This is a genomic window from Desulfobacca acetoxidans DSM 11109, from assembly GCF_000195295.1.
GTDB classification, from domain to species: Bacteria; Desulfobacterota; Desulfobaccia; order Desulfobaccales; family Desulfobaccaceae; genus Desulfobacca; species Desulfobacca acetoxidans.
Genome location: NC_015388.1, coordinates 1,037,936 through 1,095,606, shown reverse-complemented (window position 1 = coordinate 1,095,606; position 57,671 = coordinate 1,037,936). Strand labels below are relative to the sequence as shown.

The window sequence follows — 57,671 nt, the reverse complement described above, 5'->3', positions numbered from 1 at the left end:
TGACAAAATGGTAGCGATCTATTAACCTGATAAAAGCGCGGCGATACTAATGGGAGTGCCGGAAAAAGGAGCGCTTAATGAAAATTCTGGGGATCTGGGGCAGTCCTCGGGTCGGCGGCAATTCCGAGGTATTGTTGGACGCCTTCCTACAGGGGGCCCAGGAGGGCGGGGGCGAAATTGAAAAAGTGGCGTTGCGGTCTTTGAAAATTTCTCCCTGCCTGGAAATATACAAGTGTTTTAAAGACGGCGATTGTCCCATCAAAGATGACATGCAGGAGCTTTACCCCAAGCTGTTGTCCGCAGATGTAGTAGCCCTGGCCTCCCCTATTTTTTTCTATGGCCTGACTGCCCAGGCCAAGGCCATGATTGACCGCACCCAGGCCTTTTGGGCCCGGCGCTATGTTCTGAAACAGGAATTCCCAGGGGAAAACCGGCAAGGGGTGTTGCTGGCCACTGCGGCCACTAAAGGCAAGCATGTCTTTGTAGGCGCCAGACTAGTCACCCATTATTTCTTCGATGCCATCAATATCCGCTATGCCGCCGAAGTTCTGGTAAAGCAGGTGGACGAAAAAGGGGCCATCCGGAAGCGGCCGGAGGTCCTGGCAGAAGCGAGAGAGCTCGGGCGGCGTTTCGGACAAGGGGAGCAATTCGGCAAAGTAAAGGTTTTCCCGGTAGTTTAGCAAGGAAAACCTTTTAGTAAACGCATCCAGGGTGTCGGCCGATGCAGCGCCAGAGGAGAACGGCATGGAATCGCCCTTTAAAGTAGGTATGATTAATGAACTGCGGCAGAAGACCGGTCCGGAGCACTCGGCCCGGAGGTTTTTTCCCGACCTACCCGACGCCTTTGCCACCCCTTTTCTGGTGGGGCTGATGGAAGGGGTCAGCGCCGACTTGATGGCCAAGCATCTTCAGTCGGGAGAACAGTCGGTCGGTATCGGCATGAACCTGAAACACACGGCCCCGACACCCTTGGGCATGGAAGTGCGGGTGGTTACCGAACTCATCGGCATCGAGGGCAAGAAACTAACCTTTAAGCTGGAGGCTTTTGACGAAAAGGAGAAGATCGGCGAGGCCACACACGAACGGTTCATCATCAATGCCGATAAGTTTATGAAAAAACTGGTATCCAAGGCGACCGATTAAACGGCATGGCCACAGATTTCCCGTATGATTTGGTCACCTTGGGCCATTTTGAGAATGGTTGGGGCTGGGAAGGGCAATTACGTGGTTATATCCGGAAAAAATATCGCGCCGATTTAGAGCTGCTAGCCGGGTTGGCGCCGGACCTGTTAGCCCATTGTCTCGGAGGAGAGCTGGTGTCGGAACTTCCCTACGATACTATCCTCTGGGGCTTACGGCTGCGCCCTTTTCGTCCCCTGGAGCTCTTTTTCTTTTATAATCTTGACCCTGAATTCGGCTCTGATCTCCGGATATTCTATCCCCGGAAAAGCCTGGTCCTGCCTACGGAAGACGCCTACGTCTTCGCTTGGGACTTCCTGGCGCTGCTGGCGCGCTATGGTAAAGGGGTTTATCCTTTGAACCTCCGGACACTTAGCAACCACTGGTATTCGCTGGCAGACATTGAGTCCCGCCACGGCGGGGATCTACAGCGGTTCACCCTTCAGGGCAGGAAAGATATCGTCCAACGGATTTCTCCTGAGGTAGCCGCCACGGCCCTGATGCGGCTGGATAGCGGCGTTTATGAGGGCGATGCCGCCGGTTGGACGGCAACCTGGCAGGTATTGCCTGATCTGGAACTGAGGGTGGGCTGCACTGCGGCAGGTCTCGAAGTTGCCTACGAAGCCCAAGGCGCGGCAAAATACGCCCCGGAATTTCTCATCAGCTTTGCCTGGCTCTACCTCAACGCCCTGTTGCGGGAGTCTGGTCAGGTAGATCCGACCTTGCCGAGATTATCGGCCTATTTTTAGGAGGAATAAGGAAATATGAAGTGTCTGCATTGTCAAACGGGTGAAATCCTTATCTGCACCAGTTGAAAAGGTCTTAAGATACGCTGCAAGGTTTGCGGCTATAAATACTCTGAAGAAGAAGTTCGCCAGATAGTAGAACAGGTGAAGAGTAAGAGACAATCCTGCGAGTTGGCGCCCGCTGCCAGTTGTGAATTAAAACCGTAGTAATATCCCTGGAGGGTTAGTATGGCCCGAGTCACCATTGAAGATTGCCTGGAAAAAGTTGACAACCGTTTTGCTCTCGTGCATCTGGCCGCCAAGCGGGTGCGGCAATTGAATAAAGGCGCCCCGGTGCTCTTAGAGGAGCGGGTCAAGAACAAGGAAATCGTGGTCGCCTTGCGAGAAATTGCCGAGGGGAAAGTTACTTCGGTTAAGCCTGGCAAACCTCGCGTGGAGAAAAAATCACTTCTCAGGCTCGAGACCACAACATCATAGGACCTGTAAGCAACTCCGATTCCGGCGCCCGGCCTTGCCAACCGAAGAGCTCCAGCCAAACTGCGGCCTTGGGCGGGAGGCCCGAGGCCGGCCACAGCCGTTCCTGCACTAGGCGTTGAACAGCCTGCCCGGCCTCCCTTACAACCTCCTGGTCCACCGATAGGCCTGTCAGCAGGTCCTCTAACGCCTGGCGGAATTCAAGTTGGAGCTTTGAGTGAGGACTATCGCTTTCGGCCGCCGCCGTATTCAGGTGCCAATCCGGCAACTCCAGCTTCAGGTGATAGACTCCACCCCCTGCAGCTGCGGCCTCTTCCCAGAGGCAGCGGGGTGAGCTGTCGCTGGCGGCGGTTTCTAAAACCAGAGCCGCCCAAGGCGATTTGAGACAGGGAGTCAGAATGGCCTGCCAGAACTTGAGCCGCACCCTCGCCAACTCCGGGTCTGGCAAACCGCCGCGCAGGGATGGATTGTAGGAAATCGCCGCACCCGCTAATTCTCCCTCCTCATCTAAATCAGGCCCCAGTACAGCCGCCAAGGCCTGTTGTTGCTTCCCCACCAGATACATGCCAGCCTCTTTTTCGGCCAACATCTGTTCCAATTGATGCGCCAGGGGCCAGAGGATGGCCGGATCAGTGGTCTTGGGCAACACCGGGGCCAATTGCCCGCGGATGGCCTCCTTGAGATAGTCTTCCTCTTTATCATGAGAGGCGAGGAAATCAAGATACGCCTGCCATTGCCTCAACTCGCCGGTATGATAGGCCCTTCCCAGCCCTCTTAGAGCTCCCTGCCGGGGAAGCTGCAGCATCGAGGAAAATCCTAATGCCTCAGGTCTTTCTTCCAGACGGCCGAACTGCAGATCCGGGAAGTAAAAAGACAGAGCGCGATAGTCCTGCCGCCAGTAAACCATTAATGGGAAGGCGGCAATCTGCCAATGGTGTGAGCCATGGGGTGCATCAGTCATAATGGGTCCTTTCCAGCACGTCAGGGCAGCCGGATAACAGCAGTGATATCAAAACCGGGCCCAAAATCCGCCGCAATGGCGTTTGCCCCGATTGCAATTATAATGATAACGAACTATGTTATAAGCAAGAAAATAATGAGCTGCAACTGTAAAGGAGTGCTTGACATGTGTCTGACCATCCGCCGCACCTGCGTCTGTGGCCGGGAAGAGGCCCAGTTTATGCATCGCGATAATATCCTGCCGAAAAGTATCCTGGTAAATCTATACTGTCCGAGCTGTCGCAGCCAGGCCTCCTGGGACGGCGACTGCATGACCGAAGATAATGGCTGGGTCCTCGAGTTCGACATCGAAGGAGCCAGATTTCTGATGTGGCACAAAGGCTTATTGGATGAGGTAACGCCGGATTTCATCTTCGACCAGGGGTATTGCAGTTGGAACGGCATGACCCCCCATGATCTGGAGGAGCGTGCCATCCTGCATGCCGAACTTGCCCCCTTATTGAACCAGGATCGGTTAGCCTACATTAATGCCTTGAAGACCACCATGTTGGAACGGGTCCATGACCTCAAGGCCGCCGGTTGGCGAAAAGCCCAAAATATCTGATTTCCTATCCAGGAAACCCCTATGATAAGCCTGTCGGATATTCAAGCTGCCCAGGAACGCCTTTCGGGCCTGATAATTAGGACGCCATTGGTTTTTTCACAGACATTGAGTCGGATGTACGGCGTCCGGGTATTTCTCAAATTAGAAAACCTGCAGACCACCGGATCCTTTAAACTGCGGGGTTCGCTTAACAAGATCAAACTCTTGCCTAACGCCTCCCGGACGACCGGGGTAGTGGCGGCCTCGGCCGGCAATCATGCCCAGGGGGTGGCCTACGCCGCTTCGCTGGCGGGCATCCCGGCCACCGTTGTCATGCCCCAGTGGGCTTCGCTGTCCAAACAACTGGCCACCGAAGGCTACGGCGGCCTGGTGCTGCGGCATGGCCAGGACCTAACGGAGGCTCTGGCTAAGGCCCAAGAATTGGCCGATACCGGTCTTACCTTCATCCACCCGTACGATGATCCCCAGATCATTGCCGGACAGGGAACCCTCGGGCTGGAGATCATGGCCGATCTGCCGGAGGTGGAGACGATATTGATACCGGTGGGGGGTGGCGGCCTGGCTGCCGGCGTGGCCTTGGCGCTCAAGTCTATCAAGCCATCGGTCCGGATTATCGGGGTCCAGGCCCGACTGACGCCGTCAGCTCAGGCGGCTCGGGAAACAGGCCGGCCGGTACCGGTGCCTAGTTCGGCAACACTGGCCGACGGTATTAACGTCACCTGCCTGGGCCAGCAGACCTTCCCAATCCTGCAGGAATACCTCGACGACTTGGTTTTAGTCAGCGAATCCGAGATTGCCGACGCGGTGCTGCTGCTTCTTGAAAAAAAGAAAATCCTATGCGAAGGCGCCGGCGCCGTCCCGGCCGCGGCCCTAACTCAGGTCCTCAAGGACCGGAATCTGGGCCGCCGCCTGGTGCTGCTCATCAGTGGCGGCAATATTGACATCCCCCTCCTGGAGCGGGTGGTGCAGCGCGGCCTGATCAACTCCCACCGCCTGTTGACAGTTCGGGTAATCCTCCCCGACAGTCCTGGATCCTTGGGCAGATTGACAACTCTGTTGGGTCAGGCAGGGGCAAATATCCTGCACCTGGATCATGACCGGTTGGGTCTGGACCTGCCTTTGAAAGACACCCGGGTCTACCTGGCCCTCGAAACCAAAGGCCCACAACACTGTCAGGAGATCAGAGAGACCTTGGCCGATGCCGGGTACCTGGTGGATAACCGGGTTTGATGCCCGCGTGCGGTAAAGTCAGCTTCGTGGCCTCCATCTCCGCCAAAAATTCCTGGCACTGTCTGTTCTGAACAGAATAAAATTTGGCACCTTCCACCGCAATCTAACCATTGATTAAACGAGCGAATCGTCTCTAATACTGTCTACCCTGACGACCAAGGGGGAGACAGCCCAAGCCAATCTTTGGCGTCAAGCCTTCCATTGACTTAACTAGGCAACTTTTTTATAATTAGTTCACCGACACCGAATTCTTTTAACGCAATTCTCACCGAGGGGACCATTCCTCCCAAGGTCGCACTGCTATGGTATCCTCCAATCTGTCGCGCTCCGGTGACAACTGCCCGACGCCCTACTATTACCGGGCCTTTGGCCTGACGATTGCCAGCGCCCTGCCCTGCCCGGAGCTCCTGCCGGCCGAAGGAGCCGCCGAAGTCACTATTCGCTACGGTACGGTTCCTGACGGCCTGGAGTCGGTCCAACGACAGGGAGTCTGTTTCCAGGTTAATTCCGAGGCCTTTCTCCTCAAACTCAATACTATCGCCAAATATCTCGTAACTGCGGGGAAGCAGATCATCATCGAACGCGCCGCCGGGGCCCAGGACAACGAGGTGCGTCTCTTTCTGTTGGGTTCCGCCTTGGCCGCGCTCCTGCAGCAGCGAGGTCTGTTGCCGCTGCATGGCTGCGCCGTTGAGGTCAACGGCGGCGCCGCCGTCTTTGTGGGGCTCTCCGGTTGCGGCAAATCCACCCTGGCCGAAGCCCTGCATCAGCGGGGCTACCGGATTATGGCCGACGATGTCTGCGTAATCTCTTTTGCCTCATCAGGGACTCCGTTGGTCATATCGGCCTATCCGCAACTCAAACTCTGGGCTGACGCCTTAAAAAAACTAGGGAGAGACCCCAGAGGTTTACCCTTGGTGAGAGCCGGCTTGGAGAAATACGGCCTCCCCCTGAAGGATGGTTTTTCCCGGAACCCTTCGCCGCTCCAACGGGTTTACGAACTGGCGGAGAGCAACTCCCAAGAGCTTGAACTCATTCCTCTCCAGGGCTTGGACAAACTTACCGTCCTCATGCGCCACACCTACCGCCCGCAGTTCCTGGCCGGGACCTTAGGAAAAAAACGCCATTTTGAACAGTGCGGCCAGGCGGCGCAACATTGCCGGGTAAGCCGCCTGGTCCGACCCCGGACTCCCTTTCGCCTGACAGAGCTGGCCGATCTGGTAGAGGAGGATTGGGCATGAAGAGCGGCATCATCTGGCTGGCCTCCTATCCCAAATCCGGCAACACCTGGCTGCGCATCTTTCTGACGAATCTGAGGCGCGGCGGTGAAGCCCCGGCAAACATTAACGACCTGGATGGCGGACCGATAGCCAGCGCCCGAACCTTATTCGATGAGATGACGGGCATCGAAGCCTCGGACCTTACTGCCGCGGAGATCGACCGGCTGCGCCCCGAGGTTTATGAGCGCCTGGCCGCCGAGGCCAAGGAAGTCCTTTTCTTAAAGGTGCACGATGCCTATACCTACGCCGCCGACGGCCGCCCCCTGCTCGCGGCCACCGGGAGTCGAGCCATTTACCTTATCCGCAATCCCCTTGATGTGGCCGTCGCGTTTGCCAATCATGCCAGCCGCGACCTCGATACCGTTATCGACCGCATGGGCGATGAGGGATTCGCCCTGGCCGCCGGTAACGGCCGACTGGCCGACCAATTGCGCCAACGTCTGCTTACCTGGAGCGCCCATGTTCTGAGCTGGCTGGCGGCGCCCATTCCGGTGAAGGTGCTGCGCTATGAGGATATGAAACAGCAGCCTCAGAAAACCTTTGCTGAGGCGGCGCAGTTTGCCGGACTGCCCGATGATCCGGCGCGGGTGCGAAAGGCCGTGGAGTTCAGTGATTTTCGGGAACTCCAGCGCCAGGAGCAGGAATGCGGCTTCCGGGAAAGACCGCCCGAAACTGAAAGGTTCTTTCGGGAAGACGGCTGGGGGGCCTGGCGCCGGGAATTGACGCCGGCCCAGGCGGCCCGGATCATCCGGGACCATCGGGAAGTTATGCAACAGTTCGGCTACCTGACTGCAAACGGGGAGCCGGTTTTTTAATGGGCCAATAGTTCCCGGCAAGGAGTAACAATCCGCATGAATCAATCCATCGGTTTGAACCAGACCATTCAAAGGTCTGATGACCTGGTCTCCTGTGATCTGGACGGCGAGACCGCCCTCATGAGTGTGGCCAACGGCAAATACTACGGCCTGGACCCTGTCGGCAGCCGTATCTGGGTTCTTTTGGAACAGGCCCGCCCGGTCTCCGACCTATGCGCCATCCTGCTGCAGGAATTTGAGGTCGAAGCTTCGCAGTGCCAACACGATGTGTTGGTCTTCTTAAACGAACTGGCCCAGGACAACCTGATCAAGGTATTTGATGAGCCGACTCGGTAAGTTCCTGGCCCTGTCTGCGTCGGAGCGTGGTAGCCTGCTCGAGGCGGCCTTCTGGCTGGGGATCGCCCGGCTGGCCATCCTGATCCTGCCCTTTCGGCGGATTGCCCCGGTTTTGGGCCGACACATGGCCACCTCGCCGGAGGAGTCGGGAATGGCACCCGTGGCGCTGCTGGATCGCATCTCCTGGGCGGTGGCCACCGCCAGCCGCCACCTGCCCTGGGACTGCCGTTGCCTGGCCCAGGCTATCGCCGGGAAGGCCATGCTCAAACGCCGCGGGGTGTCCAGCACGCTGTATCTGGGCCTGGCCAAAGAAGGCGAGGCCCAACTCCAGGCACACGCCTGGCTGCGGTGTGGAGAGCGGATTCTCACCGGGCGGCGTGGAATGGCAGGTTTCACCATCATCGCCACCTTCGCCGAGGACGGGAAATGATGACAGATAGCCTTCCAAAAAGCATCTCGGGGCGAATACCAGATTCGCCCCTACAATATATATTCTTCGCCTGTCGGAGATTCGTGTGATAGCTGAAATGTAGGGGCAAACCTCGTGTTCGCCTGCTCCTACGGGGCTAATACATGCATCTCGGGGCGAATACCAGATTCGCCCCTACAATATATATTCTTCGCCTGTCGGAGATTCGTGTGATAGCCGAAATGTAGGGGCAAACCTCGTGTTCGCCTGCTCCTACGGGGCTAATACCTGCATCTCGGGGCGAATACCAGATTCGCCCCTACAATATATATTCTTCGCCTGTCGGAGATTCGTGTGATAGCCGAAATGTAGGGGCAAACCTCGTGTTCGCCTGCTCCTACGGGGCTAATACCTGCATCTCGGGGCGAATACCAGATTCCCCCCTACAATAAAATTTTTCGTACGGAATCTGAATGACGTGAGACCAGCGGTTTATGTACAATTGCGGTAAGATGGAGCTGAGTAAGTTTCCGGATGATATCGCCAGAATGATTCGGGCCATTGAAGACAAGCCCGACTTTCCCGAACGGTTGGCCCGTCTGGCTCTCTTATTGAGACGGACCAAGAAGCAGTGCTATCTCTCGCCGGATTTGGCTCTCCAGGCCCGAAGGCTGGCGCCGGATGATCCGAGAATTCGTTACCTGACCCATCACGCCGTACGAAAATCAGCGCCAGGGTGGCATTTCAACATTGTGAACGACACCCTGCGAAACGAAACCTACGCCAGGGCCTTGAACCGCTTCGTGCAGCCGGGCATGTTGGTACTGGAAATCGGAGCGGGCACGGGACTGTTGGCCATGCTGGCGGCCAGGGCGGGAGCGGCACAGGTCATCACCTGCGAAAAAGAGCCATTGGTCGCCGAACGGGCGCACACCATTATCGTCCGCAACGGCCTGGCTGACCGCGTGACCGTGGTCTCCAAAGAGCTCAGCAGACTTACCGTAGGCACCGACCTGCCGCGGCGGGCCGATCTCCTGGTGGCCGAAATCGTGGATAATTATCTTCTGGGCGAGCTCGTGTTGCCCCTCTACAGCCATGCCCGCAAACATCTACTCACACCTGAGGCTCGCGTCCTGCCCGAAACCATTGCCGCCGGCGGGATGCTGGTGGGCGGTTTAGAAACGCGGTCTTTTCGTATGGGCACATTTATGGGCTTTGATCTCTCCCCATTTAATACCCTAGCCCCGCCGGTGATAACGACTGGCGAAGGCGGCGGCCTTTTTGAGGCCTTGAGCGAGCCGTTGGAAATCTTCCGCTTTGACTTGCGAGCCGTTCGCTATCCTGATCGAGAGCACCGCCGGTTGGAGGTTGCCGTAACCCAAAACGGCCTGGCCCAGGGGTTCATGCAATGGAATCGGCTGAATTTTGGCGATGATCTCACTTTTGAGAACCGTCCGCCGCTTAAGTCATGTTGGTGGCCGGTGATTCACCTCTTTCCGGAGGAACTGCCGGTCCGGCAGGGCGATCTCGTCTGTCTCAATGCGGAACACGATCAGGCAAGTATCATGATCTGGCCTGAGAAACAATAACCCGGAAGGTGGGAGGCGCTTCGCTATCCCGCCCGGCGCATTGGAATATTTTCGGTAACAGTTTCTGAGCTGCCGACCTGGAGGTCGGCGTTACCGAACTTCCTCCTGTACCGAACTTCCACCTGTAGGAAATCCTAAGCCGTTTGGGGAGATGGTGGGGCGGCTTTTTAAACCTTCACTTGGCTAGTTGAATTGTTGCTATTCTCTTACCATGCGACAGGAAATTACTATTTAGCATGAATGGCATATTAGGATATCTGAGATTAGACGGCGCCCCGGTGGCTAAGACGAAACTGGCGGTCATGCAGCAGGCCATGGCCTATTGGGGGGTGGATGGCTCCACCGAGTGGAGCGATGGCCCGGTTGGATTGGGCTGCCAGTTCTGTTTTTGCACCCCGGAAGAGACCGAAAAATCTTTCCCGTATCATGACCCGGAACGCGGTTGGGTGTTGACCGCCGGGGCCTTTCTGGATAATCGGGAAGACCTGATTGCGGAACTGGGCCTGTCAGCCCCGGAAGGCCGGGTTTTGTCCGACACCCGGCTCATCCATCGGGCTTACGAGCGCTGGGGGGAGGAGTGCATCCATCACCTGTTGGGCGATTGGCACTTTGCCCTCTGGGACCTGAAGAATCGCCGTTTATTCCTGGCCCGGGATCATCATGGCAATACTGGAATCTGTTATATCCAGGGGCCGGGATTTTTCGCCTTCGCTTCCAGCCGCAAGGCCCTGCTGGCGCTCCCGGAAGTGCCTCGGGTGCCGAACCTGCTGCGACTGGCCCAGACCCTCACCAGTTGGCCGGGCGATGGCATTCTCACCGCCCATGCCGGGATCTACCGCCTGCCTCCGGCCCATTATCTGATCATCGAAGCCGGCGAAGTAAAGATCAAGCGCTACTGGTTTGCCGAAAACGCCCCTCGGGTTTACTTCCCCCGAGAGGAAGACTATCTGGAGGCCTTCCTGGAGCACTATGATCGGGCGGTGCGAGCCCGTCTGCGGTCGACTACGGCGATAAGCGCCACCTTGAGCGGCGGCTTGGATTCGGGTTCGGTCTGCGCCCTGGCGGCCCGGGCGCTGGCCCAACAGGGGCAAAGATTGTCCGCCTTCACCTCTGTCCCCCTGGAGGACACCAGTCCTTATACCCTCAAACACCGCTTCGGCGATGAGTCGGCCTTCGCCCAGGCCACTGCCGACCAGGCCGGTAATATTGACCTTACCAGGATCAGGGCGGCAGAGGTTTCTCCGTTGGCAGGCATCGACCGTATGCTGCAGGTTCACGATGAACCGGGCCATGCCGCCGGCAATTATTTCTGGATTATAGCGCTCCTCGATAGGGTCAGGGAGCATGGCTTCCGGGTGCTCTTGACCGGCCAGGGAGGCAACGCCACCGTCTCCTGGACCGGGGGAGCGGTGAACCTCTGGCCGTATCTGGGGTCCGGACAGCTCAGCCGGTTCAGGCAGAAATTCCTGGATCTGCAACAGCGCCAGGGTCTCTCCCTTTTCGCCGGGGTCAAACGCTTCCTGGCGGGCCCTTTGGTCCTTCCAATCCTCAGTCGCCTGGAATACGGCCTCTGCCCCAATGGCCCGGTGTTCCTGCCCTACTCGGCCATCCATCCCCGCTGGGCGCAGTCCCTGCATCTGGATCGCCTCATGCGGGCCCAGGGTCATGATCCCTATTTTAATACAGACTACAACCCCTTAGCCACCAGGTACCGGATCATCCAGCCCGGCCGGTGGCCGGGGGGGGGCTTATGGGGCGAAAGCAGCGGCGCTTTTGGCCTGGAGACGCGCGATCCGACTTTGGACAAGCGTCTGCTCGAATTCTGCCTGGGCATACCTGATATTTACCATTCCGCCGAGGGCAGTAATCGGGCAGTGCTGCGGCGGGCCTTCCGCGATCTGCTGCCGGATCTGGTACGCCTCAACCGCCGCCGGGGGCTGCAGGCGGCTGATATCTGCCGCCGCCTGCGGGATCAGGCCACGGACATCGAAGAGGCGCTGCAAGACCTGGAAAGGCATAACCTGGCCCCGGCGATCCTCGACCTGCCGAAGATGCGGCGGGTGCTCCGCTCGATTCAGCAGGGGACCACCCGCAAGAATTCAAGTGAGGCCGGAACCATTCTCCTACGGGGGTTGGGGGTCGGGATCTTCCTCCAGCGGTTCTGAAGACCATTGCACTTGTATGAAAACAGTGGGCGGTGGGCAGTGATAAGTGAGCCGTGAGCCGAAAAAGCATTATTGGGAGCAGCCGCCAAGGTTCGGTTTTCATGCTTCGTCGTGATTATCAGAACATGCCAATTTGTATGAAAACAGTAATCTCAAAGACGGCGGGCGCGGCCCGCCCTATGAGTTAATTGCCGATAAATTATCGATAATGGGATAGGGCGGCCCATGGCCGCCGCTTTTGTTTAACATGGTCGATGAGAAAAAATTTTATATGAAAGATGAGTGTGCAGGCCAGGAGGCTTAGGCCACCATTCTTTCATATTTCGTTGTGTTCCTGAGAGGATGATGACTTTATATGGGGGGGCGAATACAAGATTCGCCCCTACAGGTATAATTTACCCAAAAGAATATCCGCGAGAATTTGGGGAAGAGGTACAGGGAATACAAGATCCGCCCTTGCTGGTAGGACTTACGCATGATGGCAGATTGCCACCAGCTCGAAAATCGGTACAAGCTGAGTGCTCGTGGGAGGATAGCAAGCAATCGTTTGGTAGATTGTTAAGATGGGCCATAACCGGCTAACATGTCTGTTGCTCCACCTGTCCCGGCTGAGGTTTCATGCAATAAGGAGAGTTCCATCAGGTGAGGAGCCTGCCAGGGACTGCTAGGCGGCGGGGTGCCATTGCCTGGAGAACGGCGGGATAGATTCATTTTAGGAGGTAGATTCAACCTGCTTTCTAAATGATGTCGGCGTTCCATTTTAAGTCCACTCTATTTGCTAAGATAATGATCCCGCCGCAATTTCCCCGTCATAAACCATCCCTGTATGAGCTGATGTCTCATTCAGTAAGGAGATATCCACTAGGTGAGGAGCCTTCCAGGGGCCGCTAGACGGCAGGGAGGAACTGGCTTGAGGGGGGCAGGATGGGTTGCTTTCGGGGGGGTAAGTTCAATCTATTTGCCAAGGGATGGGGGCATCCCATTTTGGGACCCCCCTTTTGAGCATGGGAAAAATTACGGTTACATCTTGGCCGGACTTGTAATTAAAAACTCCCCAGGTTGCTCTCTGGACCGAACAATTAGCACCCTTAAGTCAGGGAACCGGTGAATATCATAAATATAACATAATATTATGATCCCGCCCCAATTTCCCCGTCATAAACCATCCCTGTATGAGCTGATGTCTCATTCAGTAAGGAGATATCCACTAGGTGAGGAGCCTTCCAGGGGCTGCGGGGAGACGAAGCGCAACCGCCCTTAGGTCCGGGTGATTGATTATCCAAGGCGGGGTTATTCAACCTGTTGCCTGAGCGATTCATGCGGTCCATATGAAAACCTCCCTGTTCGTCTAGCTAAAAAAGAAATAGTCATACCGGTCTACTTAAATTTTCCCTAGGTTCATAAACTTATACATCGCGCTATCAAAAAAATCAATTAAATTTTCAGTAACCGGACCATTTAAATAACGGGACTATGAAATGACCCCGGTGAGGAAGCTGTTGTTAAAATAAGAAAAGTCCCGGCGGGCTCCTGGATGGCATACGCCGCAATATGCGTTATTATAACAGTTTCATTCAGAAGGGCTTTGTTGTCAATCTTAAAGGACAGTTGAATGCCCCAGGGATCAGGTATTCCTCCCTTCAGTCCGCCTGCGGCCTGATTTTTCCCGATAGCGGCCTAGTTTCCGGTACAGCCACAGGAAGGGCCGCATCATAAAGAAGGTGGGAAAGGCGATATCGGGCAGTCGAATAGTTCCCCAGTCCCGGCTGTACAATAAAACTCGCTGCATAACTTTAATCTTATATTTAACCTCAGAATACAACCTGGACCTATGAATTATATTGCCGTAGAGAATTTCGGTTATCGGTGGTTTCTGTTGTTCGAGCGTGCAGATCCGTCTTAAGGCGGCATCAACCAGATAGTTCACCATGCGGTCCTGCGCGGCATGGGCCTGGATTGCCTCCGGGAGAGGCGCCTGCAAGAGATGATGTGCCAGAACTACCCCCTGCACCAAAGGCCGGGTTACGCCTTTTTCGAGAGCGCCCGCCAGCAATGCGTCCCAATCAGGCAGCCAATTCCAGCGGATGATTTCGGCCAGGTCATTCAGCCAAAACAGACGGCTCCAATTATGCTGCCCTCCATGATCAGCCAGATAGAGGACGGTATCCTCTAAGGGCATCGCCAGCAGCGAAGAGTTCGCCACGGTTATGGATTGCAGCCGCTCCAGGAGTCGGGTAAAATCCGTGGCACAATAAGGTCGGTTATAGAACAGGCGACTGTGGAGTTCTAATTTTACCTTTTTGCTCTCATGGGTATAAACTAAATGTTCCTGTAAGCGACAGAACGCTCTTTTCTGAAAAGGGGTCAGGTAAGGACCCGGCGATAGTCTGGAATAATCTTGACGCAGAAGCAGATCGGCCCGGTCGACGTGGTTTCTATCGACCAGCAGGTCTATATCCCCGGCATGGCGCAGGGCCAGGTTGCCGTAAACCTGCAGGGCCAACAGGCTTCCCTTGAGAGGAATGCAGGGAATGTTGTTCTCCCGTAAGAGGGTGTGAAGGCGCAGCAATTCCGCGGCATTGATGAGGCTTCGCTGGGCGTTGGATTCGAAGCGGGAGCGGAGAGCATTCCTGACGGCTCCCGGCACACCGTTTCCGCCATAGCGCCGGAGGTTCTCGTAAACCAAAGGGGCTACCCGGTGACGGTCCACCCACCTCAGAAAATCGGGCCAGGCGATTTTCCCCCGGCTCAATCTTTCGATCTGCTGCACTTCCTGTTCATGCGGCGCTTTCCGCAGACAGGCAAGGACAAGCTGCAACTCAGGAGGCATTGCAGTCCGATCCAACTTGAAATTTTCTCTCACGAAATTGTCACCTGGGAAGAAACGGTTGAAAGGGTCTGCCAGGCGCTTCGTACTCTCAGACCGCGGTTTCTTTTCCATACCTTTCTTTTACCATGAAAATCGTACTCAATCATCCTTAAAAGATATACTTACAAAAAATTGCGGTATTTCTTCCTGTTTCGGACCAGGAATATTTTAGATAGATTATAACATCCCGACATAACGGATAACTCTTATTCCATGCCTAAAGGGGACAGGCCCCTTTGCGCTTAAACAGCTACCTTCTGGGAAGTAGGTGTTTTGATTTGCTAAAAAAACTACGGAAGTTGAAAAGATTTGATTGGACGGGGCAGTTGCGCTGGCCCCTGCTGAGTATCCTGGTAGGTGTCATCGCGGGATTAGGGGCTATCCTCTTTGAAGAAACACTCCGCTGGACGCTCACTCATTTCTTGCACCTGCCCACTGCGTTTTTGGAGCCGGCCAGAGGCTCAGCGCCTGAACAGGTATCCTCGTTGGCCTCGGTGCGCTCCCTGCTGTTTCTGCTTATTCCCACTCTGGGCGGGCTGGCGTCCGGTTTATTAGTCTTTACGATAGCGCCGGAGGCGGAGGGCCATGGCACCGACGCCATGATTGAAGCCTTTCACCGACGCGAGGGGTATATCAGAAAACGCATTCCCTTGATAAAAATTTTGGCATCGTCCATCACTATCGGCAGCGGCGGTTCGGCGGGCAAGGAAGGTCCCATCGCCCAGATCGGGGCCGGCTTCGGCTCTTTTCTGGCCTCAGTGTTACGCCTGAAAGCCCGGGACCGTCGTATCCTGGTGTTGGCCGGGGCTTCCGGCGGCATTGGGGCTATCTTCCATGCACCCCTGGGCGCGGCCCTCTTTGCACCCGAGGTATTATATAAAGACACTGAATTTGAATTCGAAGCCATCCTCCCCTGCATCGTTTCGGCTATTATCGCCTCTTCCATTTTTGACCAATATTACGGCCGTCAGGCGCTTTTCTTTCCGGGAACGGTGGATTTTCACCTCATCGAATTGATTCCATATGCCTTATTCGGGTTGGTCTGTGCGGCAGTCGGGTTTGTCTATATCAAGGTTTTTTATGGCTCTCGGGACTTTTTTTTCAAACGGCTGCAGATTCCCAAGATAGTACGTCCGGCGGTAGGTGGATTTTTAGTCGGCCTCATTGCACTGCTTACCCCCCAGATCTTGGACGGGGGTTACGGTTGGATTCAGGCGGCTATGGAGGGCAAGATATTTTGGGGAACCATGTGGCTCCTGGTGTTCATGAAGATCCTGGCCACTTCCTGCACCATCAGTTCCGGGGGCAGCGGCGGCGTCTTTGCTCCATCGGTTTTCATAGGCGCCATGTTGGGAGGCGGCTTCGGTTTTTTGGGACATTTCCTGGCCCCTGCCTGGGTGATACATCCGGCGGCTTTTGTGGTGGTAGGCATCGGTGGTTTTTTTGCCGGGATCGCCAAGGCCCCCATCTCCTCCATTATCATGGCTTGCGAAATGTGCGGCAATTACACCCTCCTGGCGCCCCTGATGCTGGTTTCGGCAATTTCTTATATCTTTCTCGGTAAAACAAGCCTGTATGAAAATCAGGCAGTCTCCCGCCTAGCCTCCCCGGCCCATATCGGCGAGTTCGCCCGCGGCGTGCTGGAGGAGTTGCAGGTGGAAAAAGCCATCATTAAGCGGCCCCTCACTATTATCCCGGAAAATATGCCGTTTCCAGAACTTGTTAAGATAGTAACTACCTCCCAGGATTATCATTTTCCCGTGGTTGACAAGAAAGGGAAAATGAAGGGCATTATCTCCATTAATGATATCCGGGAGTATATCCTGGAAGATAATATTCACGGGTTGATCGTAGCTAAAGATGTGGCCACCCCTAATGTCGTGCGGGTCTTTCTGCATGAGTCCCTGCAAGAGGCCATGGATAAGATGGCCCTGATCAATGTGGATGAACTGCCGGTAGTGAGTGAAGACAGACCCGATACCATCATCGGCCTTATTACCAAGAGAGATATTATCAGTTATTACTATGATCAGATAGAACGCAGCGGCTAAACCTAAGGAAGGTGGCTGCCACTATTGATTCAATCATTGCCCTCTCTTTTTTCATACTCTCCATTTACTAGGCTCTGAGCCAGTCGGAGATCATAGTCAGGGGCGCTTTAGGGTAAATCACCGCCTCGCCTAAATGGCGCAGCAGGATGAACACCAGGTGATCGGCTTGGCGCTTTTTATCCATCTGCAAAGCCCCCAGTACCTCCTCTCGGGACAGGGATGGCGGCCGGAGAGGAAGGCCCTGGGATCGGAGCAGTTCCTTACCCTGGCTTGCCTCGGCCGGGCTTAGACCGGTGAGCTCCACCGAAAAATCCAGGGCCGCAGCCATACCCATCGCCACGGCCTCCCCGTGCTTGATCTTAAAACCTGAAGCTTTCTCCAGGGCGTGTCCCACGGTATGGCCAAAATTGAGAATCCGACGCCGGTCCCCTTCCTTCTCATCCTCCGCAACAACCCGGGCCTTGATTGCAACGGCCCGACCGATGATCTCGGCGAGCAGGTCCCGATTTCGGAGCTGCCGGTCGCGCCAGAGAGTCTGGCCCGGTCCGGAAAGCATTACCAGGAGATCCAGGTCGTGAATGAAACCGGCCTTGATAACTTCGGCCAAGCCGTTGCGCCTCTCTCTGGCCGGAAGAGTCAGGAGAAACTCCGGGTCGATGAGGACCAGCCGGGGTTGATGGAAGGTCCCGATGAGATTCTTCCCGGCCGGGAGATTAATAGCGGTTTTACCGCCGATGCCTGCATCCACCATCGCCAGCAGTGTCGTGGGCACCTGGACAAACGGGATCCCGCGCATAAAGATGGAAGCCAAAAAACCGGTCAGGTCCCCGATGACGCCGCCACCCAGGGCCACGAGCAGGCTTTGGCGGTCGGCGCCTTGCTCCAAAAGTTGGCAGACCAGGCGGGATAGGACAGGCCAGGACTTGCTCTTCTCTCCCCGGGGCACCGTTAGCAACGATGCCTGAATGCCCCGGTTCTTGAGAAGAGCTACTGTTCCAGAGCCGTAGAGTCGCGCTACCAGGGCATCGCTCACCACCCAGACCCGTGGATTCGGGCAGACCTGGGTGAGATAGTCGTCCAAACGGAAGCGTAGACCCGCTTCTAACAGAATCCGATAAGAGCGATCCTGCCCCGGAAGCTGGACGAATATCTCTTTCATAGCCACTGCCCCGGCCGCAGGGTCTGGATATCCCGCATCAGGGCGGCAAATTGCTCGGGATAGAGCGACTGCGGCCCGTCGGAGAGGGCATGGGTCGGATCGTGGTGCACTTCAATAATAAGGCCGTCAGCCCCCACGGCGACTGCCCCCCGGGCCAGGGGCGGCACCAGCAGGCGGCGGCCGGCGGCGTGGCTCGGATCGGCGATGATGGGCAGATGGCTCTCCTTCTTGACGTAGGGAATGGCGGCCAGGTCCAGGGTATTGCGGGCGTGGGCACCGATACCCCTGATACCTCGCTCACAGAGGATGACCTGGGTATTGCCTTCGGCCAGGATATATTCCGCCGCCATGAAAAACTCATCCAGCGTAGCAGACATGCCGCGCTTGAGCAGCACCGGCTTACGAGCCTGTCCAGCCCGGCGCAATAGAGAGAAGTTTTGCATATTGCGGGCACCGATCTGGATGATATCGGCGTATTGTTCCACCAGATCCAGGGAGTAGTGGTCGATAGCCTCGGTGATGACGGGCAGGCCGATTTCGTCCCGAACCCTGGCCAAAATTTTCAATCCCTCCTCCTCCAAACCCTGATAACTGTAGGGCGAGGTGCGGGGTTTAAAGGCACCCCCCCGAAAGACCTGGGCTCCCGCCGCCTTAACGGCGCGGGCAATAGTAAATGCCTGCAGCTCGCTCTCCACGGCACAGGGACCGGCCATGACCACAAAATGGCCCCCGCCGATCTTGACCCCTTGAGGCAGAACAATGATGCTGTTTTCCCGTTTCATTTCGCGACTCACCAGCTTATAGGACCGGGAAACCGGGATAGCCTCAATTACACCCGGCAGGTCGATGAACAGGGCCGGATCCACCGGACCGGGGTTGCGCAGGATGCCGATGGCCATCCGCTCACCGCCCGGTATGGTTTGGGCAGTGTATCCTAAGGCCTCGATCTTGGCCACCACCGCAGCAATCTCGGCTTCGCTGGCGGTTTTATCCATGACGATAAGCATTCTTCCCTCCTGCCCGCCTAAAAAACCAAGAGGCCGTGAGCATAACCCACAGCCTCTCTATAATAAATAAAAAGCCGCGGGTTCCCACTGGGACCCCACGGCGGGCGGTTCAAGTTAATCAGGGCGCCGGGGTCCCACGAGGAAACCACCAGTACCAAAAATGTAATATCGCTGACATATTCATGGTCACTTTTTAACAGGCGGCAACCGCGTTGTCAAGGAGATTCTTCCGGTTCAGATCGACACCCCGATCTGATCACAGTATATCCCGGCTTATTGATTCTCAGTAATGATGCTGTTTAAGGCCCGCAGGACCGCTTCATAATCCGGCTCGGCCGCGACCTCCGGGACTAGTTGAACATACTGCACAATTCCCTCCCGGTCGACAATAAAAACGGCCCGAGCCAACAGACGCAGTTCTTTAATGAGAACACCATAGGCGGCGCCAAAATCAGCCTGGCGGTGGTCCGATAAAGTCTGCAGCCTGGCCGCCCCCGCCGCGCCACACCAGCGTTTCTGCGCAAAGGGCAGGTCCATGCTCACGACCACCACCTGGACCGCCTCACCCAGTCCTGCCGCTTCATCGTTAAAACGCCGTGATTCGAAATCGCACACGGGGGTATCCAGGGATGGCACCGAGGCCAAGACCAGGACCTTGTCTCGATAAGAAGAAAGTTTGACGGGATGCAAGTCGTTGTCCAACAACTCACAGTCCGGCGCCGGAGAGCCGACTTTAATCTCATCTCCGAGCAAGGTCAGGGGATTGCCATGGATGGTGATAACACCCTGTCTTTCGGTCATAACATTACCCTTTTTTTCAGAAGTTGCTTGGGGCGAATACAAGATTCACCCCTACAGACGGGTCTGTCAATGCTTTATTGCTGTAGGGAGATTGCAGAGATCGACTGGTGGAACAGTTGCTTGGGGCAAATACAAGATTCGCCCCTACAGACGGGTCTGTCGATGCTTTGGTGCTGTAGGGTGGGCACCGCCAACCATGTTCCTGTTCTATTATCTCAGATAGCTGAAGTATTACATTCATTTGAATAGCACCTGACCGGTGGCACAGGCTTTCTAGCCCGTGCCAAGAACATTCTGTTTTTTTGATAAGTTCACATGTTCTCAAGAACACAACGAAGCATAAAAACAGAGGCGTAGAGGCGTAGGGTGGGCATTGCCCACCCTACAAATACATTCTGTTTTTATATAAGTGCACATGTTCTGCCGAACACAACGAAGCATAAAAACAGAATCGTGGCGGCTGCTCAAAATAATGTTGTTGCTGCTCACGGCTCACGGCTCACTGTTTTTATATAAGTGCACATGTTCTGCCGAACACAACGAAGTATAAAAACAGAATCGTGGCGGCTGCTCAAAATAATGTTTTTGCTGCTCACGGCTCACGGCCCACTGTTTTTATACAAGTTCACATGTTCTGCCGAACACAACGAAGCATAAAAACAGAATCGTGGCGGCTGCTCACAATAATGTTTTTGCTGCTCACGGCTCACGGCTCACTGTTTTTATACAAGCTCTTTTAATCTATGATATTTCAATAGCTCATTGAGGTTTTTCTAACCCTCCTGAATAAAGGGGGTTAGCCCACCCAACTGATTTAATAAGGAGATTCATCGCGGATGAATTCGAGGATCGGCTCCAGGGTGGCCAGCAAGGCATAAACCGGTTCGCAGCGGACGCAGGGGACCATATTTTCCCGCCCTCGAGAGGCAAAGACATATTCCCGGGAACCCTGGCACTGAGGACAGTTATCGGCGGCCAGACGAAGTTCCGCCACCAAGCGGCCCAGAACCGAGGTATCGAGATTTGCTTTAAAATCAGCAAAAGAAAGGGGAATACCGGTTTCAGACATGGACAACTCCTTATGGGTAAAGATTTAACTGTAGATTAAAGATAGGAATGATTATTCTTTGTGGCAAGGGGAAGAGAAAAAAAGGATAATTTTCTCTCTTTATCTGAGGTCTCTGATGATGGTTTGAATTGTCCCGGCCTGAGATTCGATGCTCTCGGTCAGTTTGAACTGCACCAAGCCGCGGGCCAGGTTGTGCTCCGGATCTCGGGCCTTGAAATAGAGGTCGCCGGCCAGATAGTCGGTGAAAAACCTGAGGCCTAGCTCGAAGGCGATGAGTCGCACGGCATCGTAGAGATAATTGTAATCAGATGGCCTCATGAAATCACGGGCCTGGGAAAGATACCCTCGCAGTATGGCCTGGCACAGATCGGCCTCAAAACGGACCGTCTCCCAGGCGGCGGTTTCCTCGCCCAGCGGATTGCAGCCGGAGCGCAGGCAGTCGCCGATATCATACTGCACCAGGCCGGGTTTGACCGTATCCAGATCAATCATGGCCACGGCCAAGTTGGTAAGATTATCCAACAGGACATTGTTGACCTTGGGATCACCATGGATAATCCTTTGGGTGAGCGTACCGTCGTTTCGGGCCTGCTCCAGGACAGAGACCCCAGCCCGCCGCCTGTCGATAAACTTCAGGGCAAAATCGACTTCCGGCGATCTCGGCTGGCGGCACTCCTCCAAAACCTGGTCATATTGCCGCACGTATCCCGGTGTAAGGTGAAACCCGGGCAGTGTGTCTGAAAGGAGATCGGGAGGAAGGTCGCTCAACAGTCGGTGAAAGCGGCCCAGGGCGTAACCCACTTCCGCGGCATGGTCTAAACCATTAATGGAGTCTAGGGATCTGGCCTGCTCGATAAAGCTGAGGCTGCGCCAGAACGAGCCCTGAGGGTCAATCCAATAGTCGCTGCCGTCCTGGGTGAACCGCACCTCGGGGGTTTCCCAGCGCCGGTCGGAACTGTGAAGCTCCTGCTGCTCGCTTCGCTGCAGATGGCGGGTAAAGGTTCTGAGGTTGCCCATAACCAGTTCCGGTTGCGGAAAGACCCGCCGGTTGAGCCTCTGCAAGATGAATCGCGAATCGGCCGCCTCCCCTAGCGTTACCAGAAAGGTATCATTGACATTGCCCCCGCCATATTCCTGGACCGCAACAATCCCGCCCTCTGGCGAAAAGCGCTCGGCAGCAGCCAGAACCGGATCCACACTCATCCCTTCTCCCTCTTCTAATCCCGACTCTCAAACCGTTTATCTACAATACCGATGATATCAATAAGATGCTGGAGGATACGTTTCTGCTGCTCCAAGATAGCCAGATAAATAGCGAAGGCATGGGGTTGGCCGAAACTTTGGGTCATCCGGGTTTCGTGCTCTGTTTCCCGCTGGAAGCACCCTTCGATAAGATTGTTGGCCTCATTAAACAGATATCTCTTGAGCGGCTGGTTTTCGGCATGAAACAGATCTGCCAGACCGCGCAAAAGACCTTTGACGCGGGTAAAAAGATCGTTCAGATGATAGAAATCCTGATCGGAAATCATCACTGCCTCTCTGATCTTGCGTTGCACCGGACCTGCCATATTGCTGATCTCGGCCCCGATATGCTCCAGGTGAGTAAGCACCCCCGCAAGTTGGATAAGCCGCAAATTGCCCTTATTGATCTTATCCTGCTGTAGTTGTTCCACTTTATTAAAAAATTCGTCAATATCCAGAGTAAGGTTATCTCGCAGCCGCTCCACTTCCTCCAACTCGGCCAGGCTGCTGCGGTTAAAGGCATGGCGGATGGCGCCGCACATCAACCGCAGGGTATCGACAATGGGAGACAGGGCCGCCAAAGTGGTGCGGTAAAATCTATCCAAATGATCTGATTGCATAAACGCTTCCTTTTTGCCGGTTTCCGGTCTGGTAACAATTCAGTCAGCCGAGAGCTTTGCCCCAGGCAAGGGGGGTAAGGAACTGGTAACCACAAAAGTTTTAAGAGCGTCTACCATAGTATCCAAAGAATCGAGATTCCGCTGCTCCTATTTTATTTCAAGCGAGCTGATTTTTTAAAATTTTCCCTTCCTTCATAATGAGACTTAGGAGGCGTTCCGGGCTTTCCAGCAATCTTAAGTCCAGGGGATTACCATCAACCACCAATAAATCCGCTACTTGGTGCTGGTTACTCGGAACCATGCCTACGACCAATCGGTGTTGCGCCAGGCGCTGGCGGCTCCAGCCGGCTATATCGGCATGTTTGCCAGCCGCCGCAAACGGGAGGCCATCTATGCGGCCCTGACCAAAGAAGGTTTTCCCCAAAAGGACTTTTACCGGATCTTTTCGCCTAGCGGTCTTGCCATCGGCGCTGAAACCCCGGAAGAGATTGCCGTGAGCATCGCCGCGGAGCTCATTTAGGTAAGGTCCGGGAAAAACCGATGAACTTCGGGGACGGCATCGCAGCCCTGATCCTGGCCGGCGGGTATTCCTCTCGCCTCGGTGGCTTCAAGCCGTTGCTGCCCTTGGGCCAGTCGACCTTCCTAGGGGAAGCAATCCCACGGTTTCACACCTCTGGTGTCGAGGATATCCGGGTAGTCACCGGCCACTGGTCTACGGAGCTTGAGCCAATCCTTAATAAGCTTGGGGTAAAAATTGTCTTTAACCCGAACCACGATGCAGGTATGTTCACATCTGTCCGGGCAGGAGTGCGCAGCCTGGAGGATTGGATCACCGCCTTTTTTCTGCTGACGGTTGATATCCCCCTGGTAAAGAGAATTTGGCTCACAAAAGGTCTTTCATCACCTTTGCCATCAGTAAAGAATATCTTGTTGGCGATCGACTGATTGATGTTAAAGCCCCGGTGCACCTTCCCCTTTTGTGGTTTATCTAATCTATTCGCATTGTTATATTGCCACAATCCGGAAACCTTTTCTATTTATTTCATATTAGCAAAGTTTTTTTATGTATCACCGAGCCGTTATTAGGTGTGAAACTCAAGTTTTTAATGTATCCTTCCCTTAATCTCTACTCCCCCTTGAGGGCTCGGATCGGGATGGGGAAAATAATATGGCAATGCTTTCGGCAACTACTATAACAGGAATGTGTCAGCATGGATGAACAACGTCAGCGATTATTGCGCCAATTACCGGCGGTGGAGGAACTGCTGCTTTATTTTCAGGAACATCCCTACCCGCAGGCGTTCCCACGGCCGTTACTGACTAAAGCCATCCGTCGGGTCCTGACCGACTATCGGCAGCAGCTTTTAGAAAGCCCAGCCGCAGTGCTACCAGCCAGGCTATCGGAAACCGAGCTTATCAAACGGGTAGAAGATGTCGTCGAGGAGTTGCAGCGACCTTGCCTGAGGCGCGTCGTTAATGCCACCGGCGTTATTATCCACACAAATCTGGGTCGTTCACCGCTGCCCGGGGCAGCGATCCAGCAGATGCTGGAGGTCGCCGGTCATTATTCCAATCTGGAGTATCACCTAAAGGAAGGGCGCCGGGGATCCCGTCATGATCACCTGGAAAAATTGCTTCGGGAGTTGACCGGCGCCGAGGCCGCCCTGATCGTCAATAACAACGCCGGGGCCGTGCTGCTGATGCTTAATACCCTGGCCCAGGGTCGGGAAGTAATCGTCTCGCGGGGCCAATTGGTGGAAATCGGCGGTTCCTTCCGCATGCCCGATGTGATGCGGGCCAGCGGCGCTATCCTGCGGGAAGTGGGGACCACCAACAAGACCCACCTGTTCGATTACGAACAGGCCATCTCTTCCGAAACCGCTCTGCTGCTCAAGGTCCATACCAGCAACTTTCGTATTACCGGATTTACCAAAGAAGTGCCTCTGGCCGACCTAGTGGCCCTGGGGGAAAAATACCATCTTCCGGTGGCGGAGGACCTGGGCAGCGGCTGTTTCCTGGATCTGAGCCGCCATGGCATCGACAGAGAGCCGTCGGTGCTTGAAGCCCTGGGTCAAAAGGTTAACCTGGTGGTGTTCAGCGGCGATAAGCTATTGGGCGGCCCCCAGGCTGGCATCGCCTTGGGAAACAGGCAATACGTGGAGCAGTTAAAACGCAATCCCCTTACCCGCGCCCTGCGGCCCGATAAATTGACCCTGGCCGGTCTGGAGGCGACCCTGCGGCTTTACCGGGACGAACAGGAGGCGGTACAAGCAATCCCCACTCTGCGGATGATTACCAAACCTCTAGCGGCCATAAACCGCCAGGCACTCAATCTGGCCCGGCGCCTGCGCCGCCGGTTGCCGCCACCGTTCCGGGTGAACCTCTGGCCCAGCATCGCCCGCGTCGGCGGCGGCGCCCTGCCGCAGGTGGAACTTCCCAGCCGCGCCCTGAGCCTGGAACACCCGGACTGGCCACCCCACCGCCTGGAACAAGCCCTGCGGCAGGCACAGCCGCCGATCATCGCCCGCCTGGAACAACAACGGTTGCTGTTGGACCTGCGGACCATCTTGCCGGAAGACGAACCACTCGTAGTTGCGGTACTGGCAGAAATACTGGCACCGGAAGCATAGCCGAGCACGGTCCGGAAGAAACGACTGACTCCTTTACAAAAATAAGGTTTTTGGCGGAATAAAGTACGCCTTCGTCGAATGAACCAAAATTTACTCAGTTAATTCAAGAATCTCTGTTCAATTCGATCCTCGGAACTTCGACCTCAAAACTTATTTTCTAACCGACCTAAATCCTTTAAAAAAATTAAAAAGACATCCTGCCCGCAACCGATGTTCCTTGTGTTCACTCAGGGTCGGTGATATAGTGAATGGTAGTATCTGACCTGTATAAAGAGGAAATGTAGGACGGCATGCGTTATCCGATCAAAAAACGGGAGACCGGCCAAAGACTGGAACTCACCCTGTCCCTCTACGCGGAACAGGTCAGCCTGGTGGTGGATAAAACGCGCTGCCTCAAATGTGAGGTCTGCTCCACGGTCTGCCCTCGGCAGGCGGTGAGCATCATTTCCGGCGAAGTTGACCTGGATATCACCATCGACCCCCGGATCTGCGTACTCTGCGAGGTCTGCTCGCATTTCTGCCCTACCGGAGCAGTGACCCTGTTTTATAACGGTCAACCCAAGACAATACTGGCCGACCACCAGGGGATGGCAGATTTTTATCCCTCTATCACTATCGATACCGCTAAATGCCCGGAGCCCTGTCCGCCACTGCCGGAAGGCGAAGTCCATTGGTGCCGTCAGGAGCGCCGCCTGATTCCCAATACTTTAACCGATTGCCCCAAAAACTGCCGGGTCTGCCTGGACGCCTGTCCCCGTCAGGTCATACAGTTGGCCGAAGACCGCAGCCATGTCTTTCCCCAACCCGAGCTCTGTCTGCGCTGCAGCCAGTGCCTGCTGCTCTGCCGTACTCAGGCTATTGAAATCAGCCCGAAATTTATTGGCCGGGTAATCATCCGGGATGAACTCTGTCCGGTATCTTGCACCAAGTGTATCGATCTCTGTCCGGTCAAGGCTATTGTCCGGGAAGGGGAGCGGGTATATCTCCAGAATGAGACCTGCAGCCTTTGCGGGGTCTGCCGGAACATCTGTGATGAGGGCGCCATCACCATCATCCGCGAGGAAGTGGTGGCCCTGCCGGGGGAATTTTCCCATGTCTGGGACGAAGCGGTGGCCAGGTTGACAAGTGGCGGTGCCTTGTAAATCGAATGTGAGCGGAAGATGGGCGAACCTTTGATGAAAGAAGGTGGTGCAGGCTTTCCAGCCAACACGCTGGTGCACAGGCCAGGAGGCCTGCGCCACCAATCATTCTTTCGTATTTCGTTGTGTTCCTCAGAACATGCCAATTTATGCGTGCAAACTCGTGTTGTTGTAGTGCCATGACGGAACCCCTGCGACTCGGATGCTATATCTGCCACTGTGGCCTCAATATTGCCGGCGTAGTGCGCCCCGGTACCTTGGCGGCCCAGGTACAAAACCTGCCGGATGTAGCCGTCTGCCGACATCAACTATACAGTTGCTCCGAGGCGGGGCAACAGGAAATCCTGCAGGACATCGCCGAACGGAACCTTAACCGGATCGTTATCGCGGCCTGCTCTCCCAAGATGCACGAGATGACCTTCCGGCGGATGCTAGCCGGGGCCGGATTAAATCCCTATCTCCTCGAGATCGTCAACCTCAGGGAGCACTGTTCCTGGGTCCACTCCCGCGAGCCACAGCCGGCTGAAGCCAAAGCCCTCGAATTGATCCGCATGGGATTGGCCAAGGCACGTCTGGCTCAACCATTGTCTGATCGGCAAGTCCCCGTAACTCGCCAGGCCCTGGTGATCGGCGGCGGACCGGCCGGATTGCGGGCGGCCCTGGACATCGCCGAGTCCGGCCATAAAGTCGTCCTGGTGGAAAAAGCCCCAATTCTGGGCGGGTGGGCCAACCGCCTGCACCGCACTTTTCCTTACGGCCAGAAGGCCTTCACCCTCATCAATCCTCTCATGGCCGCAGCCAGTCTCCACCCTCAGATTGAAATCCTGGTCGGCAGTGAAGTAGCCGCCATGACCGGGCATTTGGGAAGTTATCAGCTTGAGATCACGCAAAAACCTCGAATGGTGGGCGCCACCTGCAATCTGTGTGGTCAATGCGCCGCCGTCTGTCCTGTCCAGATCAATGACCACGCGGCCATCTACCTGCCTTCGCCGCACGCCTTTCCGACCGGATATGTCATCGATTCGGAACAGTGCACCCGATGTGGAGCCTGCCTCGAAGTGTGCCCCCAGGAGGCCATCACTCTCGAGTCCGGTCCGACACTGTATACCTTCACCGTCGGCAGCCTCATCGTGGCCACCGGTTTTACCCCCTTTGATCCGGTTGGCAGCCGCTACGAGGTCTGGGCCAGTCTTCCCCAGGTGCTGACCTCGCTGCAACTGGAAGCACGTCTGGCAGCCATCGAGTCCGGCGCCGCGCCAGACAGCGGCATTTTCCCAGGTCCAGCACCTCGGGATATTGCCTTTATCCTGTGCGTCGGCTCCCGAGAAGAAGACGGCAACCGCTACTGCTCCCGCATCTGCTGCCCCACCGCCTTGAAACAGTCCCTGGAGCTCAAGAAAAGATTCCCTGAAGCCCGGATTCGCCTTTACTACCGGGACATCCGCACCATCCGGAGAGAATGGGAGGCATTATACACCCAGGCCCGGGAGGCGGGTGTCTTGTTTCTCCGGGGACCGGTACGGGAACTGGCGGCGTCGGGCGATAGGGTCGCTATTACAGCAGAAAATGAACTATTCCGGATCGAGACCGAAGACCTGGTAGACCTGGTCGTGCTGGCTGTAGGGATGATGCCGGGAGATGGCCAGCCTTTGCGGGACGTTTTGAAACTGCCGGTGGGCGAGGACGGTTTCTTTCTGGAAGCTCATCCCAAACTCAGGCCTCTGGATACCATCCTGGACGGCGTCTACCTGGCCGGAACCTGCCAGGGACCTAAAGATATCGCCGCTTCTATGGCCCAGGCCAGCGGCGCCGCCGCCAAGCTAGTGGGCCTCTTTAGTCGCGATACTATCACCCTCGACGGTATCGTCTGCGAAATTGACCCGGAAAAATGTACCGGCTGCAAGCGTTGTTTTCAGCAGTGCCCCTTTCAGGCAATTGAGCTTTATGACCGGGAGGGGGAGACCAAGGCCCGGGTTATTGTGGCGGCCTGCAAAGGCTGTGGGGTCTGCGCCGGCGCCTGTCCGGCGGAAGCGGTAACCGCCTACGGATTTACCGATGAGATGATCCTGGCCCAGATTGATGAAGCCCTGGCCGAATCCCCGGAGCAAAAAATCCTGGCTTTTGCCTGTAACTGGTGTTCTTATGCCGGAGCCGATTTCGCTGGCGTCTCCCGTCTGCAATACCCCGCCGCGGTGCGCCTGATCCGCACCATGTGCGCCGGCCGGGTGCACCCTAAGTTCGTGCAGCATGCCTTTGCCAAAGGCGCCGGTTTGGTTTTGGTTACCGGCTGTCACCCCCCCGGGGACTGTCACTACATCAGCGGCAACCTACGGGCCAAGACCAGAATGGAGCGCTTGCAGGCAAAACTGGAGGCCCAGGGCATTAATCCGGAGCGCTTGCAGCTAGCCTGGATTTCGGCTACCGAAGGCCGGGCCTTCCAACAGTTGATCATAGACATGACCCGGAAATTGGCTGAACTTGGTTCGAAGGCGGTGGAGGAACCGAAAACCCCTTCACCTTGACTCTCAAGGCCGTTGCATTAGGGGAGAAGCTCTCATCTATCTCAGTTCCGAGCTCTAGCTTGGGAACCAGGGGAAAAACCGGAAACTGCACACCTATGGCTGGCAAAAAGCTCCTGCTCTGTAACTGTCCTGATCTGAAGGTGGACCTACACGCGGTCGTCTCGGAGTTGGCGACCCAACAGGTCGAAGCGGTGGTGTTGGAGCCGTGCTGCACTCCCACCGGTCTGGCCAGGCTCCAGCAGATCTTAGAGGAGGCGCCTGAGCAGTATGTCCTGGCGGCCTGCGGCCCGGAGTTAAGCTCCCGATTTTTTAAGCTTTTGACCACCTTGCGGGCACCGGTGGTTGATCTGTGGGCCTGGCGGGACGTGGAGAGCGCCGCCGCTGAGTTGCTCCTGGCCCTGGAGGCCAAGACGTCTTTTCTTCCCCGACCGGCAGAGGTACATCGGTCGGTTCTGGTGGTCGGGGGAGGAGTGGGGGGATGTGAGGTAGCCCTAGATCTGGCCAAAGCCGGTTTGAAGGTTTATCTGCTGGACGAATCCCTGAGCATCGGCGGTAATATGGCGAAGCTGGACAAGACCTTCCCCACCCTGGACTGTTCCATCTGTATCCTGGGACCAAAACTGGTGGAAGTGGCGACCCATCCCAACATCGAGCTGCTCACCTACGCCGTACTCGAACAGATCGCGGGCGAACCGGGGAATTTTCACGTCAAGGTCACCCTCAAACCGCGCTACGTGGACATGACGAAATGTGTCGGCTGCGGCAGTTGCGCCGAGGTCTGCCCCGTTATCCTGCCCAGTCGATGGAACCTGGGGATGAAACCCCGCACCTGCATCCGGATTATCTTTGCCCAAGCCGTGCCTCTGCGAGCCACCATCGAGAAAGAATACTGTATCGACTGCCGGCAGTGCGCCAAGACCTGCGGCCGCCAGGCCATTAATCTGGACGACGTCCCCCGCACCCTGCATCTTCAGGTGGGGGCCATCGTCCTGGCAACCGGAGCCGCTCCTTTCGACCCGAGCCTGAAGAGCGAATACGGCTATGGCCGGTTGCCCCAGGTGCTTACCAACCTGGAGTTTGAAAGACTGGTCTGCGCCTCGGGGCCCACTTCGGGCAGCCTGGTAACCCATTCGGGCCAACCGGTGCGGAAACTGGCCTTTATCCAGTGCGTCGGGTCCCGGGACCGGCGGTTTCTGCCCTACTGTTCCGGCTACTGCTGCACCGCCTCGATTAAAGAGGCCATGCTGGCCCTGGAGCATGATCCGACGATCGAAGTAACAATTTTTTATAATGATATCCGCACTTCGGGGAAAGGCTGCGAAGAGCTCTACCTGCGGGCGCGTGCTGCCGGGGTACGCTTTGTCAAGGCCTTACCCGGCCGCATCTGCCCGGATGAAGGGGAACGACCGGTAATTGTTTACGAAGACCTGGAAACCGGGCGGCTGGGGTATCTCACCGTGGATCTGGCGGTGTTGGCGGTCGGTCTGGAGGGTCCCAAGACCCTGCCGCCTTTTTTGGATCAGGCCCCGAAACGGGATGAACAGGGTTTTTATATACCGAAACACCACATCATGCACCCGGTGGAGTCCAGTCGACCCGGCATCTTCCTGGCCGGGACCTGTTTGGGCCCCCAGGATATCACTGACACCGTCTGCCAGGCCAGCGGCGCTGCCGGACGGGTGCTGCGCCTGCTGGCAGAAATGCAGGCGAAATAATGCAGGGATAGGGAGAAAAGCGAGGTAATTGTCAATTTCTAAAAATTACTCACAAGCCATGATAATAAGTCATATTCAGGGGTTGCGGGTAATTTTGAAATAATGCGTAATACTTCAGCTATCTGAGAGAAGAAATCAAGGAGTGGTGGGCGGTGCCCACCCTGCATTTAAAAACCTCGATTTCTCGATAATTACCATTACCTGTGGGTTACCTGCGAATCATGCAAATTGGTGTCGGAGCTTTTTAGAAGACGGGATGCGCTCCGCTTTTCCGCCCTGCAACACTGCAACACCGGCAGTCTCAGCCGTAAGGGCAAATCTTGTATTCGCCCCACTTGTATTCCTCCCAAGCAACCGATGAAGAAAACAGCCAGAGCAGGATGACCCAAAGGCCGCTCCGGCTCTGGCTGGGCGGGGTGAGGGTTTACAGCAGACTACTTGCCACCTTGGGGAGGTTGGCCTGGGCCGGGCCCCATGCCGCGGCCCATCATAGGACAATTCTTCTTCATCTCGATCTTATGTGCTATAGCCTTTTCCCGGAATTGGTCGCGCAGGACGCTGATCTCCTTTTCTTTGGCCGCAATCTTGGCCTTGTCCGGTTCCTTGGCCCGCCACAGCTCTCCCAGCTCTGCCCGCTTGATCATCATCTGTTTGCGCAAGTCGACCGTATCATTCATAAATTTCTGATGTAGATCAAACACTTGGGCTGCCTGTTCGGGTGTCAGCCGGATGCCGTGCATTCCCCGTCCGTGGCCCATATCCATGTCGCAGCATCCGTCCATACCCCAATGGCCAGCCGTGGCGATGCCAGCTAAACCGAGGCTCAGGGCCAGGGTTAAGATCAAAGACAACCATCTTTTACGACAATGTATCGTCATTTCTGATTTCCTCCTGTGGGTGCGAAAAGCTTTTTTTCGCCTTTATGTCCTACTAAACCCCACAGGAGACAATAATCGGCGCCTGGGTGGGAAAAATTTTTTTCCCGTCTGCCTATAATCGCAAGGATGCCTAACTCCAGACGCCGTCGATACGCGCCCCGCATTGAGGACAGGCGCCATTTTTCAGGAGATTCTGGTTGATGGCATAACCGAAGCGGTCGATGACCATGGCGCCACAGGCGTAACAGAAGGTTTTCTCGCCATTTTCTCCTGGGATGTTGCCGGTATAGACATAACGCAGGCCCGCCTCCAAACCGATCTGCCGGGCGCGGCGCAGGGTTGCTACCGGCGTCCGGGGCCGATCAAGCATCTTATAGGTGGGATAGAAGGCGGAGACGTGCCAGGGAATATCTACCCCTACCCCCTTGATGAAATCAGCTATTTCTTTAAGCTCCTGGTCGGAGTCGTTCAGACCCGGGATGATCAGGGTGGTTACCTCCACCCAAACTCCGAGATGCTTCATACGCTCAATAGTATCCAGCACCGGCTGCAATCTGGCCTTGCATATCTTCCGATAAAACGAGTCCGAAAAACTTTTTAGATCGATATTGTCTGCGTCTATCACCTCGGCCATGGTCGTTGCGGACCGTTCGCTCATAAAGCCGTTGGAGACAAAGACATTGCGGATGCCCTCGCCCTTGGCTAACACGGCTGTATCATAAGCAAACTCCGCAAAAATCGTCGGTTCGGTATAGGTATAGGCAATGCTCAGGGAGCCGCTGCTCTTGGCTTCGGCTACGATCTGGGAAGGTGTCAGATCGTCTCCAGGAAATCCATTTTTTCTCAAACGCGGCCATTGAGAAATTTCATAATTCTGGCAGTGCTGACATTGCAGGTTGCATCCTACTGTAGCAATGGAGAAAGATCGACTTCCAGGCAGAAAATGAAATAAAGGTTTTTTTTCAATGGGGTCCACATTACGAGAGATAATTTTGCCGTACACCAAAGAATATAGGACGCCATCCCGGTTTTCCCGTACCATACAGATGCCTCGTTTTCCTGGGTCGATGACGCATCCATGGGCACACAGATAACACCTTACCTTGTTATCTTCTTCTACTTCATAGAACCTGGCCTGCTGCATGACTGCTCCTCCCTTTAGTGGTAAGATTATCCACTTATGATAAATTTACCATAAGACAACGGCGACGGAAAGCGCTCGATAACTCTTTTTCCGCCGAAATGAATGGTTATCGTCGACAAACTCTGAAAAATCTGTTAAAAAATCAACATCCTGATGATAGCAGGAGGTTAGCCTATGCTTCCGTTAAACATTTTTATTGAGGGTCAAAACATCGAAATCTTGCCGGAATGGAAAGAGAAAATCGAAGAAGAATTGACCCGCCTGCAAAAACGTTATAATGATCCCATCGTCAACGCCAGGGTAGAACTGATCGGGGGTGGACGCCACCGACAGGGCCAGTTCGAAATCCGCATCATTGCTGCGGTTCCGGGCAACACCCTGACCGTCACCCGTCAGGGGGAGCTGGTGTCGCCCCTTATCATTGAGGCGTTCGACGTCCTGGATCGCCGGCTGCAGGAAACTTCCGATACCCGGCAGCAGCGGGTCAAAACCCACCCGGAAAATACCGTCTTGGGTAAAATAGCGCGGATCTTTCCGGATGAGGACTTCGGTTTTATCGAAACCGCAGACGGCGAGGAAGTTTATTTTCATGCCCATGCGCTAAAAAAAGGCAATTTTGACAAACTCCAGGTAGGCCACAAAGTCAAGCTGGCCTTGGAGGAGGGTCTCAAGGGTCCGCAGGCGGTCTGGGTGCGGTTGCAGGATTAGGCAGTACAGAGCTATTACCCTATCCCGAGGTGATTCATGAACAAGGAGGAGTTCCATGGCTGAAGACATCCTGAAAAAAGGGGCTATTTTACAGCGAGACAAGACCTCGTTCGCCATCGCCCCCCATATACCGGGGGGAATTATCACCGACTTTAATCAGTTACGCCGATTGGCGGATGTCGCCGAAAAATACGGTGTCAAGGCTATCAAATTAACTTCGGCGCAGCGTATGGCTCTGGTGGGGCTCCAAGAAGCAGACTTGGACCAGGTCTGGCAAGAATTAGGGATGCCTCCCGGTGCTGCTATCGGCCTGTGCGTCCGTTCGGTGAAGATCTGTCCCGGTACCACTTTCTGTCGCATTGCCTTGCAGGACGCCGTCAAGGTGGGACTGGCATTAGACAGCAAATATCATGGGTTCGAACTGCCGTATAAATTTAAGATGGGAGTCTCCGGTTGTCCCAACTCCTGCGCCGAGAGCACCATTAAAGATGTCGGCCTGGTAGGTTTTAAAAACGGTTGGCGGGTCTATGCCGGCGGTTTTGTCTCCGGCATCAAGCCCCGACTGGCCGATGTTATCGCCGACGCCCTGGACGACCAACAGGCTCTGCAACTCGTTGACCAGGTCATCGAATGGTATGCCCAGGCCGGGAAGAAAAAGCGCCTCGGCAAAATTATCGACGAAGTCGGCTTGGACCGATTTAAGCAAGACCTTGGTCTGTCATAGAGGAGGCAGCTTTCCCTCCTGCCAATTTTCGGTCAGGAGCTTGTCATCTCTGCCATACTGTGATACATTTTAAATTTAGATGGTGGGCGTAGCTCAGTGGCAGAGCACCGGGTTGTGGCCCCGGTGGCCGCGGGTTCAAATCCCGTCGCTCACCCCAAGGATTTTAAAGGGTTGGCTGATTATGGCCAGCCCTTTGTTTTTTGTTTCCAACCGCATTTCCAACCTGTCATGGCAAAAAAAGTTTTTTTCAGCATCTCAGGCCACCCTGATCATGTGTGTGTTGGAGAGTTCTGGTAGGACGGACCGAGAAGCTATCTCCTTTCGACTGCCTATGTTCTGGTGAACCTTGCTTGCTGTAATAAGCGCGGCAGTCCGCCCCTGACGCCATTCCTCTTGGGCGCTGATATTTCGTACTGTAGCTTTTTTATCCATAAAACCAGTCGTCGAAGGGACCAGTTCCTTTGTCACAGACTCTTCCCTATCTCGTGCTATCTCAGCGGGTAAATGGACTACCCTGGACTTGCCGCCTACCGCCTACCGTCCTTGGGGGAGAGGGAAGGGAGCCAGGCGGGCCGCCTGCTTGCCTCCGCCTACCCACCCTGCTATTACCCGAAACCGCCAACCCGGAGACTGGGACTCCTATCCCCCCCTCTATCAATACCTGGCACGGAAATTTTTTGGAAAATCGGTTTTATCCACTGGAGTATCCGGAGATTATCAGTAAAACGCAAAATTCCAGGTTGCCCCTGAACAAATTCAATCGGTTAGATACGAAAAATCACCACCCTGTAGTGTCGGCATATAATATTATATATATATAATATCTTTATATATTGACAAACTAAGCTACCATGCTATAGTGGCGTCATGTACTTGCGGACGACCACTCGAAAACGGGGCGATAAGATTTATCAGTCCCTCCACATCGTCGAATCTTACCGGACTAAAGAGGGCAAAGTTCGGCAGCGGATTCTGGTTAACTTCGGCTCGGCTTCGCAATACTCCTCTGAACAAATCCAAGAAATTATCGCAGGATTGAAAATATTCTTTAAACTCGAAGAAGCAAAGCCGCAAGAGAGCATCCCTCCTACGGGTAGCCTGGATTTCGGCTCTATTTATACCATCTTCCGCCTCTGGGAGGAGATGGACTGGACCCAGGTTTTCAAAAAATTCCTCCAGGGTAGGCAGTTCGAGTTCGATGTCATTGCCAACCTCAAAGTTATGGTAGCCAAGCGTCTCTTAGATCCCATGGCCAAACTCCACCTCTTGGATTGGCTCGAGGGGGTGCACCTTCCCGGTATCGACCGGCAGCAGGTTGATTATAATCACTTGTTACGCTCTTTGGACTTTCTCATTGAACACAAAGCAGAATTGGAGCCCAAACTGGCCTGGCCGATCCTGACCCTCTTCGACGCACCCCTGGACTTGGTTTTTTACGACCTGACCTCGTGCTATTGTGAGATTGAGCGAGCGGATAAGGTCCGAAATCCCTCCTCCCAATCGGATAAACCGACGTTGCAAAATTACGGCTATGATCGGGACCATTCCGGTTGCCCTCAGGTAGTGCTGGGACTGGTCATGACCAAAGATGGTATTCCTCTCTGTCATCAGGTGTTTCCTGGAGAAACCACTGATAAAGCGATCTTCCGGAAAGTTATTCTCGATGTCAAAGCCCGCTTCCCGGTGCAACGCTGCGTCGTGGTCAGTGATCGGGGACTGCTCAGCCAAGACAACCTGGCGGTCCTGGGCGAAGCTCAGCTGGATTATATCGTCGCCCGGCCTTTGAGGCATAATCTCATCTCCCGGCAGGCCATCCAGGCCACGGCTCAGGATGTTCAGGCACAAATCAAACGGTGGAAGAGTGATGGCACCCCCCTGGAGGAGCAAGAATGTTTCCGGGAAGTCACCCTTGACGGCCGCCGCTTTGTCGTGGCCTATAAGGCCGAAATTGCCCGGCAGACCAAAAAAACCCGACAGCGGAAACTGGCCGTAGCCACGGAGTATATCCGGGGTCGCTTGGCTCGCTTGCAGAACCAGGAAACCGGCTTGCACATGCCGGGGAAGACTCTCACTCATCCGGAAACCCTGGTTCATCTCCACGACTATCTGAAAAAACGGCAACTGAGCCGCTATTATCAACTCAGGCTTGACCAACAGGGCCGGGTGGCCTGTGATCCGGATGAGGAAAATCGCCGCTGGGAACTGCTCATCGACGGCAAACTCCTCTTGGAAACCACCAACAAAACGCTGTCACCAGCAGAGGTCGTCCACCAATACAAAGAACTTCAGGATATCGAACGGTGTTTCCGCACCCTGAAAAGCTCCTTGGATATCCGCCCGGTGTACCATTGGGTGGACCGCCGCATCCGGGCTCATATATTCCTCTGCATCATGGCTTTGCAACTGCACCGCCTCATGCGGAGTCGTTTGCTTGAAGCCAAAATATTTACTTCGCCGGAAAGGGCGTTAGAAAAACTCGCTTTACAAAGGACGGTGCAGGCTGAAATTGATGGGAAAAATTTCGAAGGCCTTATTCCACCCACACCGGAACAACTTGATCTCTTTAAAGCCCTAGGAGTGCCCACGCCTCATCACCAAAATCTTCAAGACCCAATGATGTAGTGATGACAAAAAAACTCAATGGACTGATATTACTATAATTTATAGTCTTGACTGATAATCTCCGGGAGTATACGGATTTGGAGCAAGAAAAAAGCAAACCTGAACATTGCGTATGAAACTACGCCTGTATCGTCGCATTCAATAAGTCTTGATATTATTCTGCTTGATATTGATAGCAATTAACCTTTGGTCATCACCATCCAAATTAAAGCGGCACCCAATGAACTAATAACACCCAGAACGATAGTTGACAAACCCAATCTCAACTGCCGATGTAGAGGTTGGGGCAAACCAGAAAACTCAATTACAGGTAACAACCAGCGAACTGTGTTAAAAGCAATGCGGAAAACTGATAAGGAAAATAAAAATGTAAAGATAAATCCTGCCAGTTTTTTCAATACAATTCCATTTATTAATTCACCTATGAGGCTTGCTGCAGCAAGTGCTGCGGGAAGGCCTATAATAATAAGCAAAATATCATAGGTATAACGGGAATGGAGCCACGAACTCTTGACCCGCCCATGCCTAAGTGTTGCTTTCATCTTGTCGTATATACCTGACACCCATATGGAATCATTGCCAGCTACCTGAATGATACTGTCATTTTGAGTTTGCAATATCGATGGGTTTGGAAAATCAAAAATGGGGGGCTTGGTAAAATCTAATCGAACCGTTGCCCGGTTTGGTGCGACCATGTTGCGTTTCCATGAATAAAAATTGCCAATGTTAAATTCGACGGAAGCCAATGGCTTGGGAAGACGGCCCTCATCGAGAATCGCCGGATCGATCGACATTATCTGCTCCCCATAAAGACCTTTTGCAACAATCGTCACGGAATAGAGAGCCCTGATATTTGGGTAATCGAGTCCTTGAGAGGGCACTTTGGCCGCTGACGGCGCAGTTGATAGTTGCGCTTGTTGGGCTAATTCAAGGCGGGCAGCTTCATCGCTACCGCTACTAAGCTCACGATGGATTCTTCGCAGGATGTCAATATCCACCACACATGATTGAACATGAGTTTGCTTTTCAAAGAAGGCCACCATGGCAGGAGCGTCGGAGATTTTGGCACTTACGATCTGACCTGCCGGGATTTCTTGCTTGAAAGCCAGAAAGGTCCCGGCTGTGCCCTGTTCCGTTGACCAACTTCCTGTCATGCTCCCATCAGGCTGGATTGTTCCTGTCATTTTTCCCGGAGAAACCCGGGCTAATTCAGGAAATCCTCGTGGCTTTACTTCAAAATCCAGTTGATTTTCATATACTTGACCAACGCAGTCATAAATAAAAAGGCCGTTGTTAAAATCTGTTAGGTGAACCAATCCAGAAAGTTGGCCGTCCCGTTCCTCTAAATTTAATATAAAACTGCCAACATTGGTTCCCGATATGGTTCCCACCCAAGTTCCTGAAAGGAAGTTCATTTTCAAAGCTCCCATAAAAATATAACTTCATAAGACTGCTAATGATTCTTGTTATTCACATTGCCCTAACGATGTTTAGTTGCCAAGGGGAGATTGAAGCAAAGGTAAGCCAATAATATTTCATGATATAATCAATAAGATGCTTTTTCATTTATCTTTGCCCTGCATCTGTTATAAGATTGGATTAAAACCCGGCAAAACAGCAATGAGAACCAATGGGCGCTGGTTTCCCGAGACAGCGCCGTCGGCGCCTTTATAACAACACAGAGGTAACACGCTTTGGCCAACAAATTGGATGCCCCGGCCCTGGAGTCCTGGCTGTGGGAGGCGGCCTGTCAGATTCGGGGGCCGTTGGACGCCCCTAAGTTCAAGGACTATATCCTGCCGTTCATCTTTTTGAAGCGGCTCTCTGATGTCTTTGACGACGAAGTTGAGCATCTGGCTCATGATTTTGGCGACCGTAAGATTGCCGCCACTCTGGTGGACCAGGACCATAAGCTGGTGCGCTTTTACATGCCCAAGGCAGCCCGTTGGCCCCATATCGCCACCATCACAACCGGTTTGGGACAGGCTCTTACCGATGCGGTGCGGGCTGTGGCCCGGGAAAATCCCAAGCTATCAGGCGTGATCGATATTACTGACTTCAATGCCACTGCCGCTGGGCAGCGTATCGTCGATGACAGCCGCTTGGCGGCCCTGGTGCAGGTGCTCAATAATCCTAACTATCGCCTGGGGCTGGAGGATGTGGAGCCCGACATCCTGGGCCGGGCCTATGAATACCTGCTGCGGAAATTCGCTGAGGGTCAAGGCCAGAGCGCCGGGGAATTTTATACGCCCCTGGAGGTGGGCATCGTCATGGCCCGCATCCTGGAACCGCAGCCGGGCATGACCGTTTGTGACCCCTGTTGCGGTTCCGGGGGCCTGCTCATCAAGTGTCACCTGCGGCTTTTGGAGACCAAAGGTGAGAAGCACAACGGGCGGCTCAAACTCCCACCCGCCATCGCCCCTCTGCAGCTTTATGGCCAGGAAATCAACTCTGTAACTTTTGCCATGGCCCGCATGAACGCCTTTATCCATGATATGGAGGCCGACATCGCCCTGGGCGACACCATGCACCGCCCGGCTTTTACCGAGGGCGACGGGCGGCTGCGGCACTTCGCCCTGGTGACCGCCAATCCCATGTGGAACCAGAAGTTCGGTGCCGCCACCTATGAGAACGACACCTATGAACGGTTCGGGCGTGGGGTGCCACCCTCTTCCAGCGCCGACTGGGGCTGGGTGCAGCACATGACGGCGATCCTGTCGGACTCGGGCCGGATGGCCGTGGTCTTGGATACCGGGGCCGTGAGCCGGGGCAGTGGCAACACCGGCTCCAACAAAGAGCGGGACATCAGGAAGAAGTTCGTGGAAGAGGATCGCATAGAGGCGGTGCTGCTCCTACCTGAGAATTTGTTCTACAACACCACGGCGCCGGGCATTGTCATGGTTCTCAACTGCCGCAAGCGCCATCCCGGCGAAATTTTGTTGATCAATGCCAGCAAGCTCTTTGCCAAGGGCCGACCTAAGAACTATCTGGAAGAGGCCCACCTGGAGCAGATCGCCCAGGTATATCAAGATTGGCAAGCCAAAGAGAGCCTTGCTACCGTTATCACCAAAGCTGAAGCAGCCCGGAACGATTATAACCTCTCCCCCAGCCGGTATGTCTCCACCGGCGTCGAGAGCGAAGTGCTCCCCCTGGATGAGGCCGTGGTGTTATTGGCCGAGGCCGAAGAAGAGCGGGCCGAGGCCGACCGGCAGTTGGACGAGATTTTGAAAAAGCTCGGGTTTATAGGCTGGCGGAGTGGCTAAGATCACTCTTTATTGTTGTAAAGAGCAATAAAGAAATTTATATTGTCGATTAGTGGGCTTTTTCGATAATAAAATTATTTCAATTATCGGAAACGATAATACAGATGCCAAAACAGACACAACGCACCGGTCAATATATTCTGCAATCGGGAGGCTACCGTGCCTTTATTCCCAAAGGTTTGCCCCCCCAGCCGCCTATTCGCATTGATCCTGATTTATGGGCGATCTTATCTAAAGCTGACCGGGCCTTGGGGAGGTTGGACGGGGCCACAGAAACCTTACCGAATCCGGAACTCTTTGTCGCCATGTATGTCCGTAAAGAGGCGGTGCTATCCAGTCAGATAGAAGGGACACAGGCATCGTTACTGGACGTCCTGGAATTTGAATTTCAGGCTTTGGAGCCGGACCACCCTCAAGATGTGGCCGAAGTCGTGAATTATATTGCCGCTATGAATTTCGGTCTGGAAAGATTGCAGGAGTTGCCTTTATCCCTTCGTCTGATCAGGGAGATTCATGCGAAGCTTTTGGAAGGTGTAAGAGGTGGTGAAAGAAATCCGGGAGAATTTCGGCGCAGCCAAAACTGGATTGGCATACCAGGGTTAAATGGCCTGACTACAGCCAGCTTTGTGCCGCCCCCGGTCCAGGAGATGCAAGAGGCTTTGCATAACCTGGAAAACTTTTTCTATGATTCCACGCCGATGCCCATGCTTGTCAAGGTTGGACTCATCCACGCCCAGTTCGAAACCATCCATCCTTTCATCGACGGCAACGGCAGGATGGGACGTTTGCTGATCACCTTCCTGCTCTGTAAGGAGGGGGTCTTAAAACGCCCGCTGCTCTATTTGTCCTATTACTTTAAACGACATCGGGGCGCTTATTATGAGAGATTGCAAGCCACCCGTGATAAGGGGGACTTAGAAGGCTGGCTGAAGTTTTTTCTCCAAGGGGTCTACGAAGTGGCCCAGGAGGCCACGGAAACTGCCCGTAAAATCGTCAATCTGCGGGAAGACCACCGAAATCTCGTCACCCACTCTCTGGGACGCAGTGCCGCTAAGGCCCTGGCTTTGCTGGAGGCCTTGTATTACCAACCCGTCATTTCGGTGCAAGCTGCCATGGCTACTACCGCATTAACTTACGGCAATGCCAACCGGGTGGTGAATCAGTTGGTAAAATTGGGGCTCATGGAAGAAACGACCGGCCAGAAGCGGCATCGCCGGTTTATTTACACCCCCTACTTATCCCTGTTCAAAGATGCTGATCAAGAATAGCTGGAAAACGCCGGACCCCCCGGAAGAGGCTGATAAGGAGCGGGCTGAGGCTGATCGGCAATTAGATGAGGTGTTGGTCAAGCTCGGATTTGTGGCGTGGCGTAGTGGTTGAGGAACTTAAAAATTATTCTCAATTGCCAAAAGAATGGCAACTGGTCAAATTAGGAGATTTGGCCACAAGAATGTTTGGAGGCGGAACCCCATCAACTAAAAAACCTGAGTTCTGGGATGGGGATCAACCATGGACTACTTCTGCAGTTATTCAAAAAGACGACATTTACCTTGACCGCTATCAGCGATGTATTACCGAGGAAGGACTTGTCAATTCTTCTTCAAACATGGTGCCTAAAGGCGGTATTTTAATCGGAACAAGGGTTGGCGTTGGCAAAGCTGTCGTAGCAACTTTTGATATAGCCATTAGCCAGGACTTAACAGGTTTTATACCAGTTTCCGACGTTGAGCCAGGGTTCCTTGTTCTAAGTTTAAAACAGCAATCCATCCAAAATGGTTTGAAGATAATAAGCGTGGGGCTACCATTAAAGGGGTGCCACGAACTGATGTTGCCAACCTGGATATTCCGCTCCCCCCCCTCCCCGAACAACAAGCCATTGCCCACGTCCTGCGCACCGTGCAGCGGGCAAAGGAGGCCACCGAAAAGGTTATCGCCGCCGCCCGGCAGCTCAAGCAAAGCCTCATGCGGCACCTGTTCACTTACGGCCCCGTGTCCTTCCACGAAGTCAAAAAGGCGAAGTTGCAGGAGACGGAGATCGGATTAATGCCAAAAGAATGGAAAGTTACTAACTTAGGGAGTCTGACTGAAATTAAAATGGGTAGTTCTCCAAATAGCTCTACTTATAACACTATTGGAAATGGTGTCCCTTTAGTAAATGGTCCTGCCGAATATGGAAAAATATATCCAATTATTGTTAAGTGGACAACCTCACCTACTCGGTTATGTAAACCCGGTGATATTATTGTGTGTGTTCGTGGAAATACCACTGGCCGTTTGAATCTTGCTGACCGAGAACTTTGCATTGGACGAGGAGTTGCAGCAATTTCAGCTTTACAAGAAAAAAGTGATAGCTTTTTTATTTGGTATCTACTTGAAAAAATATCTCCAAAAATCATTAGTGTCCGGCACAATAATTGAGTAAGTCCATCTGGTTATTTATGGAGGTAGGTGGACGTTTTTTTGGACAAATGGTTTCCCAAAGTGAACGTCGTTCCATCAATGTGGCTTGAATGAGTCGAGACAATTCTAAGATGCCGATATTTATGGTGCTTTTGATTTTTAACCAGATGAGCAGCAAATAGGCTATTAAAGCAGTCCAGATTTGAATTAAGACGGCATTTCGGAAAGTGCCATAAAAGGTTTTGATTTTCAGATTCTGTTTGACCCACTTGAAAAAAAGCTCTATCTGCCAACGTTGCCGGTAAAGATCTGCGATGGCGAGGGCAGACAGGTCAAAGCGATTGGTTAAAAAGACATATTCTTTGCCAGTTTCAGGGTCTCGGTAGTGCACCCGGCGCAGGGTGCCTTGATAGCTATGAAGACCATGCTCGGAGTTCAAACGGATGATTTGGTCAGTTAGAACCCTGTCAGGAGCGGGATTTTTCAACGTTTCGATGACCTCGAAGCAGGCATTGGATTTCAGGGGTATGGTTACCCCTAAAGTCAAGACAAAAAATTTCAAAATTAAGCTTTTTCCAACTTTTTAATGTGCTTTTGTGATATCGCCGATTATTATGTAATTATCCTAAGTTAGCCCCAGAATAAATCTCTGCCGGGGTCGAGTAATTGAGAGCTTGATGAGGCCTCTCGTGGTTGTAAAGATTAAAGTAGTTTTTTAGGCCCGTGACTGCCTCCCTTACTGTGCTGTAGTCCTTTAAATACACCTCCTCGTACTTGACGAACCGGAATGTGTCAATGATTTTGAGACACCCGGGTTCTATAATTAGTGTATCTCTGTTAGGCTTCCCTCCTTGCTCTTGATGGGGGGATTTATCCAGACGGCCTCGGGTAGGGGGAGAGCGACTGGAGGTTTGCGGACAAAGCGTTCCGGATGCATGACATAGGCTGCTTGGAGTACTTTCTGCCGGGCGGCCCGAACACCGTCAGCGAGGCCGTAATGCACGGTCTCCGGAGTCAGCAAGGAGATGCTGCTATGACGATGTTCAGTGTTATACCACTCGAAAAAGGTTTGACAAAATAGCCGGCTATCTTCCAACGAGCCGAATCGTTTGGGAAAATCCGGTCGGTATTTCAGGGTCTTAAACTGGCTTTCTGAAAATGGGTTGTCGTTGGAAACATGCGGGCGGCTATGCGTCTTGGTAACTCCTAAATCTGCCAGTAATAAGGCCACTGGCTTGGACTTCATGGAGGAGCCCCGATCCGCATGGATCGTAAGTTGTCCAGGCACGATGCCCTGTTTGTCATAGGTCTCACGGATCAGCCGTTCGGCCAGAGCAGCGCTTTCCCGGTGCGCCACCATCCAGCCGACGGCATAACGGCTAAAGATATCCAGGATGACATACAGGTAAAAATAGGTCCATTTCACCGGCCCTAAAAGCTTGGTGATGTCCCAAGACCACACCTGGTTGGGGCCGGTAGCTAATAGTTCGGGCTTCTGGTAAGGCGGGTGGCGCAGCTGATTGCGTCGTTCCTTCACTTCGCCTTCCTGGTTCAGAAGGCGATACATGGTACTGGGCGAACACAGGTATTCCCCTTCATCGAGGAGAGTGGCATAGACCTCCCGAGGTGCTTTATCCACGAATCGTTCCTGATGGAGAAGATCGAGCACCGCCTGACGTTCACCCTGGTCTAAGGCTCGGTGATGCGGCAATGGGGAAGATATCTGAGCCTGGGGCCTTTGAGGAGTAAGATGGCGATAAAACGTGGCACGACTCAGTCCCAAAGCCTGGCAGGCAGTTGAAACCCCCAATTCCGGAGCAGACTGGGCGGCCGTCATGAATCGTTCTCTTCTGATTCGGGCTGGCTCAGGGGGATCCCCAGGATCTCCGAGATTTTTTTTTGGAAATCGATGATCGCCTCGGCTTTTTTCAGGCGGCGAGCCAAGCGCTCATTTTGGCGGCGCAATTGCTCGTTTTCCTGGATCAACGGGTCTTGCCGGCGAGATTTGCGGCCCCGTTTTTTTGGACTAAGCGCCTCGATGGTGCCGTTATCTCTCTGACGGCGCCAGGTAGTGAGGTTGGAGGAATAGTGCCCCTCCCGACGCAAGAGGGCGCCTAGCTGGCCGGACTCGCTTAAGGCGTCAACTTCTTGCAGAATGCGCAGCTTATATTCTGCCGTGAACCGACGCCGTATGGGTTTTTCTAACACCTCAGGATTGGGAACGAGCACAGGCTGGCAAGGGTTGGGAGCGGCCAGCTTCTTGGCAGAGGCCCCTCCACTTCGACCAGATTCGCTACGCTCACCTGGTCTCCGTTCCGGGGCCTCTGCCATCTCCTCCCTGGGGGATGTCATCATCTTTGGTGATCCGGTTTCTTTCATTTTTTTCCCTCCCCGCCCTACAGTAATTTATCACAGGGAGGGTGTCTCAGCTATATTGACACAGAGGGTCCGATCTCAATGAACGCTTTCATCGACTTGTCGAGGCGTTGGTCTTTTTTTATTTCATCCTCTACTTCCTTCTTAAAAGTATCACCAAATAAGGCGAAAAATGAATTAGCATTTTTACCTGGTTTATCTGGGTTATCTTTTTCACCCCAATTGAAATATGTATGGTATTGCATGCCGATAGCTTTCTTTTTAAAAAAATTAATAGCTTTCATGTTGTTTTTAGTTTCTTTAGTGACAAAGTCAATTAGGATCTCTTGTATTAAATGCTCGAAATAGCTTGCTGAGGATAGAACAATGACTTTTTTAAATGACTTATCGACATCACTTGAAAGAGATGGTTGAACGTTTTCGTTCAGAAATCCTACTATTGACTTATATTCTTCATTCAATAATTCAACTGGCGTCATGTTATGCTAACATCCTTTTAGCGCGTTCTATTCTATATTTTACGTTCTTTTCGCTGGCTGTATCCGATTGAGTTGCATTGATAAACCCATCGTCTTCTTTTAGCAAACTAACTTTATCAAAGTCTATATTGGCTACATTTAGAGTCTTTGCTGAGAAGGCCTTGTTGCAGCTTGCCACGAATATTGACTCATATACAGATATATTAAAACGACCTGTCTTACTGTGAAATAGGCGACCATCCGAGTGAGCAACCTTGTCTATAAAGGCCAAGAAAATACTCTTTAAGTAATTAATATTCTCAACTTGAAAATTTTTAGCTTTCAGCGAAAATTTATTAAGAAACTTGGTCATCGATGGTTTATAGTTTTCACCATCAATTAACATTGCAAATCCTCTAAGTAGTATTTCAACATCTTTCATGTTTAAATCCGGAGTCGCAGATGGTGTAAGATTTCGCCATTTTTCTTCCAGATTTAGACTATAAAGCATATCATAGAATATTGAATGAAAAAGACTGGTTCTTATTTCTTGTGGCTTTAGGTTTACTCCTCCAGAGTTAAGTCTATTAAATATTTCAAATACAATAGAATGCTCATCGTCTGGAGCATTTTGCTTTATAATAATGTTTCTAATTGTTCTAAGTTCAAAAGATGTCTTGTCTTCATCGTCTAAGGTGAAATAATTAAGATTATTAAACTTGTTGACTTTATTAGGTTGTGAAGTTGGAAGCTTAAGATTAAAATCTGTAAAAAAATCATTATTATTAATAATAGCATCCGGTATGCCTTTATTTTTATCAAAAATAACCCTTAATTCAAGCCGCTTTTCCTTTCGTGGAAATCGTTTCTTCATAAAGTAATAAATAGTCATGTATCGCTGCTGACCATCTATAACAATAAATCTATTTTTTGCTTCTTCGTATAAGAAAATCTGAGGTACTGGTATTCCAATTATTATTGACTCTATTAGCTTCGAGGCTCTCTTTATATCCCATACATAATTTCTCTGAAAGCCAGGAATTTTAACGACACCCGAGCCTATGAAATCAAATAGCGTCTTAATGTTAAAATCATTCGGCGACGTGGAGATATCATATTCAGTGAAACTGATGTCTTCAAATGAATCAGATCCATCTTCTTCGGGGTCTACCCAGATATTGTCTTCTTTTATAACGTCATTTTCCAAGATTCTTCTCCAGTATAGGTTTCAAGGTTTCGATGATCATATGGTCATATAAAGCCCAGGCTTCGTTGCCAGAACACCCCCGGGAAATTGCTTTTTTATATCCTTAAAGTTTGAATGAAGCCATGATAACAGAGGTTTCGCCGAAACAATATTCTTCTTGTTTTGGATGACCTCTAATTCTGTCAAAATTTTTGGCAAACGCTATATAATGATCTTATATCAAGCATTATTGGTAATCAAGATTATTACTTTACTTGAAATGAACCGGGGCGGCCTGTTGGAAGTTCGACAATGATGACTATTTAGGGGAAAAAATACCTGACTATTTGCCTAAGTTTGACACCTTTTAAAATAAGTAAATAAATCTACGTAATTACATTTACGACCCCTCAATCCAGGGCAGCCCATATCGGTTAAAAACCTGTTTGACCCGATGTTCGGCAATGGGCCGGTGGCCGCTCTTACGCTCGTAGGCCTGGATAAGGGACTTTTGCAGGTTGCGGAGGTAATTTTCATAAGCCTTGACGGTTCGAAAAACAGTTATCATCTCTTGTGGTAACTGCACCTTGGTTTTACCCCTTAGCCAGCTATAAAAAAGATAATTTCCTTCTGTGGGGTTTCTGACACCATGGCAAAAGCCGAACTCGGAGCAGACTGCATAGGTTCCGTCTGATTGCTGCTCCACCTTCAGAACGTCACTGGAAAGCTCTACCTCTTGTGCCCCACCCTGCACGTTATCCAGAAAATCCTCGGGAAAAATTTTAGGCCCAGACGGTAATAGCTTCTCAAGGACCTCGTCTTTTCCTCCGCTGGCGGGACTATTTAACTTTTCTGCTTCATTCACCCACTCCGGTCTGGCTTCCGGGAAAAGGGTCGGGGTCTGCTTTTCATGCTGCTGGAGTTGCTGGGCCTGGACTTGCAGAAGCGCCAAAACATCTTGAAGCTTGTGCCAATTAAATCGCACGCCCTTCTTACTGAACCCAGTGAAATTTGCTGATTCGATATACTCCCGGATATCGATATTGGGAAGAGACTGGACATCATCTGGAGGCATGATGAGGACAACAATTTCTCTGTCTCCAGTTTTGGGCAGCCGAGCAATCTCCTGTTCCTGAACGCCCGGCAATGAGGCCTGCAATTGCTGGAGGATTTTGATTAATGCAACAAGGGTATGTCCTGTGAAAGAAAGCCCGGCTTTGGTAGGGCCGCTATATTTGCCCGTCTTCACAAATTTTCTGATTTTGGCGTAGTGTTTCCCTTTATAACTCCCAATACTAAAAACCAATTCTGATGATACAGCTAATATTATAGTTCCCAGGTCTTGGTCTTCCACTGCTATCTCCATCAGGAATATATTCTATATGCCCCTTAATCCAAGTCGTTTAACTATTTCCTGAGTAAGTAAATCGGCCTGATGTTCATCATTGGTAAATTCTATAACATGTCCAAATGCTTCTTCTTTTATTTTTCTGCAATATTTTTCGTAGTTTTTAACTGCCTTAAACAGGATAAGGTTGTCTTGAGGTATGGAAATTTTATTTATACCTATTCCATGAGAATAGTAAATATATTTTGCCTCTGCAGGATTTCTTGCTTCGTACTTGAATAATTTTTTGGGTGAAGCAATAATTGATTTGAACAAAGAGTCTATCTGGAGGAACGTTCCGGGCAACTCAACTTCAAAAATACTATGTATTTCGTTATTATTTAGAAATTCCTCTGGAAATTTTTTTCCCCCTCTTGGTGCAATTACTTCTATTACCAAATTTATGAGCTCTTCATAATCAGGAATATTATTTGGCTTTCGGGGTTTTAATGGCTCTTGCTTGCCAGTTATTCTCGGTTTATCAATTAAATTATCATTTTTAATGCCAAAAAAATTTAAGACTAAATTAGTATCGCTACTATCTTTACAATGTTTTAAAACAATATTTTTTAATTCTTGATCCCCTTTTGATAACCAACTCTCTAATAATCGGTCAAAGTATTGAGTACCAAGGTCATTTCCATCTTTATTTTTCAATCTCCTTCTATAAGCATCTGCAATTGTTCGATGATTAACATTATATTTATTTGCCACAAATCTATCTGCTTTAATACGGATTTCACTAATATCATAGCCTCTATAATTATTCTTTATATATTCCAGGACATCCATGAGTTGTTTAATTATTATTGACACTCACAATCTCCCTTTAATATAGGTAGAAGGATTTAATCCAAAAATTACTATAGGATCTTTGGACATCTCACTTGTTTAGTGTCCCTTGTTTCTATTATCTCCAAGCGGCATACGCAATGAGGTCTTTGCGCATATAACCGACGACATTAACTAGGTCCTCAACATCCTGAAAACTGACATTACGGAGATGAGCTACTTGATTACGCAGTCGACGCACTCTGGAAATATATTCCCGCCATCTGGCGATTAAATCTTGTTTTTTGGAATCTGGCTGAGTGGTCAAACCGGGGAAAACCTCACCCACGTTATCCAAAATGGCAGCACCGAGTTCCCCGAAGGTAAGGTAATCGACGTAGCGCAGATAGGTCGATGATTGATCATCGGTGTCAATAAGGCCTTCTTGCCGGATCAGATGTTCAATCCGAGACCACAGGGAGTTTTTTTCCTTAAAGCTTAGCCGGTGTCGATTGATGAGCTCACTTAAACTCTCTCGCAGATCGGGCACACCCTGCTCTCTGGCCCATTGTAACAATTCTCGGTTCAAATCACTGGGAATGAATTCTTGCTCACTTTGGCGTTTTACCAAATAACCCCGTACCCTTTCCTCTCCAAGAGTGTGGAACACCGACAGCAGCACGCTTCGCAGCATACTTTCCACATCCTGTAAAAGCTGGGCCACCCGCTCGTTGGTTGCCCGCCGGAAAATAATCTCCGGTTGCAGCCCTTCGTGAATAAGCATTCTGACGGTCAGGTTACGCAACTGGTAAAATCCAGGTATGAAATTGTGAACGAGAAAACCTTGCAGACAGAAGGTCCGGAGGGCATCATCTACCTCTTCATAGAATTCCATCCTGGAACTGATGGGCTTTCCGCCCAGCCGGAAGAGCTTTAAATATTGTTGACATTTGTCAGGGAGATTCTGTAAACGTTGGCGATAGGCTTCCACAGTGGCATCCTGTTCCAGCCACTCGCTGAGGCGATCCCAAACCGACTGGTCATACAATCTTTCTCCCCAATTACCATAAAAATATTCCGTGGCGCCTTTTACCAGGGAGAGGTCATTGCCGCAGAAATCCAGCATGAGAAAAAGAATTGCCTCACCCCAGGTGCAGCTATTGGCGGAGGCAATGGCACGGTAAATCGCCAGAATCTCGTCCCGGAGCAATATTGGAAAGGAAACATGCGACTTGGGGACAGAATGCAGCCGAAAGCCGAAATCTTGATAAACGGCTCGTGAATCCAAGGGGCCGATCCAAAGACATTGAAACTCGGCCAGCCGGCGCTGTTCCTGTAAAACTCCCAGTAATTCTTTAAAATCGTCAGGTAACAATTTCGCTGTGTTATCTAGAATGACTACTTTGGGGGCGATTTTGCTTGGATCAGCAGCAAAGGTTTTTATTGCGGCAATAGTTTCTGTTACTTCTGCTTGTGAATGATTGACGAAACGGCAGATGAGTGAACGCTGATTGGCAAATTTTTCCAGAAGATGGTCTAAAAAAGTGGAAGCTCCGCAGCCTGGAGGCGCAATCAAGGCAGTATCATGCCCTTTGGCCAGGTTTTCCACAATCCGGTCAATGGTTGGACCCAGAGATAGAGGTATGACAGGAGCCTGATTCACGTTATTCCTCGGGGGTAGGGAGATGAAAACGATTAAAGGCTGACTGGGTTAAACGGGCGGCTGCCCGAGCGTCCAGAGTCCAGCGGTAATACGCTTCGGTTAGCTGCTGCCGGAGCTCTCGCAGATACCTCTCATAATTAGCCACGGTCCTGCTAATCTCGACTTTCTTATCAGGGACCTGGGCAACTTGGTGACCGGCCTGTTGGGCATAGACCAGAAATTTTCCCTCCGCTGGTGAGGCGACCGGGTGCCGGAAATCCCCGTCCTTTGCCTGCACCTCCATAAATAGAGGAATATTATTAAATAATATGGGTTCAGGTGGCAGTTCCACCGCATGCTTTATATCTGCCGCAGCAGCCGGGGAGAAAAAGTCTTCCGGAAAACGCCGGGGACCTTCCGGTATAATTTCATCCAATACTTCTTCGGCAATTTTCTGTTCCGCTTTCGCCACCCTGGTCTTGGTCTTCCTGGCCTTCTGCCGCATCTGACCTAACTGAATGCGTTCCCGCACCAATTCGCAGAGTCCTTCATAAAGCGGCTTCAAACACTGCCTGGGATCAAGGCCCATGGCTTTGAGGATTAAAGTATCTAAAGCATTTCTATCAACTTGCTTAACCTCATCAAAAATTGATTCGATTTGACGGCAGGATAATTTTTCAAAAGCTGATAATATTTCTTTTTTCTCATCTTCGCTTAATAAACGGGGATCGGGAATATGAAGATATTCATTAGCCTCTTCAACCTTTGTCGCCAGGACACCATCTCCTAAAATTACTCTCCCAACAATTTCTATAAATAAATAGCATATTGTGGAATTCAGAAATGCCGCCAAGATCATGTCAGAAATAATATTTCTGTCCGCCTTTATGAAGTAGCAAGTGGAATCAGGGATGATAGGGAGTTGGGATACTATCGTAAAATGTCTATCTGCTCGATCTTTATTCCAAAATATCTGTCCTGTTTGTGTTTCGTTATCAGGTAATGCCCACCAGCCAGGATATCGTTTTTTTAGCCATGTACCTTCGGGCCATGTCAACCCCTTAAATTCGCCAGTCTTGTATGTCTGTTTTTCTCCCCACTCAATATATCGTAAGGCACCATAATGGCCCTCCTTTTCTAACTCTTTTTTGTTTTTCCTACAAACAAAAATTCTGAGTTTAAGATCATTTGGATTTAAAAATATCGTGCTGGTTTCTTTGGGACTTTTCATAAGTGGCAACAGATATTCATCCTCAAGATTGAATTTTGCAGCAGTTTCTTGGGTTATATGGAAAAATTCATTGATTCGAGTTAACCCTCCACGTTGTAAGGCAGCAATATCTCGAAATAAACACACTTTCCCCTTAGTTATTAGATCAAAAAATACTTGTGGCGCCCGCAGATACCGACCCCATTTTACCGTTTTGCCTGTCCTCTCCACCTCCTGGCTCATCTCCCCCTGACGCAGAATGCGGATACGGAAATTATCGTTTTCTTCGGTAACCATCCCCAAGGGATAGGTTTTGCCATATTTATTTCCGGCCTTTTCCAGGTGGTGCACCAGTCCGGTTAAATGCTGCCATCGGGGCAAGGCTTCGATCACCGGGTCACCGGGAATCAAGTCATTGAGTGCCCGCTTGACTTTGACAAATCGCACCAGGTGGGCATCCCGATCTTGGGGGACGTCGCACCGCTCCAAAATCGTGACTATGGTATTGACGGCCGCCTCGGTAAACCATGGTTCGCAGCGGCTCTCCAGGATGGCCGCGATCTTGAAATACTGCAGAAAGAATTTTTGCAGCTCAAAACCATAATTGACATCCAGCCAGGCATTGGAAGTGACAATCCCCATGCGGCCGCCGGGTTTCAAGAACCGGGCGGCATGAAAGAACAGGTAAACGTAGAGATCAGCATACGTGGAAATGTGAATCTGGAGGCCATTTTTCTGGTAGTCATTGCGCTTATGACGATTCTCAGCGATATCACGCTCAAACTTTATCTGTGCATTCTGATTTTTATGGCAGAAAAGCTGAGGATAATCTTCAAACCAACCATTCAGGAGACGTCGACGGATAAAATCTAAATATCCGGCTTCATACTTTTCTATTCTATCGGCGCTGACATAGGGAAAGTTGCCAATGATGGCCTCAAACTGGGGGAAAGGTTCTTCGATGGTTTGCGGGTTATCCAGGTCCATTTTTGGGGGTGGGAAGGGAAAGCACTCTCCCGGTGTGATTCTAAAAAAATCCTGGCAGATGATCCGGGGGAAATTGCCATGTTCACTGATGCGTTGTCGGAAAAGATTGATAGTGGCCAATTCCGCCGGAAAAGGGCCGATGTCCACCCCCCAAATCTGCGAAAGGAGTTTGGTGTGGTCATGGCGGCCCAACCAGCGGAGCCGGTCATAAGCCCGGATGAGAAAGGTGCCGGTGCCGCAGGACGGATCAAGCACGGTATCATGAGGTGAACGAATGCAAAAAGCTGCAATGAAATCGCAGAGATTTTCACTGGTGAAATATTGGCCCAAACCATGCCGTTCTTCGGGTGGAATCAACCGTTCAAAGACGTTTCCCACGACATCCTGGGGCAGATGGGCAAAGTCTCGGGTATTAAAATCCCCAATGAGTTTTGCCAATTCCAAGGAGGCTTGGGAAGGCCACTGCAGCCGGTCAGGAACGTCTTCTTCAAATACGGCATGGTAATCTATGGCTAAGGCTTGAGTAAAGGCAGCTCGTAAGGTCGGCAGGACCTGGGAAGTGTCAACCCTATCCAGTTCCAGTTTCGGCAGATGGCGGGCGGAACGCCGCAGGCTTTGATAAAACAGGACTTTGCCTAAAAGACGATAAATAATCTGGCGGGCGATGGCTTGGGCAAACTCCGGATCGCTGGGAGAACCGGCAATAGCCTGTTTGACAGCCCAGGCCGAAATTTCTTTGTTGAATTGTATCTCATGCTGGAGACGTTGATGGATGGAGGCACTCACCAGGGGCAGGAGAGTATGAACCGCCTCCAATAAACGGCCCACAAAATAGGTGGCGTCTAATTGGACTAATTCCAGGGCTTCGTTTTTATGGAGACTCTCCAAATCCCGGATCAGTTCTTTACCCCGATTGAGGATAGTCAGTTTGACGGGTTCAGATTGTTGATGCTGCTCAGTGGCATCTACCTCAAACAATTCGGGATACTGCTTCACCTTTTCCAAGGAATCCCGGCTGGCGGGAATTCCAGGTTTGGGAGTGCGCCATAAGATGGCCTGTCGAAGGGTCCAGGTAAGAAAAAAAGGGGCTTTGTAGGCTCTTGCCCGGCGGCTGGCAAAATCCAGGATGGCGTGATCCTCGGCTGACAGTGATGGCAGCGTCATTAATACCATAGCCAGAGGTTCATCACCCTGGGAATGTCGCCCTTTTATCAGAACAGTAAAATAAGGCGTCTTGGTGCTGGCAATGGCATCGGCTGACTGAATCTGCTCAATGCTCAGGAGAGCATCTGCTTCGGAAGGAAAAAGAGCGAGAAACCGTTGAAATATTTCGCCTACGTGCGTATTCAAGCGCCATTCTCAGGTTGCGGCTTTAAAAATTTTACATGGGCCAGTGCGCCCATACGATCAACCGTAAATCTGACAAAATCAGGGTCACGTTTTTGCAAAGCCTTCAGAAGCTCGAAGGTGCGACCAAGCTCTAATATCTTCTTTTTTCCGGTGAGAAGCTGTATTCCAGCAAGCAACCCGACATCGGTTATGGGGGTATATCCCAATGAACTTTTCAGAATTTCCCCGGCTCGTACCAGGGCTGCCACTGCCTCGCTTTCTGAAGATTCTTGTACCGAAAATCCCCGACCGGCGGCAAAGGTCTGAAAAAAGGTCTGCTGCAGAAACACATCGGTTTCCGCGACACTTCCCCAATTTTCCAAGAGTATTTTGAAAGCTGGGGTTGTTGCATATTCATATCGGTCTTTATTAGGTTTTTGAAAAAGTCCCAGATCGCAGAATGGTTCCAGTCGGACCCTGATGGACTCTTCCCGTGCTCCCCCACCGGTATAAGGCTTGCCTTTATTTTTATCAATGCTTGCTGCGGTTTTATTTATGAGGGATAGTCGATCTCGTTCTTCAATGGTGAGACTTCGCTGCGAAAAATCTTTGACGATATTCCGCAAGATATCCGGCAGGAATTCTCCAGCTAGCCTTTCGTTAAAACTGTCTGCGTTCACGTTCAGGAGTTTGTTAAATAATGGTAAGATGACCTCGGCGTCATTGTCGATAAAACAATAGAGGAGGAGTATAGCCTGAGCATCTGATAGACGCATGGGATTACAGGCTGAATTATATTCCTGAAAAGCATCCTGTTCTTTTTTGGGAGTGAGGGCAAGCAGAACCAGGCTGCGTGTCAGAGCGGAGTAGGTTCCTTTTTTGATCAACTCCAGGGAAGTGCCCAAATAAGGATAGCGTTGCCAGTTGGCTTCAACTAGCTTACCGGTGCGAGATGGGAGATCGTTATCAGCAAGGTAGAGGTCCTGAATCTCCATAGCTATTTGAGCGTTATTGGCGCCGTTTAAGACTGCTTTTCTTAATTCCTTATAGGTGCCGTCGGTTAGACGAAGCTTGACATATTTTTGAATATGGTCTTCGAGGGGGGGAGATATTCTAATTTTTTTGGTAACCCTGTCGATCAAACGCTTGCCAAGAGAAAATAAATTACTGGTTTCGGTCTCGTTGACCAGGGCGCAGAGGGGCTTTAGGTATCCCAGCCTTTGCATCGTGCGACCGGCTGTATCCAATACCCTGATTCTGCCTGCCATTAAAAACCTCCGTGGACGCTAATACGGGGTCGCACATCCATAACAAAGGCTCGCTCGGTTTCCGTGTTGGAAACTACTGCCTGGCCCACATCGAGACTACGTAGCAGTTGACTGAAATCAAGAACCGAGTTGGCGTATTTTACTTCCTCGGGAAGGTTGGACTTTATATTTTTCCGAATATAATCTATATCTCCCTGAACAGTTAATTTGTGCACTATCAGGGTATCAACTTGAGCTAAGATTCTCGGGTCTATGGCGGTTGGCTGCTGAGTGGCCACCATAAAAGATAGGCCGTAGTTCCGGCCCTCTCTTACATACTTGACAATAATATCTGTGGCAGAGGTGCGCCTTTCCGCAGGCAAGATATTTTGGGCTTCATCAATGCACACCCAGGTTGAGGGCACAGAATTAGCAAGCACTTCTTGGAGATCGGCTTTTTCTTGGTTAGTTATATTTTCTAAAATTTTAAGGTGCTTCTCGGCCTCCGAAGCTTTAACTCTCAAAGCAATCAAACGCCGCAGAAGAGCTGACATCACGATAAGCCGCAACTCATCGGACATCTTATTCATAACGATAACGCTCATGCGGCCAGGTTTTAAAAACTCCTGCAAAGTGGTGCCTTGATGTTCAAAGAGAGGGTTGCGCCGATAAGTCATAAGTTGTTGCAGCACTGCCCTCAGAGTTTCACCCTGATAGGCAGTATTGAGTTCAACGTCGTTTTTTACACATGAGATGAGCTCTTCAATGGAATATTGGGGTTTTGGTTTATACCGTCGGTTATTGTCGCTCCAACCCTCAAGAGTTACCTTGATATAGGCATCATTTAAAAGCTGCCCCATCCTATCCTGATAAATATCCAACCCTAAAAGATAGCCCCAGTCTTCCGCCGCAAAGTCGGAGCAATCGACGGAGAATTCTAAGTGATCGGCAGGAGTGCCAGAGGTCCGGGTCCCTTTCGGAATCCAAATGGCGATGTCTAACGGTTCCGGCTTAACGGGCCAGCCCCGACGCAGGGCGAATTGTTCTTTTAAAATTTCTTTCTGGCTGTCTTCCTTTAAGAGGATGCTCATCCATTGGAATACGCCTAACGTGTCAAAAAGTAGGATGGATTTATTTCGGGGATTGCTGGCAATGGTGGATTCATGGTGTTGAGTGCACAGACCCTCCAAAAGGGTCCCCAAAGTATATGATTTCCCGGACCCCCGTTTGCCAAACAGAGCCACCACATGAGCCATGTCAGTGTCGAACCGGACATCTGTCAAAGCTCCGGCCTCCCCCAGCCTCCCGAGATAAACCCAGCTCTTACTTTCGAATTGAGGAGTACCGGCATATCCCGGCGAGGATCGAAAAACTTTCGGCTTGGTGGTAAACTTTTTCATCATCTTGTCCCGAGTTAACCAAAGATGATCGGTGCAATTTCATTGACAATGTGATCATCAATGACTTTCTCTTGGGCGTCCCATGCCGCAATAGCACACTCATTAATGGTTCTGATGATATTCCGTGGGGTTGATTTGATTACATCCTGACAAGCATAATCGCATAAGAGCTCAAAAGCGCTGGCAGTGAAAGGATAGGTTTCGATTGTAGAAGCTAATCCTTCATCCTGGATGAGCTTGCTGGCTTTTGTAGCATCTACCAGATGCTGTAACATTTCCTTCACAAAATTTTGCACATTTGCCGGTGCCGCCAGAGTTTCCAGCTCAATTAAATTCATTGCGCTCATTCTGGAAACCACATCGTCCCGGATTAAAACTCGGGGGGCATCATCTCGGGTGTCGGCCTTAAATCCTATAATATAACCGACTGAGGAGTTTGCATTATCAGCCAGTTTACGAATATATTGATGCCACGACTCGGCGGCGTCCCCTTCCCGGACATTTTGCAATTCTTCCATTTCATCGATAAATAAAATCAGGGCTTCCCCAACGGCTTTGGCAAGATTCCCGCAGGCTTGCAGGGCTGCCACCATATCGCCCACCCCTACTTCGCCGAGATTACGGGTCACCTTGATTTCTTGCAGTTCCTTGGCAGCCAACTTCTGCCCGGTTAGCCATCTCCAGGCCGTAAAGCCTAAATCACCCCCGCCCCTCAATTGGTAAAAAGTTTGGAATATATTCGGATCACCGGTTAATTTTGATATTTCTTGCTCGAATTTGGCAGATTTACCATAAAGACTATCTAGCCATTTTTGCACGGCTTGCATGCCGAGAGCTTCCATATTTTGCAGATGCCAACTTGCGGCAGTTGATTTGCTCTGCATTTCGATGTCAAGATGAACCGTATGTGGAATTCCTTTGCACGATGCCGGTTTACTTGTTTTGAGCCAGTAGGAGAGATAATAAAGCGTTTGGGTTTTGCCGCAGCCATAAGGCCCCCAGACCATCATTTTAGGCACCTGAGGATCAATAAAGGCTCTTTTTATCTGGTTGTGCATCCGTTCCGCTAGTTGTTTGCGGCCAAAATAAAACTGGGCATCCGAGGGATTAATCTTGGGATCAATGGTAAAACTTTCTCTTTGACTCAAGCAGAACCAATCTTTAAATTCCATGACTTAATTCCCCCTAACTTTTATTGGCTGAATAAGCTTGCTGGCTTTGAGTGTCCGCAAGCTAACTGATACCCAGTATTCGAGCTGTCGTAAGATTTCTTTACCTGGCCCTTCGCTAGAAACCAACATTGCCACCTCGATGTTTGCTGCTCTTGCCCT

At 52.0% G+C, this 57,671-nt stretch carries 48 protein-coding genes, 1 tRNA gene and 2 pseudogenes (1 of these 51 cut by a window edge); 27 read left to right on the top strand and 24 right to left on the bottom strand.

The window, feature by feature from the left end; translation table 11 throughout:
• Positions 1 to 77: 77 nt before the first annotated feature.
• The 4 genes from DESAC_RS04685 to rpoZ all read left to right on the top strand — a co-directional run bounded on the left by DESAC_RS04685 (position 78) and on the right by rpoZ (position 2,402).
• Complete coding sequence (locus DESAC_RS04685; protein ID WP_013705927.1) at positions 78 to 680, top strand: flavodoxin family protein; 603 nt, start codon at positions 78 to 80, stop codon at positions 678 to 680.
• Positions 681 to 744: 64 nt separating this feature from the next.
• Positions 745 to 1,143 carry a thioesterase family protein gene (locus DESAC_RS04680; RefSeq protein WP_013705926.1) on the top strand — a complete coding sequence of 133 codons (399 nt, stop codon included), beginning with the start codon at positions 745 to 747 and terminating at the stop codon, positions 1,141 to 1,143.
• 5 nt (positions 1,144 to 1,148) lie between these two features.
• The gene (locus DESAC_RS04675; RefSeq protein ID WP_013705925.1) at positions 1,149 to 1,928 is read left to right on the top strand and encodes a hypothetical protein; all 780 of its coding nucleotides are present in this window, start codon (positions 1,149 to 1,151) and stop codon (positions 1,926 to 1,928) included.
• A 225-nt stretch (positions 1,929 to 2,153) separates the two neighbouring features.
• Positions 2,154 to 2,402 carry a DNA-directed RNA polymerase subunit omega gene (rpoZ, locus tag DESAC_RS04670; RefSeq protein ID WP_013705924.1) on the top strand — a complete coding sequence of 83 codons (249 nt, stop codon included), beginning with the start codon at positions 2,154 to 2,156 and terminating at the stop codon, positions 2,400 to 2,402.
• Here rpoZ and DESAC_RS04665 read toward each other — a convergent pair.
• Positions 2,377 to 3,360 carry a hypothetical protein gene (locus DESAC_RS04665; RefSeq protein ID WP_013705923.1) on the bottom strand — a complete coding sequence of 328 codons (984 nt, stop codon included), beginning with the start codon at positions 3,358 to 3,360 and terminating at the stop codon, positions 2,377 to 2,379. The genes rpoZ and DESAC_RS04665 overlap by 26 nt on opposite strands.
• A gap of 165 nt (positions 3,361 to 3,525) precedes the next feature.
• On the opposite strand from DESAC_RS04665, the gene DESAC_RS04660 reads away from it, so the two are divergent.
• The 8 genes from DESAC_RS04660 to DESAC_RS04625 all read left to right on the top strand — a co-directional run bounded on the left by DESAC_RS04660 (position 3,526) and on the right by DESAC_RS04625 (position 11,784).
• On the top strand, positions 3,526 to 3,963 hold the full coding sequence (locus DESAC_RS04660) for a hypothetical protein (RefSeq protein ID WP_013705922.1): 438 nt from the start codon (positions 3,526 to 3,528) through the stop codon (positions 3,961 to 3,963).
• Between the two features lie 21 nt (positions 3,964 to 3,984).
• Entirely contained in the window at positions 3,985 to 5,193 is a 1,209-nt protein-coding gene (ilvA, locus tag DESAC_RS04655; RefSeq protein WP_013705921.1) for a threonine ammonia-lyase, read from the top strand.
• A 302-nt stretch (positions 5,194 to 5,495) separates the two neighbouring features.
• Positions 5,496 to 6,431, top strand: coding sequence for a phosphoenolpyruvate carboxykinase (ATP) (locus tag DESAC_RS15050; RefSeq protein WP_013705920.1), 936 nt, complete (start codon positions 5,496 to 5,498; stop codon positions 6,429 to 6,431).
• Positions 6,428 to 7,285, top strand: coding sequence for a sulfotransferase domain-containing protein (locus DESAC_RS04645; RefSeq protein WP_013705919.1), 858 nt, complete (start codon positions 6,428 to 6,430; stop codon positions 7,283 to 7,285). Before DESAC_RS15050 ends, DESAC_RS04645 begins: the two co-directional genes overlap by 4 nt.
• A gap of 36 nt (positions 7,286 to 7,321) precedes the next feature.
• Complete coding sequence (locus DESAC_RS04640; protein WP_013705918.1) at positions 7,322 to 7,621, top strand: lasso peptide biosynthesis PqqD family chaperone; 300 nt, start codon at positions 7,322 to 7,324, stop codon at positions 7,619 to 7,621.
• The gene (locus DESAC_RS04635; protein WP_013705917.1) at positions 7,605 to 8,051 is read left to right on the top strand and encodes a lasso peptide biosynthesis B2 protein; all 447 of its coding nucleotides are present in this window, start codon (positions 7,605 to 7,607) and stop codon (positions 8,049 to 8,051) included. The genes DESAC_RS04640 and DESAC_RS04635 overlap by 17 nt, the downstream gene beginning before the upstream one ends.
• A gap of 473 nt (positions 8,052 to 8,524) precedes the next feature.
• Positions 8,525 to 9,619: a 50S ribosomal protein L11 methyltransferase gene (locus DESAC_RS15045; RefSeq protein WP_013705916.1), complete on the top strand. Its 1,095-nt coding sequence runs from the start codon at positions 8,525 to 8,527 to the stop codon at positions 9,617 to 9,619.
• Between the two features lie 236 nt (positions 9,620 to 9,855).
• Positions 9,856 to 11,784, top strand: coding sequence for an asparagine synthetase B family protein (locus DESAC_RS04625; RefSeq protein WP_013705915.1), 1,929 nt, complete (start codon positions 9,856 to 9,858; stop codon positions 11,782 to 11,784).
• Between the two features lie 1,624 nt (positions 11,785 to 13,408).
• On the opposite strand, the gene DESAC_RS04620 is transcribed toward DESAC_RS04625, so the two are convergent.
• Positions 13,409 to 14,725 carry a nucleotidyltransferase domain-containing protein gene (locus tag DESAC_RS04620; RefSeq protein WP_041283808.1) on the bottom strand — a complete coding sequence of 439 codons (1,317 nt, stop codon included), beginning with the start codon at positions 14,723 to 14,725 and terminating at the stop codon, positions 13,409 to 13,411.
• Between the two features lie 206 nt (positions 14,726 to 14,931).
• Between DESAC_RS04620 and DESAC_RS04615 the strand changes: the two genes are divergently transcribed.
• Positions 14,932 to 16,704, top strand: a complete 1,773-nt coding sequence (locus tag DESAC_RS04615) for a chloride channel protein (protein ID WP_148231181.1) — start codon at positions 14,932 to 14,934, stop codon at positions 16,702 to 16,704.
• 67 nt (positions 16,705 to 16,771) lie between these two features.
• Here the strand turns inward: DESAC_RS04615 and aroB are convergent, their stop codons facing one another.
• The 6 genes from aroB to DESAC_RS04585 all read right to left on the bottom strand — a co-directional run bounded on the left by aroB (position 16,772) and on the right by DESAC_RS04585 (position 22,602).
• A complete protein-coding gene (aroB, locus tag DESAC_RS04610) occupies positions 16,772 to 17,863 on the bottom strand; it encodes a 3-dehydroquinate synthase (RefSeq protein WP_013705911.1) in 1,092 nt (363 codons plus the stop codon).
• On the bottom strand, positions 17,860 to 18,870 hold the full coding sequence (gene aroF, locus DESAC_RS04605) for a 3-deoxy-7-phosphoheptulonate synthase (protein WP_013705910.1): 1,011 nt from the start codon (positions 18,868 to 18,870) through the stop codon (positions 17,860 to 17,862). Before aroF ends, aroB begins: the two co-directional genes overlap by 4 nt.
• A gap of 273 nt (positions 18,871 to 19,143) precedes the next feature.
• Positions 19,144 to 19,671, bottom strand: a complete 528-nt coding sequence (gene tpx / locus DESAC_RS04600) for a thiol peroxidase (protein ID WP_013705909.1) — start codon at positions 19,669 to 19,671, stop codon at positions 19,144 to 19,146.
• An 814-nt stretch (positions 19,672 to 20,485) separates the two neighbouring features.
• Complete coding sequence (locus tag DESAC_RS04595; RefSeq protein ID WP_013705908.1) at positions 20,486 to 20,740, bottom strand: hypothetical protein; 255 nt, start codon at positions 20,738 to 20,740, stop codon at positions 20,486 to 20,488.
• A gap of 99 nt (positions 20,741 to 20,839) precedes the next feature.
• Positions 20,840 to 21,943 (bottom strand): phosphotransferase enzyme family protein, encoded by a 1,104-nt coding sequence (locus tag DESAC_RS04590; protein ID WP_013705907.1) that lies wholly within the window; start codon positions 21,941 to 21,943, stop codon positions 20,840 to 20,842.
• 14 nt (positions 21,944 to 21,957) lie between these two features.
• On the bottom strand, positions 21,958 to 22,602 hold the full coding sequence (locus DESAC_RS04585; RefSeq protein ID WP_013705906.1) for a Na/Pi cotransporter family protein: 645 nt from the start codon (positions 22,600 to 22,602) through the stop codon (positions 21,958 to 21,960).
• A 280-nt stretch (positions 22,603 to 22,882) separates the two neighbouring features.
• On the opposite strand from DESAC_RS04585, the gene DESAC_RS04580 reads away from it, so the two are divergent.
• The 6 genes from DESAC_RS04580 (at position 22,883) to DESAC_RS04555 (ending at position 30,608) form a co-directional block, all read left to right on the top strand.
• A complete protein-coding gene (locus tag DESAC_RS04580; RefSeq protein ID WP_041283807.1) occupies positions 22,883 to 23,122 on the top strand; it encodes an XdhC family protein in 240 nt (79 codons plus the stop codon).
• 20 nt (positions 23,123 to 23,142) lie between these two features.
• Positions 23,143 to 23,547, top strand: coding sequence for a nucleotidyltransferase family protein (locus DESAC_RS04575; RefSeq protein WP_013705905.1), 405 nt, complete (start codon positions 23,143 to 23,145; stop codon positions 23,545 to 23,547).
• A 266-nt stretch (positions 23,548 to 23,813) separates the two neighbouring features.
• The gene (gene selA, locus DESAC_RS04570) at positions 23,814 to 25,232 is read left to right on the top strand and encodes an L-seryl-tRNA(Sec) selenium transferase (RefSeq protein WP_013705904.1); all 1,419 of its coding nucleotides are present in this window, start codon (positions 23,814 to 23,816) and stop codon (positions 25,230 to 25,232) included.
• Between the two features lie 290 nt (positions 25,233 to 25,522).
• Positions 25,523 to 26,374, top strand: coding sequence for a 4Fe-4S binding protein (locus tag DESAC_RS04565; RefSeq protein ID WP_013705903.1), 852 nt, complete (start codon positions 25,523 to 25,525; stop codon positions 26,372 to 26,374).
• 176 nt (positions 26,375 to 26,550) lie between these two features.
• Entirely contained in the window at positions 26,551 to 28,893 is a 2,343-nt protein-coding gene (locus tag DESAC_RS04560; RefSeq protein ID WP_013705902.1) for a hydrogenase iron-sulfur subunit, read from the top strand.
• A 95-nt stretch (positions 28,894 to 28,988) separates the two neighbouring features.
• On the top strand, positions 28,989 to 30,608 hold the full coding sequence (locus DESAC_RS04555) for a CoB--CoM heterodisulfide reductase iron-sulfur subunit A family protein (protein ID WP_013705901.1): 1,620 nt from the start codon (positions 28,989 to 28,991) through the stop codon (positions 30,606 to 30,608).
• A 434-nt stretch (positions 30,609 to 31,042) separates the two neighbouring features.
• On the opposite strand, the gene DESAC_RS15040 is transcribed toward DESAC_RS04555, so the two are convergent.
• Positions 31,043 to 31,486, bottom strand: a complete 444-nt coding sequence (locus DESAC_RS15040; RefSeq protein WP_013705900.1) for a Spy/CpxP family protein refolding chaperone — start codon at positions 31,484 to 31,486, stop codon at positions 31,043 to 31,045.
• Positions 31,487 to 31,616: 130 nt separating this feature from the next.
• Positions 31,617 to 32,630 (bottom strand): AmmeMemoRadiSam system radical SAM enzyme, encoded by a 1,014-nt coding sequence (gene amrS, locus DESAC_RS04545; protein ID WP_013705899.1) that lies wholly within the window; start codon positions 32,628 to 32,630, stop codon positions 31,617 to 31,619.
• A 174-nt stretch (positions 32,631 to 32,804) separates the two neighbouring features.
• On the opposite strand from amrS, the gene DESAC_RS04540 reads away from it, so the two are divergent.
• The 4 genes from DESAC_RS04540 to DESAC_RS04520 all read left to right on the top strand — a co-directional run bounded on the left by DESAC_RS04540 (position 32,805) and on the right by DESAC_RS04520 (position 36,684).
• The gene (locus DESAC_RS04540; RefSeq protein ID WP_013705898.1) at positions 32,805 to 33,338 is read left to right on the top strand and encodes an HPF/RaiA family ribosome-associated protein; all 534 of its coding nucleotides are present in this window, start codon (positions 32,805 to 32,807) and stop codon (positions 33,336 to 33,338) included.
• Between the two features lie 55 nt (positions 33,339 to 33,393).
• Positions 33,394 to 34,062, top strand: coding sequence for a ferredoxin-like domain-containing protein (locus DESAC_RS04535; RefSeq protein ID WP_013705897.1), 669 nt, complete (start codon positions 33,394 to 33,396; stop codon positions 34,060 to 34,062).
• A gap of 82 nt (positions 34,063 to 34,144) precedes the next feature.
• A tRNA-His gene (locus DESAC_RS04530) sits at positions 34,145 to 34,219 on the top strand.
• 710 nt (positions 34,220 to 34,929) lie between these two features.
• Positions 34,930 to 36,684, top strand: a complete 1,755-nt coding sequence (locus DESAC_RS04520; protein WP_013705896.1) for an IS1634 family transposase — start codon at positions 34,930 to 34,932, stop codon at positions 36,682 to 36,684.
• Positions 36,685 to 36,863: 179 nt separating this feature from the next.
• Here DESAC_RS04520 and DESAC_RS04515 read toward each other — a convergent pair whose 3' ends face one another.
• Entirely contained in the window at positions 36,864 to 38,114 is a 1,251-nt protein-coding gene (locus DESAC_RS04515) for a hypothetical protein (RefSeq protein WP_148231180.1), read from the bottom strand.
• Between the two features lie 264 nt (positions 38,115 to 38,378).
• Between DESAC_RS04515 and DESAC_RS04510 the strand changes: the two genes are divergently transcribed.
• The 4 genes and pseudogenes from DESAC_RS04510 (at position 38,379) to DESAC_RS16575 (ending at position 42,365) form a co-directional block, all read left to right on the top strand.
• The gene (locus DESAC_RS04510) at positions 38,379 to 39,947 is read left to right on the top strand and encodes a type I restriction-modification system subunit M (RefSeq protein WP_013705894.1); all 1,569 of its coding nucleotides are present in this window, start codon (positions 38,379 to 38,381) and stop codon (positions 39,945 to 39,947) included.
• Positions 39,948 to 40,051: 104 nt separating this feature from the next.
• Positions 40,052 to 41,215 carry a Fic family protein gene (locus DESAC_RS04505; RefSeq protein ID WP_013705893.1) on the top strand — a complete coding sequence of 388 codons (1,164 nt, stop codon included), beginning with the start codon at positions 40,052 to 40,054 and terminating at the stop codon, positions 41,213 to 41,215.
• A gap of 65 nt (positions 41,216 to 41,280) precedes the next feature.
• Positions 41,281 to 41,709 (top strand): annotated as a pseudogene (locus tag DESAC_RS16945) (restriction endonuclease subunit S); the annotation flags it as partial.
• Positions 41,709 to 42,365, top strand: coding sequence for a restriction endonuclease subunit S (locus tag DESAC_RS16575; RefSeq protein ID WP_148231179.1), 657 nt, complete (start codon positions 41,709 to 41,711; stop codon positions 42,363 to 42,365). The pseudogene DESAC_RS16945 and the gene DESAC_RS16575, both read left to right, overlap by 1 nt.
• Here the strand turns inward: DESAC_RS16575 and DESAC_RS16570 are convergent.
• From DESAC_RS16570 to DESAC_RS04435, 13 genes and pseudogenes are all read right to left on the bottom strand, one after another.
• Positions 42,343 to 42,909, bottom strand: coding sequence for an IS4 family transposase (locus tag DESAC_RS16570; RefSeq protein WP_052301892.1), 567 nt, complete (start codon positions 42,907 to 42,909; stop codon positions 42,343 to 42,345). The two genes, DESAC_RS16575 and DESAC_RS16570, sit on opposite strands and share 23 nt — an antisense overlap.
• Positions 42,910 to 42,967: 58 nt before the next feature.
• A pseudogene (locus DESAC_RS16220) lies at positions 42,968 to 43,135 on the bottom strand (integrase core domain-containing protein); the annotation flags it as partial.
• A 35-nt stretch (positions 43,136 to 43,170) separates the two neighbouring features.
• Positions 43,171 to 44,603, bottom strand: a protein-coding gene (locus DESAC_RS04490; RefSeq protein WP_148231281.1) for an IS3 family transposase whose coding sequence is annotated in 2 segments (ribosomal slippage) — positions 43,171 to 44,240 and positions 44,240 to 44,603 — 1,434 coding nt in all. Because the reading frame shifts where the segments join, the coding sequence is not laid out codon by codon here.
• Positions 44,604 to 44,776: 173 nt separating this feature from the next.
• Positions 44,777 to 45,202 carry a HEPN domain-containing protein gene (locus tag DESAC_RS04480; protein WP_013705890.1) on the bottom strand — a complete coding sequence of 142 codons (426 nt, stop codon included), beginning with the start codon at positions 45,200 to 45,202 and terminating at the stop codon, positions 44,777 to 44,779.
• A gap of 1 nt (position 45,203) precedes the next feature.
• Complete coding sequence (locus DESAC_RS04475) at positions 45,204 to 46,388, bottom strand: GmrSD restriction endonuclease domain-containing protein (RefSeq protein ID WP_013705889.1); 1,185 nt, start codon at positions 46,386 to 46,388, stop codon at positions 45,204 to 45,206.
• Positions 46,389 to 46,767: 379 nt separating this feature from the next.
• Entirely contained in the window at positions 46,768 to 47,733 is a 966-nt protein-coding gene (locus DESAC_RS04470; protein WP_041283803.1) for a transcriptional coactivator p15/PC4 family protein, read from the bottom strand.
• Positions 47,734 to 47,745: 12 nt separating this feature from the next.
• Positions 47,746 to 48,570 carry a hypothetical protein gene (locus DESAC_RS04465; protein ID WP_013705887.1) on the bottom strand — a complete coding sequence of 275 codons (825 nt, stop codon included), beginning with the start codon at positions 48,568 to 48,570 and terminating at the stop codon, positions 47,746 to 47,748.
• 94 nt (positions 48,571 to 48,664) lie between these two features.
• The gene (locus tag DESAC_RS04460; RefSeq protein WP_013705886.1) at positions 48,665 to 50,188 is read right to left on the bottom strand and encodes a hypothetical protein; all 1,524 of its coding nucleotides are present in this window, start codon (positions 50,186 to 50,188) and stop codon (positions 48,665 to 48,667) included.
• Between the two features lies 1 nt (position 50,189).
• Entirely contained in the window at positions 50,190 to 53,714 is a 3,525-nt protein-coding gene (locus DESAC_RS04455; protein ID WP_013705885.1) for an HsdM family class I SAM-dependent methyltransferase, read from the bottom strand.
• Positions 53,711 to 54,961, bottom strand: a complete 1,251-nt coding sequence (locus DESAC_RS04450; protein ID WP_013705884.1) for a hypothetical protein — start codon at positions 54,959 to 54,961, stop codon at positions 53,711 to 53,713. Before DESAC_RS04450 ends, DESAC_RS04455 begins: the two co-directional genes overlap by 4 nt.
• Positions 54,961 to 56,343 carry an ATP-binding protein gene (locus DESAC_RS04445; RefSeq protein WP_218915709.1) on the bottom strand — a complete coding sequence of 461 codons (1,383 nt, stop codon included), beginning with the start codon at positions 56,341 to 56,343 and terminating at the stop codon, positions 54,961 to 54,963. Before DESAC_RS04445 ends, DESAC_RS04450 begins: the two co-directional genes overlap by 1 nt.
• Before the next feature lie 11 nt (positions 56,344 to 56,354).
• Positions 56,355 to 57,512, bottom strand: coding sequence for a hypothetical protein (locus DESAC_RS04440; RefSeq protein ID WP_013705882.1), 1,158 nt, complete (start codon positions 57,510 to 57,512; stop codon positions 56,355 to 56,357).
• Positions 57,513 to 57,515: 3 nt separating this feature from the next.
• Positions 57,516 to 57,671: the 3' portion of a phospholipase D-like domain-containing protein gene (locus DESAC_RS04435; RefSeq protein WP_013705881.1), read on the bottom strand. 384 nt of this gene lie beyond the right edge of the window; only the last 156 of its 540 coding nucleotides appear in the window; the start codon falls outside the window, past its right edge; its stop codon occupies positions 57,516 to 57,518.

Excerpts from the sequence above, each read along its gene's own strand:
- DESAC_RS04565 (WP_013705903.1), top strand. The coding sequence starts at position 25,523 with ATGCGTTATCCGATCAAAAAACGGGAGACCGGCCAAAGACTGGAACTC.
- tpx (WP_013705909.1), bottom strand. The coding sequence starts at position 19,671 with ATGACCGAAAGACAGGGTGTTATCACCATCCATGGCAATCCCCTGACC.
- DESAC_RS04660 (WP_013705922.1), top strand. The coding sequence starts at position 3,526 with ATGTGTCTGACCATCCGCCGCACCTGCGTCTGTGGCCGGGAAGAGGCC.
- DESAC_RS04645 (WP_013705919.1), top strand. The coding sequence starts at position 6,428 with ATGAAGAGCGGCATCATCTGGCTGGCCTCCTATCCCAAATCCGGCAAC.
- DESAC_RS04520 (WP_013705896.1), top strand. The coding sequence starts at position 34,930 with ATGTACTTGCGGACGACCACTCGAAAACGGGGCGATAAGATTTATCAG.
- DESAC_RS04505 (WP_013705893.1), top strand. The coding sequence starts at position 40,052 with ATGCCAAAACAGACACAACGCACCGGTCAATATATTCTGCAATCGGGA.
- ilvA (WP_013705921.1), top strand. The coding sequence starts at position 3,985 with ATGATAAGCCTGTCGGATATTCAAGCTGCCCAGGAACGCCTTTCGGGC.
- DESAC_RS04590 (WP_013705907.1), bottom strand. The coding sequence starts at position 21,943 with ATGAGTGTGGATCCGGTTCTGGCTGCTGCCGAGCGCTTTTCGCCAGAG.
- selA (WP_013705904.1), top strand. The coding sequence starts at position 23,814 with ATGGATGAACAACGTCAGCGATTATTGCGCCAATTACCGGCGGTGGAG.
- aroF (WP_013705910.1), bottom strand. The coding sequence starts at position 18,870 with ATGCTTATCGTCATGGATAAAACCGCCAGCGAAGCCGAGATTGCTGCG.
- DESAC_RS15040 (WP_013705900.1), bottom strand. The coding sequence starts at position 31,486 with ATGACGATACATTGTCGTAAAAGATGGTTGTCTTTGATCTTAACCCTG.
- DESAC_RS04640 (WP_013705918.1), top strand. The coding sequence starts at position 7,322 with ATGAATCAATCCATCGGTTTGAACCAGACCATTCAAAGGTCTGATGAC.
- amrS (WP_013705899.1), bottom strand. The coding sequence starts at position 32,630 with ATGCAGCAGGCCAGGTTCTATGAAGTAGAAGAAGATAACAAGGTAAGG.
- DESAC_RS04620 (WP_041283808.1), bottom strand. The coding sequence starts at position 14,725 with ATGGAAAAGAAACCGCGGTCTGAGAGTACGAAGCGCCTGGCAGACCCT.
- DESAC_RS04445 (WP_218915709.1), bottom strand. The coding sequence starts at position 56,343 with ATGATGAAAAAGTTTACCACCAAGCCGAAAGTTTTTCGATCCTCGCCG.
- rpoZ (WP_013705924.1), top strand. The coding sequence starts at position 2,154 with ATGGCCCGAGTCACCATTGAAGATTGCCTGGAAAAAGTTGACAACCGT.
- DESAC_RS04595 (WP_013705908.1), bottom strand. The coding sequence starts at position 20,740 with ATGTCTGAAACCGGTATTCCCCTTTCTTTTGCTGATTTTAAAGCAAAT.
- DESAC_RS04560 (WP_013705902.1), top strand. The coding sequence starts at position 26,551 with ATGACGGAACCCCTGCGACTCGGATGCTATATCTGCCACTGTGGCCTC.
- DESAC_RS04680 (WP_013705926.1), top strand. The coding sequence starts at position 745 with ATGGAATCGCCCTTTAAAGTAGGTATGATTAATGAACTGCGGCAGAAG.
- DESAC_RS15045 (WP_013705916.1), top strand. The coding sequence starts at position 8,525 with ATGTACAATTGCGGTAAGATGGAGCTGAGTAAGTTTCCGGATGATATC.
- DESAC_RS04440 (WP_013705882.1), bottom strand. The coding sequence starts at position 57,512 with ATGGAATTTAAAGATTGGTTCTGCTTGAGTCAAAGAGAAAGTTTTACC.
- DESAC_RS04535 (WP_013705897.1), top strand. The coding sequence starts at position 33,394 with ATGGCTGAAGACATCCTGAAAAAAGGGGCTATTTTACAGCGAGACAAG.
- aroB (WP_013705911.1), bottom strand. The coding sequence starts at position 17,863 with ATGAAAGAGATATTCGTCCAGCTTCCGGGGCAGGATCGCTCTTATCGG.
- DESAC_RS04575 (WP_013705905.1), top strand. The coding sequence starts at position 23,143 with ATGAACTTCGGGGACGGCATCGCAGCCCTGATCCTGGCCGGCGGGTAT.
- DESAC_RS04480 (WP_013705890.1), bottom strand. The coding sequence starts at position 45,202 with ATGACGCCAGTTGAATTATTGAATGAAGAATATAAGTCAATAGTAGGA.
- DESAC_RS04585 (WP_013705906.1), bottom strand. The coding sequence starts at position 22,602 with ATGCAATCAGATCATTTGGATAGATTTTACCGCACCACTTTGGCGGCC.
- DESAC_RS04450 (WP_013705884.1), bottom strand. The coding sequence starts at position 54,961 with ATGGCAGGCAGAATCAGGGTATTGGATACAGCCGGTCGCACGATGCAA.
- DESAC_RS04515 (WP_148231180.1), bottom strand. The coding sequence starts at position 38,114 with ATGGGAGCTTTGAAAATGAACTTCCTTTCAGGAACTTGGGTGGGAACC.
- DESAC_RS04635 (WP_013705917.1), top strand. The coding sequence starts at position 7,605 with ATGAGCCGACTCGGTAAGTTCCTGGCCCTGTCTGCGTCGGAGCGTGGT.
- DESAC_RS04625 (WP_013705915.1), top strand. The coding sequence starts at position 9,856 with ATGAATGGCATATTAGGATATCTGAGATTAGACGGCGCCCCGGTGGCT.
- DESAC_RS04555 (WP_013705901.1), top strand. The coding sequence starts at position 28,989 with ATGGCTGGCAAAAAGCTCCTGCTCTGTAACTGTCCTGATCTGAAGGTG.
- DESAC_RS04675 (WP_013705925.1), top strand. The coding sequence starts at position 1,149 with ATGGCCACAGATTTCCCGTATGATTTGGTCACCTTGGGCCATTTTGAG.
- DESAC_RS15050 (WP_013705920.1), top strand. The coding sequence starts at position 5,496 with ATGGTATCCTCCAATCTGTCGCGCTCCGGTGACAACTGCCCGACGCCC.
- DESAC_RS04470 (WP_041283803.1), bottom strand. The coding sequence starts at position 47,733 with ATGGAGATAGCAGTGGAAGACCAAGACCTGGGAACTATAATATTAGCT.
- DESAC_RS04540 (WP_013705898.1), top strand. The coding sequence starts at position 32,805 with ATGCTTCCGTTAAACATTTTTATTGAGGGTCAAAACATCGAAATCTTG.
- DESAC_RS04665 (WP_013705923.1), bottom strand. The coding sequence starts at position 3,360 with ATGACTGATGCACCCCATGGCTCACACCATTGGCAGATTGCCGCCTTC.
- DESAC_RS04685 (WP_013705927.1), top strand. The coding sequence starts at position 78 with ATGAAAATTCTGGGGATCTGGGGCAGTCCTCGGGTCGGCGGCAATTCC.